Below are 57,671 nucleotides of genomic sequence, written 5' to 3'. Positions count from 1 at the left end.
TCACATCCTTTTGATTAAAAATATGCTTACCGAAAAGAACAACGGTTAACCATCTCAACGCGGGGCATTTTCACGCGCCTTGTTCTACCGGGTCATTTTTTACGTGCCAGCATCGTGGCGAAACGCAGTTTAATCCGATTACCGTTGGCATCGGTGCGGTGCAACTCACCGACGTTTTCATTGTATTTCACCATCTCCCAGCCTTCGTAATATCGACGTAATTCTCCCTCTTTGAAGGCAAACGGGAAGCCGACGGTACATGGATAATCAGCGGTATCCATCGCCGCCACAATCAGGTTGTAACCGCCAGGTTTAGTGCAACGTTGCATATTGGCAATCAGTCCTGGGATGGTTTTAGCCTCAAGGAACATCAGCACCACAGTCGAAAGAATAAAATCGTACTGCCCATCAAATGTGAGGTTATTCAGATCAACAACCCGGGTGTGTAAATTATCCAGATTTTCAATGGATTTAATGCGCTCGACGTTGGCGATACTCATGGCATTTTTATCCCATGCGTCAACTTCATAACCATTGGCTGCCAGGTAAAGACTGTTACGACCATTGCCACAGCCCAGATCCAGCGTTTTACCGGGTTTAACCACTTTCACCGCTTCCAGTACTTCAGAGTGTGTGCGGGTTAATTCATACTTATCAGTAAAATAGTTTTCGTCACGAATGATCATTCTTTGTCCTCAGCTTTCATTAAAACAGCGCGCTCTGTTTTGATTAACAATTTCCCCTGCATCAGAAGCGCGAAAGTACGGATAAGCAGTATTGCTATTATAAAATTGGTAAAGATAAACAGCGGCACCGCCAGGGTATGGAAAAATCCATTATTGCTGCCACTCCCCAGATGCAAACCGGTGGTTGCCAGTGCAGATACGCCGAACGAGAAACTCCAGAATGAAGCATTAAATGGCTGGGAGAGATACCATGGCATCAGACGTAGCATAAACAGCAGTTGCAGCAGCCCATAACCGAAAAGCATTTTCGCCAGCGTGTCACCCTCGCCGCCGTTGACGCTCAGCCAGGCACTACAGGCCACCAGCGCAGGAGCGAGCTGAATGCCGAGTGATGTCCGCAGCGCCGTGGGTAATTCTCCCGAACTGCGCAGACGCTGCAAGATCACCGGTTCCAGGCTTAACCATGAGAAAACGCCTGCGCCTAAAAACACCAGACCGGCGTCGGTGTAGCCCAATGCACCACAGGCCATTGCGCTGATAAAGTTGTTGGCAACTGTCGGCAGATACAGTCCAGGCGTGGTAGCTTCTTCAGGATGAGATCCGCGCCATAATCCCGCAGTTTGCCAGGCGGCATAAGCCAACTGAACCACGACACCAAAACTGAACAGGCATACCGCCAGTGGGCGAAACCACGGAACAAAACCAATCGCTACCAGCATCGTCGTTGCAGGAAACAAACTCACAAAACTGCTCATCACTGGATGGCGCACTTCCGCCAGCACGCTATGCGGAAAGCGTATGAGTCGGGTAATAAATGCGCTAGTCAATAATCCCCAGATGATCATCGCCAGAATTACCAGCCCATCCCCTAACCAGTGGCTGACCTGCCAAACCTGGCTGGCATAGCGCCAGGCAAATCCCATCCCTATCGTCCCCAACACAATACCAAAGTAGCCTGCCGGCAAATTGAGCACTTTATCGCTCTGCATCTTCTTACTCATTTTGTTTAATTTATAAAGTATATTTGAAATGCATTTTATGGAATTTTCTCGAGCATAGCCAGAGCCGCAGAATTTGCTACGGTTATAGTAAGTCACCTGTGGGAAAACGCTATGCGCAAATATCGTCTAAGTGAAGAACAGCGAGCCTTTAGTTATCAGGATGATGGCACTAAAAAAAGTGTGTTATTACGGCAAATTATCGCCATGAGCGATTTTAACGATGTGATAGCAGGAACCGCTGGCGGCTGGATCGATCGCGAAACGGTGTTAGCACAGGAAGGAAATTGCTGGATTTACGACCAGAATGCTATTGCGTTCGGCGGAACGGTGATTTCCGGTAATACGCGTATCACCGGCACCAGCGTCCTTTGGGGAGAGGTTTACGCAACGGATAACGTCTGGATCGATAATAGTGAAGTCAGTCAGGGTGCATATATAAGTGACAGTGTCACCATTCGTGACTCATTAGTTTGCGGTCAATGTAGAATATTTGGTCACGCCTTAATTGATCAACATTCTATGATCGTCGCCGCGCAAGGCTTAACCTCCGACCATCAACTCCTGCTACAAATTTATGATCGCGCAAAGGTTAGCGCCTCGCGTATTGTCCACCAGGCACAAATTTATGGCGATGCCGTCGTCCGGTATGCTTTTATTGAACATCGCGCCGAAGTTTTTGATTTTGCCAGTATTGAAGGTAATGAAGAGAAGAACGTCTGGCTATGCGATTGCGCTAAAGTCTACGGTCACGCGCAGGTGAAAGCTGGCATAGAAGAAGATGCCATTCCGACAATTCATTACAGTTCGCAGGTAGCGGAATATGCCATTGTGGAAGGTAATTGTGTGTTAAAACATCATGTCTTGATTGGCGGAAAGGCAGTGGTACGTGGCGGACCGATTCTGCTCGACGAACACGTTGTAATACAAGGTGAGAGCCGTATTACAGGTGCGGTGATAATTGAAAACCATGTGGAGTTGACCGACCACGCCGTCGTTGAAGCCTTTGATGGCGACACGGTTCATGTCCGTGGTCCAAAAGTCATTAACGGCGAAGAGCGCATTACGCGAACGCCGCTGGCAGGGTTATTGTGAATCGATAATACGCGCGTATAAGTTCACATCATCATAGGCATCATTCAGAAACTCAGCCTGTTTCAGGCAACCTTCAAGGATAAAACCATTGCGCAAAGCGACCTGGTTGCTTTGCGCATTATCCACCCGACATTTGATCACGAAGCGTCTAAGTTCACCAGACTGAGCGTAATGATGAATCAATGCCTGCAGCGCCTGAGAAATGATCCCCTGCCCCTGATGAGATTCGTCCAGCCAGTAGCCGATTTCAGCGGTTTTATTCAGTGGTTCAATACGATTAAACGAGATAACGCCGATAAGTTGATCTTCTTTGAAAATCATGAACATTTTGGCATAGCCGCGTTGATGCAACATTACATTGCCCTGCACCGTTTTTCGCGTGTCCTCTTCACTTTGAACAAACTGCGGCCAGTTTAGCGACTGCTGTAACCAGGTTCTATTTTTACAGATTAACTGATAAAGAGGTGTGACATGACTTTCTGCAACAGCATGTAATTCAAGTGATTCACTTACTTTTATCGTTTCAGCCATCTTATCTCCAGTCAATCCATGCAGTTGTTAAAAAAGCCGCCTGGCTGGCGGCTTAGGAAAGTTTACACCTCTTTGACGCTCTCCTGCTGCAGGATTTTGAGCATCTCATCTTTTAACTGTAGCTTTTGTTTTTTCATGCGGACCACTTCCGCATTGTATCCTCGACCGTCGGAACCTTCCTTTCTGGCAATTTCATGATCAAGTTTATTGTGTTTATCGAACAAGGACATAAAGCGAGGATTTTCGTTTTTCAGACGGGATATTAAATCTCGGTATTCTGGAAACATACGCACTCCCTGTTAGTGGCTGACAAGGTGTATCTGAAATACACACTATCAGATTACTCATTTAACTTAGGGAAAAATGCGAGCGGGATCGTGTTTAACCAGACGGCACCTCCCGAAGAAGGTGCCGAAGAAAAAACGATTAACTCATCACGCGGTCGTCAACATACTGACGTTTATCCGGCGCTGGCGGGAAATACTGATACAGCCATGTTTCACTGATAGCGTCGCCCTGACAACGCAGATACATCCGCATATCGACCGGATCAGTGGAGTCCGAAGTCGGATACCAGTCAAACTGAATACGATAACCATCAATGGGTTCAATATAGAGAATTTCGATTTGCTTCGCTTCCCCACTGGAAAGCGTAATCACCGGCTCAATGCCTTTTGGTGCGGCAGCTTTCAGATCACCACCAACGAAATCGACGGCAAAACGACGCGCCCATTTTTCAGGATAGTGTTCACCAGGCGCCCAACCTTCCGGGAAACCGCCCATGCCGGTACGCGTTGCCATAACGCGCGCTAATGGGCAATGAACAGGCGGTTGCGCACTCCAGTACAGACGATACTGGAATGCAAACTCATCACCCGCTTTTACAGCTTTTTCTGGCTGCCAGAAGCAGACAATGTTATCCAGCGTTTCGCCCGTTGTTGGGATTTCCATCAGGCCGATGGTGCCCTTACCCCACTTGTTACGCGGTTCCACCCACAGACTTGGGCGTTTGTTATACCAGCCCATAATGTCCTGATAATGAGAGAAATCACGATCCAGTTGCAATAAACCAAACCCTTTCGGGTTGTTGTCGGTGTAAGCATTGAACTGCAATTTTTGCGGATTATTCAGCGGACGGCAAATCCACTCGCCGTTGCCCCGCCACATGGACAGACGATCAGAGTCATGGATTTGCGGATGAATGGTGTCGCACATCCGACGTTCATTAGTGCCGCAGCTGAACATGCTGGTCATCGGCGCAATGCCCAGCTGTTTAATGTCTTTGCGCGCATACAGGTGATTTTCCACATCCATAATCACCTGACTTTTCTCACAATGGATAGTGAACTTATAGGCACCAGTAATGCTGGCGCTATCGAGCAACGCATAAACGGTAAAGGTGGTTGCCCCTGGTTTTACCGTATCAAACCAGAAGGCGGTAAAGTCGGGGAACTCTTCTTTACTGTCGGTGTAAGTGTCGATCGCCAGGCCGCGAGCCGACAAACCGTATTGATATGTATCATCAACCGCGCGGAAATAACTCGCACCGAGGAATGATACGACATCACGGCGCGCCAGTTCGGGGGCTTTAAACACGCGAAAACCGGCAAAACCGAGATCGCTTTGCCCTTCTAATTGTTTGGTATCAACACCCGCATCGTTGTATTTGAACAACTCCGGGCGAAAGTGAATTTCACGCGCCAGATGTGTTGCGGGATCAACAGAAAACATACGAACGCGGCGACGGAATCCCATTCCCATATGGAAAAACTGAGCGTCCAGTTGACGGTTCTCAACGTTATGCCAGAGCGATTTTTCGGCGTCGTATTGAATACTGTTATAAGCCTGCGGCGTCATTGTCGCCAGAGTGTCAGGTAACGGACGCGGCGCACCACGCCACGCGGTTTGCGCTAAGTCGTGCGCCATTGACTGTAGAATGGAGAAGTCAAAACGCTGGGTTTGCCCGTCGGCAATATCAGAATCTGCCGCGAATGCCGCCTGAGAAAAAAGAGAAGCAATGCCGCTGGTACCGCACACGGCGGCCATAGCCATTGAACCTTTAATAAATCGTCTACGATCCATACCTGAAAGTGAGTCCTTCTGGTGTTGTGAATGGTCCCGCGCTGGTCGTTTTCAGCGGCAAGAAAGTGCTTATTTATGACCGCTCACTCTAGACAATATTTATTAATAATCCAATTGTTGAACTCAGAGAATATGCATTAATCGGCAATTTTTTTATGTCGATGGGATGAGCCTGATTCGTTTGTAAAATCAGGCAAATTTTTGCAAAGGCAGATAGTCAAAATTTAAAGCAAACCACAGCGGCGTTTACTGCGTTCTTCCGCTTCCTGATAAAGCTGGAACTCATCAAAAACTGGGCATCCCAACGCATGTTCGAAAGCTTCGCGGCTGGCATTACCGTGACTGCGTGCCTGCGTTTCATTACCCAGATTTGACTGGAAGATCCCCGCAGCGCTAACAGGCAAAAAATCTTCATAAGTAATGGGTTGTGCCACTACCCAACCACGTTCAATTAAGGGTTGTGGATCGTCTCCGGGATGAATCGCCTGACGATGCGCCTCACCTGAAGGCGTCAAACGATATCGGAACCATGCCAACCCTTGCTGACGCATTAAAAACTCACTGTCAGGAAAAGTGCGGAAGGTTTCCTGTAAATGCATTTGATGAGTGAGATTATCCTGCCCGGTTCCAGCGTTCCGCAGTAGATCATCATACAGTTGTCGTCCTTTCGGCGTTAATGCCACGCCACGCTGCTCTATTTCACCAAAGCGCGCGGTATGCGTTCCCTGTTTCTGCCCCGCAAACAACACCGCCTCTTCCAGGGCTTTAAAGCTGGTCTGGCGAAGTAAAATCGGCACCTCGCGGCGCGGCGGCCCTTCGATCAGAATTTTGGGTTCAATTCCGCATTCAGGCATCATCGACTGCACCCGGTCAATATCCAGCGTGCGTGGCGTCAGGTGGTTGATATGGCATCCAGGAAAACAGACCACATCAGCAATCAGCCGATGTTCGTTATGCAAGGCGCGATAGGTTACTTCATCCACCGTTGCTGACTGGTGCCAGCGAAACGTTTCCAGGGCTTCCTGCACAAACTCCTGTGCCTGTGTTTCGTTAAAACCGCCCCGCTGCTCATACTCCTCTAACAGTTGTCGACAACGTGGGGTGAAGATATCGCGCTGACGCAGAATCTCCGCCGCTTTCTGGCGCAAAAATTCGTTCTCGATAAGCTCCAGGCGGAGTAATGAGGTAAAAACGCGGAAGGGATTACGCGCCAGAGAAGCATCATCAATGGGCCGAAATGCTGTGGAATGTACCGGCACCCCCGCCTGCGAGAGATCGTAATAGCTCACCGGGTACATCCCCATAATGGCAAACATCCGCCGAAGAGTAGCAAGCTCTTGTGCAGTCCCAACGCGAATTGCCCCATGATGTTCAACATTCAGTCGCGCCAGCTCGTCTGCATTTACCATTTTTTCGTGCAGTTGAGGATTGTTTTCCAGCACAGCCAGATTCACATCAGCTACCAGTTCCAGCAGCGTGCCGTACTGCGGAACTTCTTGCTGGTACATGGCTGACATTGCCTGCGAAAACTGTTCCCGAATCTCATCCGCCGTGATGCTGTTCGCCATAATGTCTGCCTCCAGTGGTCAGTAATCTGGAGTGTAGGTAACCGCATTCACTCTGGCGGGAAGAATTTGCAAACTGTGATCTCGCCGCGAAAACATCAATATTATCCATTTCGCTGTAACACAATTGCTTTATTTGTTAATAATATTTTGCAACTAAGTTATCATAATCAAACAACTTCACTTGTCAGCGACACTGCTTCGTTTTTAACATCGCTTATGGAAAAAAATAGTCTGTTTAGTCAGCGCATCCGTTTGCGCCACCTTCATACATTCGTAGCTGTCGCACAACAAGGAACTTTGGGGCGCGCGGCTGAAACCCTTAATTTGAGTCAACCTGCGCTCTCTAAAACATTGAATGAACTAGAGCAATTGACAGGTGCTCGCTTGTTTGAGCGTGGTCGTCAGGGGGCGCAACTTACCTTACCCGGCGAACAATTTTTAACACATGCAGTCAGAGTTCTTGACGCTATTAACACTGCCGGACAGTCGCTTCATCGTAAAGAAGGTCTTAACAATGATGTCGTCAGGGTAGGTGCATTACCTACCGCGGCGCTGGGAATATTACCTTCAGTTATAGGTCAGTTTCATCAGCAACAAAAAGAGACGACCTTGCAAGTTGCGACAATGAGTAACCCTATGATTCTGGCAGGTTTGAAGACCGGCGAAATCGATATCGGGATTGGTCGAATGTCAGATCCCGAACTGATGACCGGGCTTAATTATGAATTGCTGTTTCTTGAATCGCTGAAGTTGGTCGTTCGTCCCAATCACCCACTGCTTCAAGAGAACGTAACGCTAAGTCGGGTGCTGGAATGGCCGGTCGTTGTATCACCAGAAGGTACTGCACCACGCCAGCATTCAGATGCATTAGTGCAGAGCCAGGGCTGTAAAATTCCTTCGGGCTGTATCGAAACGCTGTCTGCTTCGCTATCTCGCCAGCTTACGGTTGAATACGACTACGTGTGGTTTGTTCCATCTGGCGCTGTAAAAGACGACCTGCGTCATGCCACGCTGGTGGCCCTGCCTGTTCCGGGGCATGGTGCAGGCGAACCGATCGGAATATTGACCCGCGTAGATGCGACGTTCTCTTCCGGTTGCCAATTGATGATTAACGCTATTCGAAAATCAATGCCGTTCTGAAAAGTAAGGGATCTTTCGATCCCTTCTTTGATATTTTCACGCTGTTGCGAAACTAACAGACTCACCAGCTCCGCGTGATTCTGCCAACACAGAATGTTTGTTCAGGCGGAAAACGTCTACCGCCTCAGTTAATCGTGCAGCCTGTTCTTCAAGGGATAGCGCCGCCGCAGAAGCCTCTTCTACCAGAGAAGCATTCTGTTGCGTCACCTTATCCATTTCAGAAATCGCCTGGCTAACCTGCGTTATGCCTCTGCTTTGCTCATCCGAGGCGGCGGCGATTTCCTGCATGATATGTGTGACACTCGCGACGGCATCAACAATAGTGCTCATGGTTTTCCCTGCCGTTGCTACCTCATCCGACCCCAGGTCAATTAACCTGACTGATTCACTGATCAAGCCTTCAATCTCTTTCGCCGCCTGGGCGCTGCGGCTTGCGAGTGTCCGTACTTCGCTGGCGACAACGGCAAATCCACGTCCTTGCTCACCCGCTCGCGCGGCTTCAACGGCAGCATTCAGTGCCAGAATATTCGTCTGGAAAGCAATACTGTTGATGACGGAAGTGATCTCGGAAATTTTCTTCGAACTCGTGGAGATAGCGCCCATCGTTTTTACTACACCGGAAACCGTCTGCCCGCCATCGCTGGCTTTAATAGAAGCCTCTTGCGCCAGTTTGCTAGCATGATGCGCGTTATCCGCATTCTGTTTCACCGTTGCAGTGAGTTGCTCCATGCTGGCGGCAGTTTGTTCGATAGCCGCCGCTTGTTCTTCGGTGCGAGATGACAGGTCCGCATTGCCAGCGGAAATTTCGCTGGTGCCACGATAAATCTCTTCCGCGCCCTGTCGAACGGTCCCTACTGTCATCCCCAGTGAATGCTGCATTTGCTGTAAATGATGACTTAAGCGACCGATTTCATTACGACCTGCCGGATCATCATTCATCGTCAGATCGCCACTGGCGATTTTTTCAATCCGTTGTGCGGCATGTTGCAATGGACGAATGACGATCCGACGTAGCACCATAAATGTTATCAGCGTCATGACCAGGGCAAGCACAAACGCGCCAATCATGAACATCCCACCCAGGTGGGTACGCTGATGGGCCAGTTCCGCCAATTGGTTGGCTCTGGTGCTACGTATCTTAACGGCTTTGTTCAAAATATCGGTATAAGCATTATCCAGCGGTCGGTTCTGCTCACTTTCATGATTGATAATCGCTTCAAACATGCCATTTTTGGCATATTTCAACATAGGTTGCATACCCGTGATATAAGCCTGAAAGCGTTGATTTAATTCAGTGTCGAGGGCTTCATCAGCAGGTGTTTTCACCGGCCGATTCTGATAAGCACGATACCCTTGCTGCGACTGTTTAATCTCCGATTCGGCTTGCGCAATATTTCGCTTCATTGCTTCCATTTCCGCAATACGACTCGCCGCCCCGGCCTGAATCATATTGATCCGGGCCGAACGCAAAAAATCTGAGCTGTTCGCTAACCCGGTCCGAATCTCAATCTCCGCAGTCACATCACGCTGATCGCGATCGGCCTGCCAGAGGAAATAGCCAGCCAGGGCTGAACTCAAGGCAAACAGAAGTAAGATACCGCCAAGAATGCAGGCAAATAACGGAACCAGCCTGATGTGATGCAAAAAACCTAATCGCTGTGAGGGAGTTGTATTCATTACCGTTGTCTCTCTTCCAGGTTTACTCCTGATAGAAAGTCATCGGCATTTGACGGTAATTACTTACGACTAAAAACCTCTTTGCGTCACATTTTTACAACAATTATTGCAGAGAAGATTAATGCCATTGGATTGAAGAAAGTGAGGAATGGTTAAACTGGCTAACCCGAATGACGAAAAATTCTGGAAAACAGCACGCAATTTCGTCAGGTGATTATTTTCGTCCCTAAGGAAACCACATAGGATGCTCACGGGTGCCTGAGACTTTCTGTTTTCAGGCTAACCGGGAATCAGAAAGACGAAGGCCCCGACCGATATTTCTATCAACCGAGGCCAACGAATGAACCTAGCAATTCAGATGTTAGCCTCTTACCCGCCATCCGGCAAGGAGAAAGGCTATGAAGCACAACCCTCTGGTGGTGTGTCTGCTCATTATCTGTATTACGATTCTGACATTCACACTCCTGACCCGACAAACGCTCTACGAACTGCGGTTCCGGGACGGTGATAAGGAGGTGGCGGCGCTCATGGCCTGCACGTCCAGGTAAGGGCAAGCGCGGGGATTTTCCCCGCGCATCTGACTAGCGGATTCAGTTTCTCATGGCACCCCTTTTACACTTCAGTTAGTGCATGTTTTTTTCGATGCACTAATAGAACCATCATTACAGACAAATTTGCCGCCTGCCGTACAGTGTGAGATCCCCCCTTTCGAACCAGAACAGGGTTTGCGCCCGGCATCGGCATAAAAGGAAACAAGCGCTCCCATAACCAAGATAAGTGCCAATTTTTTCATATAACCTCCATGATTTATCGAATCTTATGTTCGATTTGAACGTTATACGCTGGTTTATTTTGATACCGTTGATGAGATCAAAGGTCGGGTGAATTGATTAAAGATAAGCCAGATGGACATATGGACAAGGATTATGGTTTTATTTGTCATACAAATAAATATAATAGGCGCTTCCGATGTAGGCCCGTACTCTTCGCCTGTACCACGGGTCGGTTTTAGTACAGGCGTTTTCTTTAAATATCCTTCAGGAACGTTTACGCGGCATCATGCGTAGAAGTGTGTTGTCCTTCCAGAAATAGTGGTGTGCCAGTGCAGCCGCAGCGTGCAACCCGATGACAAAATATCCCAGATTCGCCAGCGTCTCATGCCACCACTTTAAGCTATCAACCCGTTCGAAATTGGCCTCTGCTGCATAAGGCATTGTCATACCAAACGCAAACCACGGGTTGCCCCGGTTATACATCATCACCAAACCAATCACTGGCAGCGCAATAAACAGGAGATAGATCACCAAATGTCCCAAATGTGCCAGTCCCGTCATCATCGGTTTTGGTTTAGGTACAATCGGCGGAGTTGAGTATTTAAGCCTTAACAAAAGACGAACAACCATCAGCACGAGAATTGAGATGCCACAGGAAACATGAATCATGTTGATGAGCGGCCGATCGCTACGTGGGAAGAAACCACGAAACTCCATTGCGCAATACGCTGCGATAACCAGCAAAAAGACCAGCCAGTGAATGCCGATTTGTAACCTTGAATATTTACTTTCCATAACATTTCCTGCTTTAACATAATTTTCCGTTAACATAACGAGCTTTTCTTAAAATTTCATTAAATATTGTTCACCCGTTTTCAGTACGTTACGTTTCACGGCAAGAATGTAGATTGCCCATCCCGCCATCCTGGTCTAAGCCTGGAAAGGATCAATTTTCATCCGAACGTTCCTGACAGGAGAAGACCATGAGTAAAGTTGGTATTAACGGTTTTGGTCGTATCGGTCGACTGGTGTTGCGTCGATTACTTGAAGTCAAAAGCAACATAGACATTGTCGCTATTAATGATCTCACTTCCCCAAAAATTCTCGCCTACCTGCTGAAACATGATTCAAACTACGGACCGTTCCCCTGGAGCGTTGATTATACGGAAGATTCACTTATCGTTGATGGGAAAAGTATCGCGGTTTACGCCGAAAAAGAGGCTAAAAATATTCCGTGGAAAGCGAAAGGCGCAGAAATCATTGTCGAATGTACTGGCTTTTATACCTCCGCCGAGAAATCGCAGGCGCATCTTGATGCTGGCGCGAAGAAGGTGTTGATTTCCGCCCCTGCCGGTGAAATGAAAACCATCGTTTATAACGTCAATGACGACACTCTGGATGGCAACGACACCATTGTTTCCGTGGCGTCATGCACCACTAACTGCCTTGCGCCGATGGCCAAAGCCTTGCATGACAGTTTCGGGATAGAAGTCGGCACGATGACGACCATTCATGCCTATACCGGCACCCAGTCACTGGTGGATGGCCCGCGTGGTAAAGATTTACGTGCTTCACGCGCAGCGGCAGAAAATATCATTCCCCACACTACAGGCGCGGCAAAAGCCATTGGTCTGGTGATCCCAGAACTGAGCGGCAAACTGAAAGGTCATGCGCAACGCGTACCCGTGAAAACAGGTTCGGTGACTGAACTGGTGTCTATTCTTGGAAAAAAAGTGACTGCCGAAGAGGTTAACAACGCGCTTAAAAACGCGACAAACAATAACGAGTCATTTGGTTATACCGATGAAGAAATAGTCTCTTCTGATATCATTGGCAGCCATTTCGGGTCGGTGTTTGATGCCACGCAAACCGAAATTACCGCCGTGGGCGATTTACAGCTGGTGAAAACGGTCGCCTGGTATGATAACGAATATGGCTTCGTCACGCAGCTTATTCGCACCCTCGAAAAATTCGCTAAACTCTGACGAGCAAAGGCGGAGGGAAAAGCCTCCGCCTCTTTCACTCATTACGACTGTAAATAAACCACCTGGGTCTGCAGGTATTCATGCAAGCCATGTTTGCCATCTGCGCCGCCAATACCGGATTTACGCCATCCGGCGTGGAATCCTTGCATAGCTTCGAAGTTTTCACGGTTGATGTAAGTTTCACCAAACTTCAGCCCTTTAATAGCTTTCATCGCGACGTTCAGATTTTGGGTATAGAGTGATGAGGTCAGGCCGTAATCACTGTCATTAGCCATTGCGATAGCCTCTTCCAGCGTGTCAAATGCGACCACTGGCAGCACCGGGCCAAAGGTTTCCTCGTGCATAATCGACATTTCCTGACGAACATCCAGTAGCAATGTCGGCGGATAATAATATCCTTTCCCCTCTACTGCCTTGCCCCCCAACGCCACTCTCGCCCCCTCTTCGACTGCGCGCGCCACTTTTTGCTCGACCCTTTCCAGCGCCGCGGCGTTAATCAACGGCCCCATCGCAATGTCGTTGCGTTCAGCGGGGTTACCAAATTGAACCGCCTGCATCGCTTCACCCAGCCGATTGACGAAATGATCATAAATGCCTTTCTGTACATAAACACGTTCAGCACAGTTACACACTTGCCCACTATTAATGACGCGTGAATCAACGATGGCTTTGACTGCCAGTTCAAGATCGGCATCGTCCATTACGATAGCTGGTGCTTTACCACCCAATTCCAGACACACTTTTGTGATATTTTTTGCTGCAGTCGCCATGATCTTTTCACCTGCAGAGACGCTGCCTGTCATACTGACCATTGCGACCTTTGGGTTACCCGCCAGTTCTTGCCCAACAGTTTCACCACGCCCCAGCACAAGGTTAAACACACCGCGTGGAAGGCCTATTTCATCGACAATTTTGGCAAAAGCAATCGCATTGTTTGGCGTAAATTCACTGGGTTTAATGACGATGGTATTACCGGTCAAAAGAGCGGGAGCCATTTTGCGGGCAATGAGGAAGAACGGGAAGTTCCACGGCAGAATGCCGGTAGTCACGCCAAGCGCACGTTTAAACAGAAGAATATTTTCTCCTGGACGATCGCTTTGAATAATCTCGCCTTCATAACGCCGTGCCCACTCCGCCATGTAATCGATATAGTCCGCAGTAAAAGCCACTTCGACTTCAGCCAGCTGCTGGATCTTGCCCCCTTCTTCAACAATCAGCGCACTGATTTCACCGGCGCGTTCGCGGATCCCGGCGGAAATTTTGCGCAACCAACTGGCGCGTTCAATGGCAGGCAACGCTTCCCATTCTGGTTGTGCACGTTCTGCTGCATCGATTGCCTTACGGGCATCCTCGGCCTGACCATCGGGAATGCGGGAAATGACCGCCTCTGTAGCAGGGTTTACCACATCAATCCATGCGTCTCCACGCCAGGTAACAAACTGTCCATCTATATACATAGGATGTTGAACGGGTACTGACATGGGCGACTCCTGTGATTTATATGTTTGTTTTTGGTAAATGCATTGTTAATTAACATCAATCATCATAGAGACGGCATCGTGAAAGGACAATTCTGTGAAGGGCTTCATAAAAACAAGTGTAAAAGGAATAAAAGGCAGAAATAAACGTCAGGAGTCATGCCCGTTTGCAAACAAATGGTTAACAAACGGGCAATTTTTAACGTAACGAGCGACTTTCCATCGCCTCGATGAGCACCGCATCGTGTTTCAGCGTTTGCCATGCCTGGATGACTTCTGCCGGAAAATCAACGTGAACGATAAAATCTCGCCCACGGGGACCGTAGCCATCGCTATCATCGCGTAAACGCGGCAGCTCGCCAGTGAGTAGTGAGAGATAACGCTCAACCGGCCATAATCCTTGTAACTGATTAATAAAGATTACACTGTCTGCGTTATTTCCTAACTGAGGAACGAATCCGGGATAACTTAACCAACGAGGTGCGTCTGGATTGTCCCCGGTCATACGGCGGAACGTCGCCATCGTGCGCCGCTGCATGGTGGGGTCCTGAACAACGATAGCCGTATGAACTCTTTCTACGGCCTGATTCAATAGCGCGATGCTAAAGCGTGCGTTTTCACCGCAGTTTGTTGACTGGTCTTCAATCCAGATTTTTTCATGCGGAATGTGCCAGAACTGATGAGCGATATCCGCCAGGATGGTAGCTTCTGCTCTGCCAGTGGTGCGGATAGTGTTGTAGTGCGGATGCTGTGCGATGGCGCTATACAAAAAAGTTGTCGAGTGACCGATACCACCACTAATCAGTAGAGGAATTTGCTGATCGCGGGCAATCTTACATGCCGCATCGATAGTCGGCATAACCGCATTGCCTGCAAGGATCACGCAATCGGCCTGATACGGCACCTCACCGGAGAAATCATCCTGCGCCAGCCACTGACCGATAACATTTATGGCATCTATGGTTGCCGGCGAAAGCGTCGGAAACGGGGTAATGTTCATGGTTCCTCCTTATCGTTCCCTTAAGAATACTGCGTGAGATAATAATGAGAAGCGGAGCACTCTGAAAGGAGGAAGTCGTATTTCCTTAACCGCCACTCCGCAAGCCTGACATATCTTTTAAGGAAATGCTGTAGATAAACATTATTCATCTTGCAGCAGAGAATTGTATTTTTCTGAATTCCTGAATTTTTGCCCTTACCGTTTTAGAATTAATAAAAAACCCGGCGCTAAATGCTTACCGGGTTTTAGATTTATCAGGCAAATAGCAGTGTTAACCGCTAATCTGCTCCATCGCCTGCAAAATACGCTTATCCGAAATCGGATAAGGCGTACCAAGTTGTTGAGCGAAGTAGCTGACGCGCAGCTCTTCTATCATCCAGCGGATCTCTTTTACGTCTTCATCTTCACGACGTGCTGGCGGCAGTTTGTTGATCCACTGCTGCCACGCCTGCTGGACATTTTCGACTTTCAGCATCTGGGCGCGGTCGCGATGTGGATCAACCGCCAGTTTTTCCAGACGCTTTTCAATCGCCTGTAAATAACGCAGCGTGTCGCCCAGCCGTTTAAAACCGTTGCCAGTGACAAAACCGCGATACACCAGCCCGCCCATCTGCGCTTTAATGTCAGAAAGCCCCAGAGCCATGGTCATATCCACCCGCCCTTTCAGGCGTTTGTTGATATTGAACACCGCTGTGAGGATTTGCTCGACCTGCTTCGCAATATCCACCACCGTATCGTTCAATTCAGCGCGGACTTTTTCATGCAGCGCAGCAAAGCCTTCTTCCGTCCAGACCGGGCCGCCCGCCTCATCAATCAACTTATCAACACCGCAGGAGATGCAGTCGTCAATGAGATCCAGCACTTTACCGTACGGGTTAAAGTAGAGACCAAGCTTCGCTTTGTTCGGCAGTTTCTCATGCAGATATTTAATTGGCGACGGAATATTCAGCAGCAGCAAGCGACGCAAACCACGCCACATAGCCTGCTGTTGTTCCTGCGGGTTATCAAAAAGCTTAATCGCTACGCTGTCACGCTCATCCACCAGCGCAGGCCAGGCCTTCACTTTGTAGTTGCCACGTTTCTGCTCGTAGTGATCCGGTAAATTACCGAAGCTCCAGATATGTAACCCGCTTTGCTCAATACCATCATCGGCAACGGCGGAAAGCGTTTCCTGCACTTTGCCTTTCAGAGCATCTTTCAGATCCTGTAATGAGCGCCCTTCTTTTAGCTTCTTGTTTTTGTCATCCACCACGCGGAAGGTGATTTTCAGGTGATCGGGCACCTGATCCCAGTGCCAGTCTTCGCGGTCAACGGTAACGCCGGTCATCCGCCGTAGCTCGCGCTCAAGGCTGTCGAGCAACGGCAGTTCCAGCGGCGTGACGCGACCTAAAAACGCTTCGGCGTAGTTTGGCGCGGGTACAAAATTACGCCGTACCGGTTTCGGCAACGATTTGATTAGAGCAATCACCAGTTCACGGCGCAGGCCGGGGATCTGCCACTCAAACCCGCTTTCCTCAACCTGGTTAAGTAACGGCAGCGGAATATGCACGGTCACACCGTCAGCATCCGCCCCCGGCTCAAACTGATAGCTTAAACGCAGCTTGAGATTGCCCTGATGCCAGAAGTTCGGGTAATCCAGCTTGCTGATTTTTTCCGCCCCTTCTTTGATCAACATGCTCTTTTCAAAGTTGAGCAAATCAGGTGTTTCGCGGCTGACTTTTTTCCACCAACTATCAAAGTGACGTGCAGAGATCACATCATGGCTGATGCGCTGGTCGTAAAACTCAAACAACGTTTCGTCATCCACCAGAATATCGCGGCGACGTGATTTGTGTTCCAGTTCTTCCACTTCTGCCCGTAGTTTCAGGTTTTCACGGAAGAATGCGTGACGCGTCTGCCAGTCACCTTCCACCAGCGCGTGGCGAATAAAAAGTTCACGACACAGCGCAGGATCAATCTGGCTGTAGTTGACCTTACGCGCAGCAACAATCGGCAACCCGTAAACGGTGACTTTTTCAGTTGCCATCACCGCGCCCTGCGCCCGTTCCCAGTGCGGTTCGCTGTAGGAGCGTTTAATCAAATGCTGGGCAACTGGCTCTACCCATTCTGGATCGATGCGTGCCGCAATGCGCCCCCACAGGCGGCTGGTTTCTACCAGTTCCGCCACCATTGCCCATTTCGGCGGCTTCTTGAATAAACCAGAACCGGGGAAGATGGAGAAACGCGCGTTACGTGCGCCGGTATATTCCTGTTTATCGGCATCTTTCATCCCGATATGCGAAAGCAAACCGGTCAGTAAGGCGATGTGAATTTCGCGATACTCCGCCGGTTCGCTGTTAACCGGAATGCCAAGTTCTTTCACCACCTGGCGCAACTGGGTGTAGATATCCTGCCATTCGCGCACGCGCAGATAGTTAAGGTAATCGGTACGGCACAGGCGACGGAAGGCGTTTGAAGAGAGCGCCTTTTGCTGCTCGCCGAGATAATTCCACAGATTTACAAACGCCAGGAAGTCGGATTCTTTATCGTGAAAGCGACGATGTTTTTCGTCCGATGCCTGCTGTTTGTCCATTGGCCGCTCACGCGGGTCCTGAATAGAGAGCGCGGAAGTGATAATCATCGCCTCACGCACGCAGCCATGTTTCTGCGCTTCCAGCACCATTCGCGCCAGACGAGGATCGACTGGCAGTTGCGAGAGCTGGCGACCGAGCGGCGTCAGTTTATAGGCGCTGGCCTGTTCATCAGTGGTGATCGCGCCCAGCTCTTCGAGCAGACGCACGCCATCCTGGATGTTGCGTTTATCCGGCGCTTCTACAAACGGGAACGCAGCGATATCGCCCAGCCCCAGCGCGGTCATCTGCAAAATAACCGAGGCCAGGTTGGTACGCAGAATCTCCGGATCGGTAAACTCCGGGCGCGAGAGGAAATCGTCTTCGGAATAAAGACGAATGCAGATCCCTTCTGACACACGACCACAGCGGCCTTTACGCTGATTAGCTGAAGCCTGCGAAATGGGCTCAATCGGCAGACGCTGTACTTTGGTGCGATAGCTGTAGCGGCTAATACGCGCCGTACCTGGGTCGATAACGTATTTAATCCCCGGCACGGTCAGCGACGTTTCCGCGACGTTAGTCGCCAGCACAATGCGCCGTCCGCTGTGCGACTGGAAGACGCGGTTCTGCTCGCTGTTCGAAAGCCGTGCATAAAGCGGAAGAATTTCCGTATGGCGTAAGTTCAGCTTGTTCAGCGCATCGGCGGTATCGCGAATTTCTCGCTCGCCGCTCATAAAAATCAGAATGTCGCCGGGGCTTTCCTGGCTCAGTTCGTCTACGGCGTCAAAAATCGCCTGCAACTGGTCGCGCTCGGTGTCATCAGCTTCTTCAACAATCGGGCGATAGCGCACCTCCACCGGATAGGTACGACCGGAGACTTCGATAATCGGCGCATTATTAAAGTGGCGCGAAAAGCGTTCCGGGTCGATAGTCGCGGAAGTAATAATGATTTTTAGGTCAGGACGCCGCGGCAGCAACTCTTTCAAATAGCCGAGCAGAAAATCGATATTCAGGCTGCGTTCGTGCGCTTCGTCAATAATGATGGTGTCGTACTGCATCAGCAGGCGGTCTTGCTGGATCTCCGCCAGCAGGATACCGTCGGTCATCAGCTTGACCATCGTGTTATCACTGACGTGATCGCTGAAACGCACTTTATACCCGATGCAACCGCCCGGCTCCGTTTTCAGCTCTTCTGCAATACGGTTCGCCACCGTTCGTGCCGCCAGACGACGCGGCTGGGTATGGCCGATCAGCCCTTTAATCCCGCGGCCCAGTTCCATACAGATTTTCGGTAGCTGAGTCGTTTTCCCGGAACCCGTTTCCCCGGCGACGATCACCACCTGGTGATCACGGATTGCTTCGAGAATGTCCTGCTTTTTCTGACTAACCGGCAAATTGTCTGGATAAGTGATGTCCGGTCGTACTGCTTCACGCAGCAGGACTTTCCCTGCCGCCTGGTCAATCTCTTTCGCCATCTCCTGGAAAATGGCCTGTTGTGCATCAGGATTTTTAACCTTCTTCACGCCGTGCAGACGGCGGGAAAAACGCAGTCTGTCACGCAGCATCAGCGAATCCAGCCGCTGCTGCAAGGCCGTAAAGGTCAATTTTTGTTGTTCTGTCATAACGTTAGTGGGCAGTAGGCTGCCTGATTAATTTTCTTTTAAATGATAGATATAGAGTACCACATCGCGGCTTTCTATGCGTTGTTCAATAAATTCGAACATAGGCTTCGATTTATTGCGCTATCTCTGTGGCAGGATTGTGAATAAAGTGTCAACAAGCAACGGGGCATCGCCCATTCAAACATCTATAAGGAAACACCATGAGCAAGGTATTAGTTCTTAAATCCAGCATCCTGGCAGGGTACTCTCAGTCTAATCAGTTGTCCGATTATTTTGTTGAACAATGGCGCGAAAAGCACTCCGCTGATGAAATCACCGTGCGTGACCTGGCTGCAAATCCGATTCCGGTACTGGATGGCGAACTGGTTGGTGCACTGCGTCCGAGCGATGCGCCGCTGACTCCGCGTCAACAGGAAGCTCTGGCGCTTTCCGATGAGCTGATTGCCGAGCTGAAAGCCCACGACGTTATCGTTATTGCGGCACCGATGTATAACTTCAACATCTCAACTCAGTTGAAAAACTATTTTGACCTGGTGGCACGTGCAGGCGTTACTTTCCGCTATACCGAGAACGGTCCGGAAGGTCTGGTAACGGGTAAAAAAGCCATCGTGATTACCAGCCGCGGTGGGATCCATAAAGATGGCCCAACGGATCTGGTAACGCCGTATCTGTCCACATTCCTGGGCTTTATCGGCATTACCGATGTGAAATTTGTCTTCGCCGAAGGGATCGCATACGGCCCGGAAATGGCAGCGAAAGCGCAGTCTGACGCGAAAGCAGCCATCGACAGTATTGTTGCTGCATAACCGGACACTATTTTGATGTGGACTGTAGATATTCAGTCCACATCTCAATCCACTTACCTGTTCTCCCACAATCTCAGCATCGCTTTGTGCTCGGCTGTCAGCACAATCTGCGGGCGTCTGACGCGAATATAGTTAATCGCTTCATCAACGGTTTTACAGTGTCCGTAACATAACAGCCATGCGGCCACCACCAGCGCACTGCGCGATAATCCCAACGCGCAATGGACCAGAATGCTGCCTTGCTCTTTGCGTAATGTTTCCAGCATCGCCACGGCCTGTCGGAGCTCCCCCTCTTCCGGAACCACCAGATCCAACATAGGTACACAAAAATAGAGTCGATCTTTTGTCGCTCGTCCGCGAGGGAATTCAAAGGTGACGTCCAGAACCGCATTCTGTGCCGGAATATGTCGTGGAAACGTCCCTAAATAAACACCCGCAGTAATTTCGCTCACCGGCTCCAGCCGACGACAAAACCAGTGCATCGATATCCACATACCGATGCGCCAGGGCAATGTCAGCCAGTAAACGGCAGGCGGGAGTTTCCCCTGACTATCTTTCCCTGTTGTTATCGCGCCAAGCCCACCGTACCCACGGCCAATAATGAGTAGCGATAATACTGGCCAACATAACCAGACTGACCACCGTAACTGATTCATCATCATTAGCGTCATCAATACTATGCACGAACACGCGCCTACGACATATGGCAGTGCTATTTTGATTCGACGTTGATCAGGTATCTGGTAGTTCCAGCGACGGTCGACGGGCACCATCCAGTCAATCAACATACCTACCGCCAGCCCTGTGATGACATCAATAAAATGATGCTGCCAGGTCGTCAGCGTAGAAATAGCGATGAGTAAAAACCATCCGCCACAGACTTTACGCCACCTCACAGCCAGATGCTGACGATAGTGACGCCAAAGTAGCCAGCAGAGAATAATATGCAGCGAAGGGGACTGGTTATAAGGCAGATCAAACAGTTCAAGTTGCGAAAATAGCCATCCCGTCACCCCACTCACTTCAGGGCGGATAAAACTAAACTTCAGCGGATAGAGCAAAAAACCGCAACAGGCCATTACCGTTGCCAGAATAAGCCGGTGGACCAGTCGGCGCTGTTCGAATGTCGAGCGACAAACGAACAGCGAAAATCCATATAAAAGATCCAGACTCCAGTAAGGAACAATAGTCCAGGGAAGAAAAGGGATCGCCGTTTCCCAACCGAACACCTGACTGGGGATATCATGGTTGTTAAGATCCTGAAACGCGGTGAACTGATTAAGAAATCCATATGTGAAGAAGAAAAACGGGGCCAGCAACAATAACCAGCCAGCTCCTTGTAGCAATACGCTCCGGCGTTCAGTGGTCACGACGCACCGCCATCGAAACCGTAAAAATGCCCCACTCATCAATCCGTTGTGTGCATTTATCAAATCCGGCATTACGCACGAGCGAATCCATCTCCCCTTGCGAACGCACGCGCATTACCCACGGTTTACCATCTTTATGACTGGTTAACACCCCGGCAATCAGCTCCAGTTGTGGGTGCCACGGCTGCCCGGTGTAGATGAGAATGCCACCCGGTTCGATGGCATTGGCAAGACCAGCGAGGGAGTTTTTTACCTGCTCGTTTTCGGGAAAAAGCTCATACAGGCCAGAGACAATCGCCAACGTAGGCCGCGGAGTTAACGCGCTGAGTTCTGCCGTATTAAACGCATCGCCCTGTTCAAAACGCGCCCGCCCAGACATTCCCTTTTGGGCAATCATCTCTTGCCCCTGTGCAACATTTAACTCACTGTAATCACGTAACAAAATATCGCTTACGGCAGGCTCGTTTGCCAGCGCATCCAGTACATAGCGCCCATGCCCTGCGGCAATGTCAACCACGCGGACGGCTAAACCTTTGGCGTGGAGATCGGCAACGGCTTGTTTAATCAGCATTTGTAAATGGGCTTTGCGCTGGCGAATACCGCGCCAGCCAACACTGTTCAGGTAGATTTTGTCGATAAAACGCCCGAATGCGTTACTGCCTTGCGGTTGATTTTGATAAACATAATCCAGCGAACTGCCTGAATCAAAGCCGGTGCTCATTCCGAGATGCAGGCCCGCAGATTGCGCCCCGAACAGTTTCATCGCCTTTCGCATAAAGCGATACGCCAAATCAATCGGCGATAATGGCACGGGTCCACCAGAAAGGAGCCGCCATCGATCCGCAGATGGTCCTGTGCGGTCTTCATGTTGATAATCAAATTTTTGCGACTTGTTAGCATATAAGCGACTAATAAAGCTTTGCATTTTTTCAAATGCCTGCGCCCTGTTCTCTTCACCCAACGTGTCGTGATAAAAGCCCGGCAGCAGATGCAGCTCTTTCAGAGGGCTACGTAATCTCTGATAAAAATCAATCTGCGGTTGGCGACGTACCACATAGTCATCGCCCGATATCAGAAGTTGCGTGGGGAGCGTAATCGCCGCCGCATCGCTAACAATACGTTCAGACGTTTTATAGAGATCGAGCAAGATATTGACGGCAATCGCCTGTGTGATCAGCGGATCATTATTGAAACTCGCTACCCGTTTCCAATCGTGGGTCAAATAGCGTCCTTTCACATAGGAATTAATAAAAAACAGACCACGCAGACGATGCCATAACGCCAGCGCAGGACGTGCCAGCGGCACATACAATTTAACCTTAAAGGCCGGAGAAGCCAGCACCAGCCCGCGAATAGCAGGCGCATAATCATGAACCCATGTGGCAACCAGCACTGCGCCGACGCTTTGCGCGATCACAACCACCTCTTCCAGCCCGACCTGGCTGTCGCTGGCAGCAAAACGGACAAATTCATCGACATCCTGCACTGAACGCGCAAGAGATGGGCTATAACCACGCGGCCCCGAAGTTTGTCCATGCCCTCGGGCATCCCAGGCATAAAAAGTAGTATCTGGCATCGCCAGTTCATCAACGATATGTTGTAGACGACCAGAATGTTCATGACCGCGATGAAATAAGACGATGACCTTTTTCACCCCTGGCTGTAAAGCGGGCCAGTGCCGATAAAACAACGCTGTATTATCACTGGCTGTAAAAAAATATTCCCCAGGGATGCGTGAATTTTCCATTTTCTCTATTTTCCTTCAGTAACAGCAGTAGCGAATAAAATAAAAAAATACCGGAGCGGTGAAAATTAATGAGTCAATCCTGTCAAGGAGTCCGCCATGTCCTGGTAATAGTTTTCCACTATCTTTAACACCAATATCTCGTTTGATGGCTGACATCACTACATCGCCGCAAAAACCACTAATACCAATTAACAAACCCGCTAATAATGCCTGTAATGTATCTAGCGGTGTCAGCAACGGTCCAATAATCAGTGACGCAATCATGGTGGTGATTACGCCGCCCATCAGACCTTCCAATGTTTTTCCCGGGCTGACTTTAGGGACCACTTTTCTTCTGCCGCAGGATTTTCCCCATAAATACTGTGCAATATCGTTTGACTCGGTTAATGCCAAAAGAAATAACACCAGTAACGCCCCGCCCTGGGTATTTATGGTTGGCAATATTAATAACCAGGCGGCATGACTCAAGGCGAAAACGGTCATTATCCAGCCACAAAAAATGGTGCTCACGGTATGCAGAAAACCGGAGGGGTCACCAACAAAAACTCGCCAGGTGGCTAATATCAGAAACCCAGCCAAAGGTACAAATAACAGAAACAGCTCAAAGCAATTAAAACCGATAAGCAAATAGTTAAGAGGAATACCCCAATATAACCAACGCGGAAAATGTACAGATATAAGCGTACAATATTCTTTCAATGCCAGAAAACTTATCAGCGCAAAAAACGTCAACGTCATCCAGCGTGGACCTGAAATCACCATTGAAAAACAAATGACGATGCCCCACCAGGTACGAATACGTAATGTAACCTCACCCCCTTTTCTCTCCGGTAACCGCCATATCAGAAAACGGTTTATCAGCGTTGCTAAAATTAACAACGCGAAAAGTGTTGCCAGAGATTTTTCCAGCATTATCTTTCAGCACTCATAAAAAGCACACTCCGACAACGATTAATCGCAGTCCAGAGAAGCAGAATTGAAGCAATGCTCCATAAAAGATTATTCCATTGCATCCACTGTGGATAAATGGCAACGGCCAGCCCCCACAAACCAAATATTAACGCGCGATCGCTTTTGCCAAATGGACCGGCATAACTGCGAATACCGTTAATCGTCTGCGCGAGTAAACCACAAAACTCAGTCAATATGGTGCAAAATAACATGAGTATTACGAGTGATGCGTTACTTTCCGGTAAAAATAAAAACGGTAAATAGAGCGCAATATCGGAAATAACATCGCCAGTTTCATTCAAAATCGCCCCCAGACGTGTTTGCTGATTGCACTCACGCGCCAACATGCCATCCAGCGCATTGAGCGCCATACGGATAAAAAGCACGATGGGCAATAGCAAAAAGAGGATGGGTCGTGCCACCAACATCAACAGCAATCCGGTAAGAAGAGAAAGCGCCAGTGCAGCAAGAGTGATGTGATTCGCTGTAACGTGGTGCTTATAAAGCCAAAACATCGTCGGCCTTAACAGCGACTGAAAGAGCGGTTTTATCTGGTAGAGCGTCATTATCAATCCTTGATAATTCGGTTTGCGCTATGGTGCATCAATTCCCCTGACGGAGATATCGCAACACGCCGCTTCATTAAAAATTCAGAATATATCAAGGTATTGGGGACTCACTGTCAGGAATGATTATCCCCAATAGATCAAGTGGTTAAAAATTATTACGCTGTTATTCAATACAACTCATCAAGTTTTCTCATCGCTTGTTCCCGTATTGCGCGCGTCTTACCGTTAAGCGCCAGCTGGCGAACTAAATCCAGTTCAGGGTTAACAAGCTCTAACGCCAGCAAAGGATTACGTTTCAGCCTCGCCTTCAATACATCAACTGGAAAGCGGGGATTATTCATCGCCACAATCCACCACTCGGGATCAATTTCTGCCGCCAGTACTGCAGGCGGTGTGTGGCGGTTGCTAAGTGCGCCGAACTTGAAAAATGTGAGATTGCTTTTCGCCAGTGTACTCCACCATATACGATCCGGTTGTTTTGCCAGTACATCCAGTTGTGCTAACGCATCGGGGTCGAGTGCATAATAAACACGTAACGCTTCGTTAACCTGCGCACGGGAACTGTTTTCCTGCCTCAGAAAAAACTTCGCCCAAATATCATTGCGTGGCATGTTTTGCTGTAATTCCTTGAGAACAACAGCGGGTAAATTATCCCAACTAATTAATGCACTCTCTAAAAAGTCCCAGTCGTCCGAACGTATCAGAGAGGTGGCATTTAATAGCATCTGGTCATCAACTTCACCGTAGCTGATAAGCTCAGACAAAATCATATCAGCGCTGGTTTCATATGCATCTGAATCTGCTTTGGGATTATTTTTCCGATGCGATAAAGCACGTTGCCAAATTTTTTGTTTCATCGACGTGCTCAGAAACTGATTTTTCGCCAGATTACTCCACCCCTCAGGATCGTTGAAACGTGTCAATAACCGTTGTAGAGCAGCGTCAGAGTGAATTACCTGCATATCCCGACAGCAAAAGTAGGCAGGGGATTTTGTCTCCATCCTTTTAACAAAATTAAACTGTAAGTTATCTGGCAATGCTAAAAATAACACACGTATTAGATCATCGTCATTCTCGAATTTTTGGTATAAATAGGCTGCAACTTTGTCACTCTCTTGTGGCGTCATCCGCAATAATTGACCATGGTGTTTCATCTCTGCCAGCTTGAACGCTAAGCTTGTGACAACATTGTTTGATGAATCGTTCGCCAACTGCATTGCCTGATTGTAGGTGAGTTGTCCTCCAGCACCGACCTGACGAATAGAGGAATCATCACTGCGGATATAGCCATCAATAATGGATTCAGGCAATAACCACGCATCTTTATAAAGCTCCTGAATGATCATATCCCAATCTCTTTTCGCCAGAGTCATGACGATATCCAGAGGGAGATTTTCACGTAGCGCAAGATTCAACGGACCGACACCATCAGGTAGACGACTCATTCGCGTCATTATTTCGACAGAGAGCGGTTCACGGTCGAGCAACCCCAGAACAACAGGCTGGTAACCCAATTGCTGATCGGTCAACTCCAGAATCTCATTGTCAGGCATATATCTCGCCATACTTGCAATCGTTTGTTCATCATTGCTATTAATAAGTTGTTTGCGTAGGTTAGCTGAAATTCCTTTAAGCCTTGGGAGAGTTCGCATTACGGCAAGATCAAATGTCGCAATGTCTCGTCCTTCAAATGCAGCAACGTTGCCTTCATCCAGCATTTGCAATTCCTGCACTAACTCAGGAGAAGGCTTAGGGCGAAACAGCGCTTCTTTTTTCATCTGATTACAGACATTCCCTGCCATGCGAATATTGCTTCGCTTAAAAATTTCTTTCAGAGCATCTTCATCATTTATTAGACCCCAATAATATGCATCAGGATTTATTATCATCAGCGCTTTTTTGACATTTTCAGTGTCATTTTTGTCACTCGCACGGACCATGAATTCACTATTTGTCGAAGACGCAACAACAGGTGCAATTATGTCATTGATAAATATCCCACGCGCATTAATACTCCCCTTAATCGTAGACGGATTATCGTAATATGAATCGATAAATACCAGTCCACTTGCATTTATCGAACCGGTAATTAACAGTGGTGAATCCGTAACTATATTCGTTGCCGTCACGTTACCGAGAATAACCCATGGATTAGAAAGAGAGAAAGTGGAAATATTACCTTTGACTGTCAAATTACCAAGAACAATCAATTTTTGATTACTCTCTATATTACCGTCTACCACTAAATCGCCACGATGCACTTTCCAGTCCGATGCAGATAAACCGAAGGGGACAAGATTCACGCTACTGTTGATAGCTTGTTCAACTTGCTGTTTATCTTCAGCGGTAGCCGCAGATAAAAATGGATTAATATCAACTGCATTTGCAACACATCGAAGTTCCGCCTGTACTGGAAGACTCAGGATAAACAGGGGAAGTAAACGTATCCAGCCGCAAATCCTGGCCTTAAACATATGCACTCCATGCCATTAAAAAAGAAACAAAAGGGAAATGCATCTTTCCCTTTTGTATATTCGTTATTCTCGCGAAATGCCATCCAACGTAGACAACACTTTCTCAGAAAGATGCAATTTTTCAGCAGCCATATTCTCCCGTAAATGCGCAACAGAAGATGTTCCAGGAATCAACAAAATATTCGGTGAACGTTGTAACAGCCACGCCAGCGCTACCTGCATTGGTGTCGCATTAAGGCTCGCAGCAACATCGGAAAGCGTGGAGGATTGCAGCGGCGTAAAGCCCCCGAGCGGGAAGAACGGCACGTAGGCAATACCATCGCGGGCCAAAGCATCAATCATTGCGTCATCAGCACGATGAGCAATGTTGTATTCGTTCTGCACGCAGACGATTTCGGCAATCTTGCGTGCCTCTGCAACCTGCGTCGGTGTGACGTTGCTCAGGCCAATATGTTTTACCAGGCCTTGTTGTTGCATCTCTGCCAGCACGGTCAGGCTGGCGTCAATCGATCCTTCCGCTGGGCCATGACCATCCCCCATCATAACGCGCAGGTTAACCACATCCAGTACGTCCAGTCCGAGATTACGTAGATTATCGTGTACCGCTTTTTGCAACTCTGCCGGAGAAAATGCGGGCAACCAGGAGGCGTCCTCTCCACGCCGCGCCCCAATTTTAGTAACAATGGTCAGGTCGTCAGAGTAAGGATAAAGCGCTTCGCGGATAATCTGATTGGTGACGTGCGGACCATAAAAGTCACTGGTATCAATGTGATTGACGCCCAATGCCAGCGCCTCACGCAGAACGGTTATAGCGACGTGGCGATCCCTTGGGGGACCAAAAACCCCAGGACCTGCCAGTTGCATCGCGCCATAACCAAGACGGTTAACGGATTTTGTACCGAGAGTAAATGTGTTGCTGCTCATCGCACCCTGCCCTGTAATAAAACGAATTCAGAAAAATCAGTATAGAAACGAAAAGAGTTAAATAATGCGAAGGCGTAAACAAGATTACTGGATGAGTTGCTCTATTGTCCTGAAAAACACCAAAACAAAACGCGTCAAGCGCCGCATCCGGCAATAAAAAACCGCAACCTGTATCAGCGTTGCGGTTTATGCATCACATACTAAAAATTAGAACGTTTTCTTGAAGTTCAGCATCACGCCTTTATCGCTGATACCATCCTCTTTCCAGTGGTAAGCATCCAGATTCAGCGAACTTTCTTTGCTGCTGTACTTCACGCCGACGCTTGCCAGACTGTTGATGCCGCCGCCCTTCTGCCCATCATCGACATTAAAGTGCTGGCTGCCTGCGCCTGCCAGGCTTGCCGTGCGCTGGCTCTTGCTGTAGCTGAGGTTCGGCCCACCTTCCAGCGTGGCGTTCGCACTCCAGCCGTCTTTCCCTGCGTAGTCCAGCTTCAGCCCGACGATGCTGTCCACCGCCGTTTCGCTGCCGCTGTTCATGCTCAGGTTAAAGTCTCCGGCATTGCGCTCCTGATAGTCGCCTTCCAGCGTGTGACGCAGTTTCACACCCGCATATGGCGTGATTTTCAGCCCTTCGCGCGGTTCAAAGGTTTTCGCCCCTTCGCTGCGGAACTCCAGGTACTGTTGTTTCACATTCGTGTCTGCCGTCTTACTGATGTCGCCGTAAGCCACCGAACGGCTGCTGTCCAGTTGGTGAATATCGTAGCGCAGCGCGTTATTCCAGCTCATACCGTTGTCAAAGGACATCTGATGCTTCAGGCCAAAGAACTGGCTGTAGCCGCCTGTAACACCGTTATCACCCGCTTTCTGCGCACCGTCGCCGTCCAGACGGGCGATACCGTATTCCAGGCTCATGGTCTGGTTTTCGCTCAGGTCGAGGGTTTTACGCAGTGCCAGCATGTCGTACTCGGTATTGTTACCCAGCTCAGCACGCGGATCGCCTTTCGCCACCACGTTAAATGCCAGACCGTTGCCCATCTTCGGTGCGGCGTCTGCCAGCATACTAAAGCGATTGCTTAACACACGCGCTTCGCGGAATACCGTGGTCGCCTGGCTACCGCTAATTTGCTTAAGTGCGCTGTTCAGCTCTGCAGTGGTGCCGACGTTCAGACTGGTATACAGCTCATTGTTGGTGTAACCCGCATCCAGCGCTTTTGCCACGTCATTCACTGAGGCATCCGTCGCCACATCGGTGTAGGCTTTTTTGCTCATGGTCACGTCAACGTTGCCGCTGGCGTCGGTACTGCCTGTCGCCTGCCAGACAACAGATGTCGAAGTGATCGCTTGCGCATCGGTCAGGTTGCTGCCTTGCACCACATCATCAAAGCTGACGGTTTTGTCCGCCGTTCCCGCCGCAAAAGCAGTGTTGATCTCCACGCCTTTCATACTGGCGTTATTGACCATCAGCTTACCGGCGCTACCATCGGCGTTCGTCCCCACCACGTAACCATTGAGGTTGTTCATGCCATCGTTACGGCTAACGGAAGAAGAATGACTGCCGTCGTATGGCGTAATGATGGGTTCTTCCGGCGCGGTAAAGTCGACATAGTGTACTTCCGTACCGTCTCCCCCTTCGCCACTGCCCTCTATCACCGTGCCAGATTGTTTAATTAATCCGGAACCATTCACGCTGTCGTCAATATAAACAGTGCCGTTGTTAACAATATGACCATTGCTCCCGAGCTTGCTGAAGGCATATGAATTGCTGGCATATATATTGATGGTGCCGTTATTCTCAATCACCGCATCAGCCGTGGCATCGGACTCCAGTTGCATCCCTACCATGCCTGTCCTGGTAGTTCCTTGCGTGCCAACGTTAATGGTGCCGTTGTTGATCATTTTGGCTTTACCGTGCGCCGACATCGCCACATTACTATTTTTGTCGATATTAATAATGCCGTCGTTTATTGCCTTGCTGGCCGTGTTTGATGTCAGGATCTGCCCGTTGATGACGCCAGACTGGCCATTATAGAACGTATGCCCATCACCACCGGTGCTAATTCTCATGTCACCTTCTACTGTCCCCCAATTATTAAAATGTCCTGTCCACAGCGCATTCGTCGCCACCGTTGCCACACTGCCTTCCAGATTGTTGAAGGTGCCACCTTTATCAACCGATGCATTATTTACGGTACCAGCATTATTAAAGGTAGAGGCTGCAGCAAAAGTTATTTTCTCTACTTTTCCACCGGCCTGATTATTCATTACGGCAGACCCGGAAGAACCTTTCCAGGCGTTCACCGTTCCGGTGTTATAAAAATTGCTGGCCCACTGGTCAACCGTGTTGATGCTGCCTGAGTTGTGAATAACCGATCCTGCAACAGTCGTTCCGACTTGCCCGCTCACCGTACCTTCGTTAGTGAACACGCCGCCATCCACAGAAACGGTTTTTGTCGTGCCCTTATTGGTGTATTCCCCACCGGTTGCGATATCAACCTCATTAATACTGCCCGTGGTTTCATTGACCAAACGGCCAAAGTCAGCCACGGTGACAGCCCCCCCGGTAACCGTACCCGCGTTGGTTACCAGGGTTTCGGCGGTTGCCGTGATATCAGTCGTACCGCCATATGAAGACAGGTTAAGCGTTTCCCCGTCAGCCGTAATAATGTCACCATTTCTCCAGCTTAATGAAACAACTCCGTCAGTCGGGTTATAGGCGTTACTGGCCTGGCATATACCAAAAGTACAGATGGTTCCGTAATTAACGATGGTCCCGCTGCCATCGTTATAGAACGCCTGCCCGTTTTCAGCATTGATATTGATGATGCCAGTCTGGTCATTAACTGCGCTACCGCCATTATAAACCGCCATACCGACAAGTTTATTCGCCCCCAGGCTGTCATCATAGTTCTCATTCTTCTCGAGGTTGATGGTGCCCTGGTTAACCACGGTGTTACCGGTGCCGTATGCCGCCATCCCGGCCCCGGCATTGTAGATAGTGATCGTGCCTGGCTGCTGATTAAACGCGGTGGCATTTTTCCTTGCGCCACCATAACTGTCCGTTCCTACCGCCATGCCGACACCATAATTTCTCGCATTACCGCTGCCGATATCGCTGCGTAAGGTCGTGGTGTCGCTTTCATCTACCCAGATCGTATCCAGGGTAATCTGGCCTGCATTTGTTACAGTCGAATGATTAATCGCCAGCATACCGACATTACCCCGGCCATACATATCAATAACGCCATTCGCACCATTTAGCGCTGAACCATTATCCTGAGCAGTCATGCCTGTCATACTAACGACGCCGCTAGTGAAAACAGTGGGATCGCTCAATGACAAAGCATTGAACATGTTTAAAACGCTATACTGTTCCATCACTTTAGCCGTGATGGTACCGTTATTCACAGCCGTTCCGCCTGAGGAGCTATAGAAGGCTTTATTACCTATTTCCGGCGATGCATCAATTGCGGATGAGTAGTCATATTGTTCTAGTAAAACAGTACCGTTATTCGTCGCGACGGAACCCGTGTCCGATATACCAACAAACCCTATATTCCAGAGTTCAACAAACCCGTTATTGATAACTTGCGACCCTGAACTGGCGCTAAGTATTTCTGATGGGTTATTGTAATAATTCGCGTAAACATCAATGTCCTTCATACTGAAGGTCGCATCATCCGTGATTTCAAGAAAGGCATTATTGCTTGTCTGAATAATATCGGTATAGCCCACAGGAAATTCACCGCTGATTACGGAGTCTCCCCCCAGATAAACCGACGAATGACCATCAATCTGAATGAGCGGAATATCACCATAGCCCGTACGACTGGCCGCAGGGGCTGAACCGTCCGTCATGGACGATGCTTCACCGATCAGTTGAATACCACCCCGTAAGGTAACGCTATTGTCATCCCCTGAAACCACCAACCCACTGATGTTTTCCTGACTACCACTGAAATTACCATAGGCGTGTTGCGCAAGTTCGCTATCAACCTTCAAAGTTAATTGACCATCAAGCATGAGGTCATTACTGTTACCCGAAACACGAATGCCCACGGAAGGGTCGAAAAAGTGCTCTGCTGCATTATCAGCCGTCTGATCTTTATCCACCAGAATATTTCCGGTAATGTCGATATTATTACCATCACCCGAAATATTTACTCCGGTAGCCATATTGCCGGTCACATTAAGCTCATTTGTCGCCAGCGTCATGGCGTTATTATTTCCAGATACATCCAGACCGGTTGAATAATCCCCTACATCCACACGGCCAGCCAGAGAAATCTGACCATCATCTCCGATGATGCGAATCCCGGTACTGAAATTATCAGCAATGATGTCCCCCACATTGATAAGGGTAGAATGATTACCCTCAATCAGAATCCCTGTCGCATTGGCCTCTGAACTACCATTACTGACGGAAATATCCCCCCTGTTAATGAACGTCGACGCATCACCACTGAGAGAAACACCCTGCGAATTTTCATCCACGACCGTTATATTGCCTTTGTTGCTGACGATCGCGCCATTACCCTCAACATCAATACCCCGTGCAGCATTGCTAACGTATAAATCCCCTTCCTGTATAACCGTCGCATTATTACCAACGATTTTGCTGCCCGTTGAATTTTGCCCATCAACCGTCATATGTCCTTTATTATCGGTCCTGACATCATTACCGCTAATAACGGCCCCTATTCCGCCGTTATTGACAGTGGAGTCGCCAGTGTTATTTAAGATTGTACGATCGCCATTGACGATAACCGCCGTGCCAGCATCGACCACCGTCTGACCGTTATTATTGATGGTTATATTATCGCCGGTCAGGATACCGACCACCGAATCTTCACCGACAGCCTCTGTTTTACCCTCGTTTGTCAGCGCAATGTTGTTACCATTAATCATCATCACCGTGCCGCCATTCAGGGCCGTGTTACCGCCCTGGTCAGTGATAATCGCATCATTAACGGTAATTATTCTGCCCGTTGTTCCATCAGACACGACACTGGCTAACTGTGTGACGTGGAGTTTACCTTCGTCATCGTAGCGCCATTCCATATCACCTGTGGTACTCACACCACTAAAGATGGCGGTATGAGTCTCTTCATGGTTTTCCCACTCTGTCACAATGGTTTTTCGGCCATCTTTTGCCGACAGCGTGTAGCTACCATCGACATTCTGTATATAGGTGAACGTTGCCCCGCGAATCTTCAGGGTTTGCGCGTCCTTGTCCCATGTCACATTGTTATCAAAGACAACAGGTTCTGTTCTCGGGGGGGGCAACATCATCACCGCTATTGCCGGGTGGAGTAACATTACCGCCGTTATCTGGCTTTACAGGTATACCTGAATCTTCATCACTGGGAACGGGTAGCGGTAGAGGGCCATTATCATCTGGCGGTATGGGCTGGGGAAAAGAAGAGTGAGCAGAATGATCATTGTCATGAGACAATTCAATCACTGCGAGTGTTGCCAGTACCGCCGTGGCACCTAATGCCAGTAACGAGCTGAAACCATTATTTGTAACAACAGCACATTTTTCTGGCACTGTTTTCAACTTCGTTGACGGTCGGGCGTGCCCTTCTGACTGACATGTCATTTGAGAGCTTCTGCGCATACTGTCTGCACTCTCGCCTTCTGTTATTTCCGCCCCCCAGCTTTGGCCACTTAACGCTATAGCGATACACGCTGATAATAACGTTTTCTTTTGCATGAGAAATCCTTTTCAATGAATGACATTTTAAATAATAAAATATGAGTAACAGATAAGAAATAGCCACAGGCTGTGTCATGATTTAATGTCTACTCTTGAAATTTTATTTAGCAACCCCAGAACATTCAACTTAATTAGTATTTCGAAACCTCAATGTAGACACATAAAAAACAAATTATTCGATTACTTAGGTTATTTGTTGCATTAAAACACATCCTCTAACAATAGTCAGACGAAAAGCAATGCCAGTTTCAAATTAGGCAGCTGATTCATTTTACTGCCCACTCCGTAAATTCATTCACCGTGGAAATATTAAACATTTCAACCTTGCTTCATTTAATTAACCCACTGAAAATCAGGAAGTTATCCTCTGCGGATTGTTTTTGACTGCCCCTGACAGGTTTACCAGGCGTTGACAGAAGATGAGGCTTGCAAGATGCTAAAAACAATGTGGTGTTACAAGCAATCCCATAAACCTCGTAACTTCACTTAAATGAGCGATGCCGTCCATATTTGGGTTGACTATAAAAACCCTTAATATTGAGGTTGATGATGATATTCATGATGGCATTGGAAAAATAGGACACCCATAAAATATCTATACAGCCTTTAAATTAAATCATTGAAATATCGCTGTTGCATAGTGCTTATTTTTGCAACCATTTTCCGTTAATTCCCTGCACATATTCCCCCGGTTTGGCCCGAGCTACAAGCTTTTGCCCGGCGAGTTTCGCGATATCATCTACCGAGACATTATTTTGCTTTGCCAGTTGTTGATAACTCACTTTACGTGCGGCATTAATCTCGGTTACTAATTTCTCTGTTTCAGCATCCGTTTTCAACGCAACCAAATAACCGTTAAATGTTTCACCTACCCGCCCCTGGGTTCTGGCCTCGTCCAGTGTTAATGCCACTACATTGCTGCTTACCAGTCCAACAAGAAACGCACAAAGAAGTAATGTTTTCTTCATCATCCCCTCAGAAAAGATCGCTACGGGTTTTGAGTAAATCTTCGACATCTTTGTCTGCCTTAATGATGATCTCATGCTCAATTTTAACGTTCATATTGATAGTGATCGGTTCCTTAGGTGCAGCGACTTCAATGCGAGGCGTACAGCCAACCAGCATAAAAGATGACGTCAACGCAGCCAGTAAAATTTTCATTGTTTTTCCTCACACCCTTTTCCTTGCGGACAGCCATTTTCCGGCAGACGCGCGTTCTGCTCCAACCATGCCTGGAGATTATCGCCAAAACGTAAACTGCGCCACAGGGTAAAAATATTCTCTTCATGATGGTAATTAAGGTTTACCGTACCACTTTTACCGTCGACGCGACTGGTACCTGTAATATTGGCCTGCATGGTTAACACACCGAGATTATCTAAATTAATTTTTGTCGATGAACGGCTAATTTCCATATAGCGCAACCAGTTAATCGCAGAACCCGCGGTCATATTGTCTTTCACCACCGCATCTGCGGTGTCTTTATCCAGCCGCAAGGTCATTGGTCCGCTATTTGCCAGCCAGCCGTCTTTAACTATCCATTTTTCATTGTTCAGCCATAAAGGCAATGCCCCACTAAATGCCCCGGACATGGCGAATTGTTTCGGATTGACGGCGCTAACCAGTTCGCTGGATGAGAGATTATTCAGCCGCAACAGCGCCGGGTCATGTTGCGGCAAGCGTAATTGTTTCATCAGCACGTTACCGCCTAACACATCGACGCTAACATCGGTCAACAACAATGGATCGTCTTCACTCCACGGATAACGCCCTTGCAAATCAGCCGTAATATTTTTCGCTGTCACCAGATTAATCACTTCGGCAATTCGCAACGTAACGGGGCCGCGAGTCCCCAGATGCCAGGCTCCATCGGCAAAACGGAAAGGCAGGACAAAATCGACACCGTTAACCTGATTATCTGGCATCCAGGCACTACCGCCTTTCAACACACCGTGCCCTCCCGCGCGGAATCCTTGTTCAGGCGCAGCAGAAAATGCTACCTGGGCATATAGTTCGCCATCGCGTAAGTTCATCTTCCAGTCGGGTGGCACCAGCGGCTGGAATACGGTCAGTGATTGTTTAGGCCACCAGGCGTTACCGCGCAGACGAATACCGTCCCAGCGACCATTTACCCGAACCGGGCCAATCTCACCAGCATGTAAATCGCCTTTAAAGAGGAAATACGTCGGATCGCGTCCATCGACGCTAAATTTTAAGGTTGATGGCGGTAACACACTGCCACCCGTGAACAGCGTTTGCCCGGCGTCCAGTGACAGCGCGCCGCTAAAGGAGGGATGCTGTGCGTCACGTACCCAGACGACGGGCTTGTCGAGAATCAATCGCGGCTTTTCTACCGTCATTGTCCCGTATTGCAATTTGTCAAAGCCGGTGGAGAGATCGGTCAGCGTAATCGTGCTGTCACGCCACTCACCTTTTCCTGCGACATCCCAACTGGCGTGCATTGGGGTAAAACTGCCCTTGCCCCAGTAGCGCCACTGCCAGCGGCCAGCGTCAGGGAGAAAATCATTCGCCAGTCCATCCATATGCAGCACGAAATCGCCCAGTTCATTTTCATGCGCCTGCAAAATGGCCTGCAAACGTCCGTCAACACCACGTTGGGTGACTTTTACACCCGCTAAAGGCCAGCGGATTTCATCGATGTCCAGCGAATCGATGACTCTTCCCTTCGAACGTAATAACGCGCCTGGCTCAAAGGCCAGCGTTGGGTCAGTCAGACTTCCGCTTAGCTGCGCAGGTAAACGGGCATATAAAATGAGGTCCGCCTGTTTCGCTTCACCGGTCAGTTGCATAGGCAGCTGGCTGTTATCCATGCTTAATTTTCCTGGGCCAAAATTAAGCACCGCGTTGCCTTTACCCGCTAGCCCCTGGGTCAGCACACTCAGTCGTCCGCTGACCAGAGCGTTCTCAAGCCCTGCCTGCCAGTTGTCGACTTTGACACCCAGTCGTCCACTCAAAGGAAAACCTGCATACGGCCAGCTCCAGCGACCATCGCTTACGGTCAATTGTTGGCGAGTAATTTGCCACGGCAGATCGAGCAACGGATCGCCGTTATCCCGTGCCAGCACAATCAATTGCCCGCTATTTTCCTGCCAGTCCAGCTCGGCATCCACCAGTGAAGGCTCCTGCGGCAAGTTTAACGTCGCAGTAGCATGACCACTTACAGGAAGTCCATCCGGCACTAGCGGCATAGTAAATTCCCCCACCAGTTTAACTGGCGGCTGATTTTCAAACGCGACGACATCCAGTTCGCTGACTGTAAGTTGTTGCCCTTTCAGCTGGCCTTGAAATTTAACTTTTTCGCCCTGATAACGCAGTTGCTGGATATCGGAGTTTAATGCGAGAGAGAGTTTTCCCTGCCATTCCTGCCAGGGAGAAAAAATCAGTTTATCGATATTGATCCAGGTGTTAGGCAACATGGCCTGCCACTGCGCGAGGGTTTTTGGAGCGGCTGGCGATTGCTCCGTCTGCGGCAATTTCGCCAGACAAGCAGAATCAAGTTCTACCGTGCCGACGTTCAATAACCAGCGGCTGGGATGAGAAAGGCTGGCGTTGGTGATATGTACAAGCTGACAATCTCCTACCAGATAACGGAGATCGGGAATGATTAAACCTTTACGCGTAATGCGTGGGCTTTCATCTAAAGCAATACGTGTGCCGAGCGGTAGCCAGATGCCCGCCAGCGTGGGAACCCACAAGCCGAGCGTCATCAGCAGCGTCAACGGCACAAGAATAATCAGTAATAACAGCGCGAGAACGGCTTTATATTTACCCAGCATGGGTAGTTAATATCCTGATTTAGCGAAAAATTAAGCATTCAATACGGGTATTGTGGCATGTTTAACCGTTCAGTTGAAGGTTGCGCCTACACTAAGCATAGTTGTTGATGAATTTTTCAATATCGCCATAGCTTTCAATTATATTTGAAATTTTGTAAAATATTTTTAGTAGCTTAAATGTGATTCAACATCACTGGAGAAAGTCTTATGAAACTCGCCGTTTATAGCACAAAACAGTACGACAAGAAGTACCTGCAACAGGTGAACGAGTCCTTTGGCTTTGAGCTGGAATTTTTTGACTTTCTGCTGACGGAAAAAACCGCTAAAACGGCCAATGGCTGCGAAGCGGTATGTATTTTCGTAAACGATGACGGCAGCCGCCCGGTGCTGGAAGAACTGAAAAAGCACGGCGTTAAATATATCGCCCTGCGCTGTGCCGGTTTCAATAACGTCGACCTTGACGCAGCAAAAGAACTGGGGCTGAAAGTAGTCCGTGTTCCAGCCTATGATCCAGAAGCTGTTGCTGAACACGCCATCGGTATGATGATGACGCTGAACCGCCGTATCCATCGCGCATATCAGCGTACGCGTGACGCCAACTTCTCTCTGGAAGGTCTGACCGGCTTTACCATGTATGGCAAAACGGCAGGCGTTATCGGTACTGGTAAAATCGGTGTGGCGATGCTGCGCATTCTCAAAGGTTTTGGTATGCGTCTGCTGGCGTTCGATCCGTATCCAAGTGCGGCGGCGCTGGAACTCGGTGTGGAGTATGTCGATCTGCCAACCCTGTTCTCTGAATCAGACGTTATCTCTCTGCACTGCCCGCTGACACCGGAAAACTACCATCTGTTGAACGAAGCCGCCTTCGATCAGATGAAAAATGGCGTGATGATCGTCAATACCAGTCGCGGCGCATTGATTGATTCTCAGGCGGCAATTGAAGCGCTGAAAAATCAGAAAATTGGTTCGTTGGGTATGGACGTGTATGAAAACGAACGCGATCTGTTCTTTGAAGATAAATCCAACGACGTAATCCAGGATGACGTATTCCGTCGTCTGTCTGCCTGCCACAACGTGCTGTTTACCGGGCACCAGGCATTCCTGACAGCAGAAGCTCTGACCAGTATTTCCCAAACTACCCTGCAAAACTTAAGCAATCTGGAAAAAGGCGAAACCTGCCCGAACGAACTGGTTTAATCTTGCCGCTCCCCTGTACGCCAGGGGAGCTTATTCAGATAATCCCCAAAGATATTTCATCCTCTATTCTTAAAATATTCCTCAGTCAGAAACCGTAATTGAGAACCACAATGAAGAAAGTAGCCGCGCTTGTTGCGCTAAGCCTGCTGATGGCGGGATGTGTAAGTAATGACAAAATTGCTGTAACCCCAGAACAGCTACAGCATCATCGCTTTGTGCTGGAAAGCGTAAACGGTAAGCCCGTGACCAGCGATAAAAACCCGCCAGAAATCAGCTTTGGTGAAAAGATGATGATTTCCGGCAGCATGTGTAACCGCTTTAGCGGTGAAGGCAAACTGTCTAATGGTGAACTGACAGCCAAAGGGCTGGCAATGACCCGTATGATGTGCGCTAACCCGCAGCTTAATGAACTCGATAACACCATTAGCGAAATGCTGAAAGAAGGTGCACAAGTGGATCTGACCGCGAACCAGTTAACACTGGCGACCGCGAAACAGACATTAACTTATAAGCTGGCGGATTTAATGAATTAATAGCTGCCACAGCTCCCGGCGGCAAGTGACTGTTCGCTACAGCGTTTGCCGTTGGGTAATGCACACATCCCAATCGCCGTACCATCCAGTTGACGGGCAACAGAAAGCGAACCGCCGATCATTGCACAATTTGCTTCTCCACTACTGGACATCGACGCTTTTAAACCTGGCGCTACGTGCGCCGCAGTCGCCTGCTGAACAGGTTCACTACTACACGCCGACAATAATAAAGCGGCACACCCTACCCAAAACGCTGCTCGCATCTTTTCTTCCTCTGATCTTCAAGCCAAACGACACCGCCATAAATAATAGGCAGCACAGAGGGCGGCGTCGAGAGCTGTCCTGCGCGTTGCCCCGCATTTTTACTTTTTTATGGCTATTTTTTTGCCCTCTGTTTGATCAAAACATTCATTACGCTGATGTGGGGGACACAAAAGCGAAAATGCAGCAGAAAGCCATTTGCTAAAATTGAAAGATAACTACTGGGCGCGCAGCAATTTCGTGCGCCCCTCATTTGCGCAATGTAAGGGTGTCATATGATTACTATTGACGGTAATGGCGCGGTTGCTTCGGTGGCGTTTCGCACCAGTGAAGTTATCGCCATCTACCCTATTACCCCCAGTTCCACGATGGCAGAACAGGCTGATGCATGGGCCGGAAACGGCTTGAAAAACGTTTGGGGAGACACACCACGCGTGGTTGAAATGCAGTCGGAAGCGGGTGCTATCGCTACCGTGCATGGCGCTTTGCAGACGGGTGCCCTTTCAACATCGTTTACGTCATCGCAGGGTTTGCTGCTGATGATCCCGACGCTGTACAAACTGGCAGGCCAACTGACGCCATTTGTCCTGCATGTAGCGGCTCGTACCGTTGCCACACATGCACTCTCTATTTTTGGCGATCATTCCGACGTCATGGCAGTGCGCCAGACGGGTTGCGCGATGTTGTGTGCAGCAAACGTCCAGGAGGCGCAAGACTTTGCTCTCATTTCGCACATTGCGACGCTGAAAAGTCGCGTGCCATTTATTCATTTCTTTGATGGTTTCCGCACCTCCCACGAGATCAATAAAATTGTCCCGCTGGCCGATGACACTATTCTTGAACTGATGCCGCAGGCAGAAATTGATGCTCATCGCGCCCGTGCACTCAACCCGGAACATCCGGTGATCCGCGGTACGTCCGCCAATCCTGACACTTATTTCCAGTCTCGCGAAGCCACCAACCCATGGTACAACGCAGTCTATGACCATGTTGAACAGGCGATGAATGATTTCGCTGCCGCGACAGGTCGCCAGTATCAGCCGTTTGAGTATTACGGGCATCCACAAGCGGAACGGGTGATTATCCTGATGGGCTCTGCCATTGGCACCTGTGAAGAAGTGGTTGATGAATTGCTAACCCGTGGCGAAAAAGTCGGCGTGCTGAAAGTTCGCCTGTACCGTCCCTTCTCCGCCAAACACTTACTGCAAGCGTTGCCGGACTCTGTTCGGACAGTGGCGGTGCTGGATCGCACCAAAGAGCCAGGTGCGCAAGCGGAACCCCTGTACCTGGATGTGATGACCGCACTGGCAGAAGCCTTTAATAATGGCGAGCGTGAAACCCTGCCCCGTGTCATTGGTGGGCGCTATGGTCTTTCATCCAAAGAATTTGGCCCGGACTGTGTACTGGCGGTATTTGCCGAGCTCAACGCGGCTAAACCGAAAGCGCGCTTTACGGTTGGTATTTACGATGATGTGACCAATCTGTCACTGCCGTTGCCGGAAAACACCCTGCCAAACTCGGCGAAACTGGAAGCCTTGTTTTATGGTCTTGGTAGTGATGGCAGCGTTTCCGCGACCAAAAACAATATCAAGATTATCGGTAATTCCACGCCGTGGTACGCACAGGGCTATTTTGTTTACGACTCCAAAAAGGCGGGCGGCCTGACGGTTTCTCACCTCCGCGTGAGCGAGCAGCCGATTCGTTCCGCTTATCTCATTTCCCAGGCTGATTTTGTTGGCTGCCACCAGTTGCAGTTTATCGATAAATATCAGATGGCTGAACGTTTGAAACCTGGCGGCATTTTCCTGCTCAACACGCCGTACAGCGCAGATGAAGTATGGTCGCGCTTGCCGCAGGAAGTTCAGGCCGTGTTAAACCAGAAAAAAGCGCACTTCTATGTGATTAACGCGGCGAAAATCGCCCGTGAATGTGGCCTGGCGGCCCGTATTAATACCGTCATGCAGATGGCATTTTTCCATCTGACGCAAATTCTGCCTGGCGACAGCGCCCTGGCCGAATTGCAGGGTGCGATTGCCAAAAGCTACAGCAGCAAAGGCCAGGATCTGGTGGAACGCAACTGGCAGGCTCTGGCACTGGCGCGTGAATCTGTAGAAGAAGTTCCGCTGCAGCCGGTTAATCCGCACAGCGCCAATCGACCGCCTGTGGTTTCCGATGCTGCTCCTGATTTCGTGAAAACCGTTACCGCTGCAATGCTCGCTGGGCTTGGCGATGCTCTCCCCGTTTCGGCGCTGCCGCCAGACGGCACCTGGCCGATGGGCACCACGCGCTGGGAAAAACGCAATATTGCCGAAGAGATCCCCATCTGGAAAGAGGAACTCTGTACCCAATGTAACCACTGCGTTGCCGCTTGCCCACACTCAGCTATTCGCGCCAAAGTGGTGCCGCCTGAAGCAATGGAAAATGCCCCTGCCAGCCTGCATTCGCTGGATGTAAAATCGCGTGATATGCGCGGGCAGAAATATGTCTTGCAGGTAGCTCCGGAAGATTGCACCGGCTGTAACCTGTGCGTCGAAGTTTGCCCGGCGAAAGACCGTCAGGATCCAGAGATTAAAGCCATCAATATGATGTCGCGCCTGGAACATGTCGAGGAAGAGAAAATCAATTACGACTTCTTCCTGAATTTACCAGAAATCGATCGCAGCAAACTGGAACGTATTGATATTCGTACATCGCAACTGATTACACCGCTGTTTGAATATTCAGGTGCTTGCTCTGGTTGTGGCGAGACGCCGTATATTAAATTGCTGACTCAGCTCTATGGCGATCGGATGTTGATCGCTAACGCTACGGGTTGTTCTTCAATTTATGGTGGTAACCTGCCCTCCACACCATATACCACTGATGCCAACGGTCGTGGACCGGCATGGGCGAACTCGCTGTTTGAAGATAACGCCGAATTTGGCCTTGGTTTCCGCCTGACGGTCGATCAACACCGTGTCCGCGTGCTGCGTCTGCTGGATCAATTTGCCGATAAAATCCCGGCGGAATTACTGACTGCGTTGAAATCAGACGCCACGCCAGAGGTTCGTCGTGAACAGGTTGCAGCTTTACGTCAGCAACTCAACGATGTTGCCGAAGCACATGAACTGCTACGTGATGCAGATGCACTGGTGGAAAAATCGATCTGGCTGATTGGTGGCGATGGCTGGGCTTACGATATCGGCTTTGGCGGTTTGGATCATGTATTGAGTTTGACGGAAAACGTCAACATTCTGGTGCTGGATACGCAATGCTATTCCAATACCGGTGGTCAGGCGTCGAAAGCGACACCGCTGGGTGCAGTAACTAAGTTTGGCGAGCACGGCAAACGTAAAGCGCGTAAAGATCTTGGCGTCAGTATGATGATGTACGGTCATGTTTATGTGGCGCAAATTTCTCTCGGCGCGCAGCTCAACCAGACAGTGAAAGCGATTCAGGAAGCAGAAGCGTATCCGGGACCATCGCTGATCATCGCTTATAGCCCGTGTGAAGAGCATGGTTACGATCTGGCACTCAGTCACGACCAGATGCGCCAACTCACTGCCACCGGCTTCTGGCCGCTATATCGCTTCGATCCACGTCGAGCCGATGAAGGCAAACTGCCGCTGGCGCTGGATTCACGCCCGCCGTCAGAAGCACTGGAAGAAACGTTACTTCACGAGCAGCGTTTCCGTCGTCTGAATTCGCAGCAGCCAGAAGTGGCAGAACAGTTATGGAAAGATGCCGCAGCTGATTTGCAAAAACGCTATGACTTCCTGGCACAAATGGCCGGAAAAGCGGAAAAAAGCAACACCGATTAAATGCTCTGGATAAGGATTATCCAATTCTAAAAAAAGCCCGAACGACTGTTCGGGCTTGTCTTCTTATATGTTGGAAAATCAGTGGCAATGCAATGGCCCAACAGAAAATAAAATCTGTGACAATAAAGGCATATAACCCGCGCAGAATAACGTATAGCAAATTAAAAGTATAATTTTTATTTTGTATGTATTATCTTCGATACATTCACCAGACTTATTATCATTTCAGAGGAATTATTTGATTAAGGTTTTACTTAAGGCGTAACAAATGATATTTATCGGCTAACTGAACTTCTCCTTTAGGATGTTTTCATTCCCCGAAATGGGGATAAAAGGCAAATAAAATAACTAAAGGATTTATTCAATGAAAAGCAAAGTACTGGCACTTTTAATTCCTGCCCTGCTCGCCGCAGGTGCTGCACATGCAGCCGAAGTTTATAATAAAGACGGCAACAAATTAGATCTGTATGGCAAAGTTGATGGCCTGCATTATTTTTCTGATAATTCAGCGAAAGATGGCGACCAGAGCTATGCGCGTCTGGGTTTTAAAGGCGAAACCCAAATTAACGATCAACTTACTGGCTACGGTCAATGGGAATACAATATTCAGGCAAACAACACTGAATCTTCAAAAAACCAGTCATGGACCCGTCTGGCATTTGCCGGACTGAAATTTGCAGATTACGGTTCTTTCGATTACGGACGTAATTATGGCGTAATGTACGACATCGAAGGCTGGACCGATATGCTGCCTGAATTTGGCGGTGACTCTTATACCAATGCAGACAACTTTATGACTGGTCGTGCCAATGGCGTCGCGACTTATCGTAACACTGATTTCTTCGGTCTGGTAAATGGTCTGAACTTCGCGGTGCAGTATCAAGGTAACAACGAAGGAGCCAGTAATGGTCAGGAAGGCACCAACAACGGACGTGATGTTCGCCATGAAAACGGTGACGGCTGGGGTCTTTCCACAACATATGATTTAGGCATGGGCTTTAGCGCTGGTGCGGCATACACCTCTTCTGACCGCACCAATGACCAGGTTAACCATACTGCGGCTGGTGGTGATAAAGCAGACGCGTGGACTGCTGGGCTAAAATACGATGCTAACAATATTTACCTGGCAACCATGTATTCAGAAACGCGTAATATGACCCCGTTTGGCGACAGCGATTATGCTGTTGCAAACAAAACACAGAACTTTGAAGTCACTGCACAGTACCAGTTTGATTTTGGTCTGCGTCCGGCAGTCTCTTTCCTGATGTCTAAAGGCCGTGACCTGCACGCTGCCGGTGGTGCAGACAACCCGGCAGGTGTTGATGATAAAGATCTGGTTAAATACGCCGATGTTGGCGCGACTTACTATTTCAACAAAAATATGTCCACCTACGTTGACTATAAAATCAACCTGTTGGATGAAGATGACAGCTTCTACGCTGCCAACGGCATCTCTACCGATGATATTGTCGCTTTAGGTCTGGTTTATCAGTTCTAAATCCTCCTGCCCGCTGTTATGGCGGGCTTTTTCTGCTTATTCTTCCTCCTTTGATCTAAATTAAAAATGTGAACTCCGTCATTACACAAAAAGTGTCATCTGGCGTTACACTTTATGCGGATACTAAAACAGGAGGTTTTATGAACAGAACGATTCTTGTCCCTATCGATATTTCCGATTCAGAATTAACTCAACGCGTGATTAGCCACGTTGAGGCAGAGGCAAAGATTGATGATGCAGAGGTTCATTTCCTGACGGTAATACCTTCACTGCCCTACTATGCCTCTCTGGGTTTAGCATATTCCGCAGAATTACCGGCAATGGATGACCTGAAAGCGGAAGCCAAATCGCAACTGGAAGAGATCATTAAAAAATTTAAACTGCCAACCGACAGAGTGCATGTCCATGTTGAGGAAGGCTCGCCCAAAGACCGCATTCTGGAATTGGCGAAGAAGATCCCCGCTCATATGATCATCATTGCTTCCCATCGACCGGATATCACCACTTATCTGCTCGGTTCTAACGCCGCAGCTGTAGTGCGTCACGCAGAGTGCTCCGTGCTGGTTGTGCGCTGACACTAACGCCCGCACATTGCTGCGGGCTTTTTGATTCATTTCGCAAATGTGCTGACATTTTCCCCTCTAATCCGTACCATACACGCCACAGTTTTTATATCAGATTTCTTATGCTGGGCGTTCCGGCATGACGCATACTCTTCTGATGCCATATAACGAATTGAGTCGCTTTTAAATGTCGCAAAATCAAGAAATTAGTAAGAAAGAACAATACAACCTGAACAAATTACAAAAACGTCTGCGTCGTAACGTGGGCGAAGCCATTGCTGACTTCAATATGATTGAAGAAGGCGATCGCATCATGGTTTGCCTCTCCGGGGGTAAAGACAGCTATACCATGCTGGAGATTCTGCGCAATTTGCAGCAAAGCGCGCCAATCAACTTTTCGCTGGTGGCTGTTAACCTCGATCAAAAGCAACCGGGCTTCCCGGAACACATTCTGCCCGAGTATCTTGAAAAGCTGGGCATTGAATACAAGATTGTGGAAGAGAACACTTACGGTATCGTGAAAGAGAAGATTCCGGAGGGCAAAACCACTTGCTCACTGTGTTCTCGTCTTCGTCGCGGAATTCTTTACCGTACCGCAACGGAACTGGGAGCGACGAAGATCGCGCTGGGTCACCATCGTGACGATATCCTGCAAACGTTGTTCTTAAATATGTTCTACGGCGGCAAGATGAAAGGTATGCCTCCGAAACTGATGAGCGATGATGGCAAACATATCGTGATTCGTCCGCTGGCCTACTGCCGCGAGAAAGATATTCAGCGCTTTGCCGACGCAAAAGCGTTCCCGATTATTCCGTGCAACCTGTGCGGTTCACAGCCTAACCTGCAACGTCAGGTGATTGCTGACATGTTGCGTGACTGGGATAAACGTTATCCGGGGCGTATCGAGACGATGTTCAGCGCGATGCAGAATGTGGTGCCGTCGCATCTGTGCGATACCAACCTGTTCGATTTCAAAGGCATTACCCACGGTTCTGAAGTGGTTAACGGGGGTGATCTGGCGTTTGATCGCGAAGAGATCCCTCTACAACCGGCGGGTTGGCAGCCTGAAGAAGATGAAAATCAGTTGGATGAGTTACGACTGAATGTGGTTGAAGTGAAATAACCCGGATAGCGCCCGATGCGCAAGCTTATCGGGCTACTCTTATGGAGGCCGGATAAGACGCGGCCAGCGTCGCATCCGGCAATCCCGAAGAAGATGTTTACTCTTGCACCCTGCGATTCAACATTTCATTATTTTAATAACCGCACCCGGCACGTTTTTCCTTTAATCTTCCCGCCCTGTAACTGTTTCCATGCTTTATGAGCAACAGCCTGACGCACCGCGACATAGACATGCGCCGGATGCACGGCGATTTTGCCAATATCTGCGCCATCAAGCCCGATATCTCCTGTCAGCGCACCTAATACATCACCCGGGCGCATTTTGGCTTTTTTCCCGCCATCGATACATAACGTTGCCATTTCTGCTTCCAGCGGCACAATGGAACTATTAACTGGCGGCGTTTGCCAGTTAAGTTTTATCTGCAACATGTCAGAAATGATATTGGCCCGCTGTGCTTCTTCCGGGGCACAGAAACTGATCGCCAGACCGCTATTTCCTGCACGCGCTGTACGACCGATGCGATGTACATGAACTTCAGGGTCCCACGCCAGTTCAAAGTTCACTACCAGCTCAAGCGATTTAATATCAAGACCACGCGCAGCAACATCCGTCGCGACCAGCACACGAGCGCTACCGTTAGCAAAACGTACCAGGGTCTGATCGCGGTCACGTTGCTCCAGATCGCCATGTAACGACAATGCACTTTGCCCTATGTCATTCAGCGCGTCGCAGACAGCCTGACAATCTTTTTTGGTATTGCAAAACACCACGCAAGAGGATGGCTGATGCAAACTTAATAACCGTTGCAACAGCGGAATTTTGCCTTTGCTGGATGTCTCATAAAATTGTTGTTCAATGGGAGGCAGAGCATCTGTTGAGTCAATTTCAATCGCCAATGGCTCGCGTTGAACTCGTCCGCTGATTGCGGTGATGGCTTCCGGCCAGGTTGCCGAAAACAGAAGCGTCTGTCGAGATGCTGGCGCAAAACGGATAACATCATCAATGGCATCGCTAAATCCCATATCCAGCATGCGATCGGCTTCATCCATCACCAGCATATTCAACGCATCCAGTGATACCGTGCCTTTTTGCAGATGGTCCAGCAAACGCCCCGGGGTTGCCACGATAATATGCGGCGCATGTTGCAACGAATCACGCTGCATACCGAACGGTTGACCACCGCACAAAGTCAAAATTTTGGTATTTGGCAGAAAACGCGCCAGCCGACGCAATTCACCTGCCACCTGATCCGCCAGTTCACGCGTAGGGCACAGCACTAAAGCCTGGGTCTGAAATAGCGACGCATCAATTTTCTGTAGCAGCCCGAGGCCAAAAGCCGCCGTTTTGCCGCTGCCGGTTTTCGCCTGCACGCGAACATCTTTTCCGGCAAGGATCGCCGGAAGCGCGGCAGCCTGCACCGGCGTCATAGTTAAATAACCCAACTCATTAAGGTTCGTGAGTTGGGCGGGAGGCAAAACATTCAGGGTAGAAAAAGCGGTCACAATCTGTTCTCGTGGTCATCGACGCAAAAATTAGCAAGCGCGTATCCTCGCAGATCTACGCTCACGATGCGACAATTTAATCGGTTCTTCATCGGGTGGTGGGTCAGGCATGGGTTGCGGGCGAGGGATTGGATCGGGCACTGGAACAGGATCGCCAGGAATCGGTTCAGGGACAGGAATTTGCAAATAAATGAGTGTCGTCATATTTCCCTCCGGTCATTGGGTGGACTCTTAAAGGGTAGACGCTGATATATAACAGGCAAAAAAAAGCCGACTCATCAAAGTCGGCGTCGTACGAATCAATTGTGCTATGCAGTAATTCAAAAAAGGAAGTAAGACAATATGGAGCGCAACGCCCATCGCTTGACGTTGCATTCACCTGCAAGAGAGATATTGCCCTGAATGGGTAGAGAGTTTATTGACTTCGCTCAAACTTTGCGGCGTTTTTGTATACAGACGGCCGGAAAAATTGCTTTTGTTACAACCATTTACTACGATGCAACCATAAAGCAACACCACCAATAAGAACAACTAACAGAATACAAAAAATTGAAAATCCGAATTGCCACCCGCCGCCTGGGATCCCACCAAGGTTGACGCCAAATAACCCTGTCAGAAACGTACTGGGTAAAAAGACCATTGCCATCAACGACATTGTATAGGTACGACGCGCTAAATTTTCCTGCATCACCTGAGCGATTTCATCAGCCATCACGCCAGTCCGTGCTATACAGGCGTCGATTTCGTCAAGCCCGCGCCCAAGGCGATCGGCAATATCCTGCATTCGGCGGCGTTGATCATCATTCATCCACGGCAGACGCTCACTGGCAAGACGAGCATAAACATCACGTTGCGGTGCCATATAGCGACGCATAACAATTAATTGTTTGCGCAACAGCGCCAGAAATCCACGCGGTGGAATTTGTTGATCGAGGAGATTATCTTCAAGGTCGATAATTTTATCGTGCAGCTGCTCGATAAATTCGCTGGAATGATCGGTCAACGCATCGCAAACATCCACCAGCCATCCCCCGCAATCGGTCGGACCAGTGCCTTCTTCCAGATCGCTTACCACATCGTCCAGCGCCAGCACTTTGCGTTGTCGGGTCGAAACAATTAACCGCCCGTCCATATATACACGCATGGCGACCAGTTGGTCGGGGCGTTCATCGGTGCTGCCGTTTATACAGCGCAATGTAATCAGCGTGCCTTCGCCGAGACGGCTGACTCGGGGACGCGTGCTCTCGCCCGCCAGCGCATCACGTACGTTATTAGGGAGAAGCGGTGTTGTCGCCAGCCATTGGGCGCTATCATGGTGTACATAATTAAGGTGGAGCCAGCAGGGATGCGCTTCATCAATCACATCTGTATTTTCCAGCGGTTTAACGCCGCCTCTACCATCCAGCATCCAGGCAAATACTGCATCCGGGACATTAACGTCCGATCCCTTAATCGCTTCCACAGTGCCTCCATCATCAACGCATTATTTTGTAGTCTAGCCTTCTGGCCCTGTTACGCAACATCTCATCACCCCATTACCCTGAAATGATTAATAAAATTCTGTCTAAATTGAATACAAAAAGCAAAATGCTTTTCCATATACAAACCGTGTGAAGTGTTAAATAGCGTCTATCATTATCAGAATTATCTGATCATATGACGTGGCTTTTTGCGATCGGATAGCAACAAAAATTGATAAAAATAACGGGATCTCAATGATTACGCACAACTTCAATACCCTGGACTTACTCACCAGTCCTGTCTGGATCGTTTCGCCCTTTGAGGAACAGTTAATTTATGCCAACAGCGCGGCACGACTGTTGATGCAAGACCTCACGTTTAGTCAGCTACGAACCGGTCCCTATTCCGTCTCCTCACAAAAAGAACTACCGAAATACCTCTCCGATCTGCAAAACCAACACGATATTATCGAAATCCTCACCGTTCAACGTAAAGAAGAGGAAACAGCATTAAGCTGTCGGCTTGTTTTGCGAGAGCTGACAGAAGCAGAACCGGTGATTATTTTCGAAGGTATCGAAGCGCCGGCAACGCTGGGTTTAAAAGCCAGTCGCTCGGCAAATTATCAGCGCAAAAAACAAGGTTTTTATGCGCGCTTTTTTCTGACTAACTCTGCACCAATGTTGTTGATTGACCCCTCACGAGATGGCCAAATCGTCGATGCTAACCTCGCCGCGCTCAATTTCTATGGTTATAACCATGAAACGATGTGCCAGAAACATACCTGGGAAATTAATATGCTCGGGCGTCGCGTCATGCCTATCATGCATGAAATCTCGCATTTACCCGGTGGTCATAAGCCTTTGAATTTTGTTCATAAACTGGCGGATGGTTCGACTCGTCATGTGCAGACCTATGCTGGGCCGATTGAAATTTATGGCGACAAGCTCATGTTATGTATTGTGCATGATATTACGGAGCAAAAACGGCTGGAGGAGCAGCTGGAACATGCTGCCCACCATGACGCGATGACCGGATTACTGAATCGGCGACAGTTTTATCACATTACCGAGCCAGGCCAAATGCAGCACCTCGCCATCGCTCAGGATTACAGCTTATTGCTCATCGACACCGATCGTTTTAAACACATTAACGATCTCTATGGGCATTCTAAAGGTGATGAGGTGTTATGCGCCCTCGCCCGCACTCTCGAAAGTTGCGCTCGCAAAGGCGATTTGGTGTTTCGTTGGGGAGGCGAAGAGTTTGTCTTATTGCTACCAAGAACCCCACTGGATACCGCGCTTTCGCTGGCTGAAACTATCCGCGTAAGCGTGACAAAAGTGAGTATTTCGGGCTTACCACGCTTTACCGTCAGCATTGGTGTGGCGCATCACGAAGGAAATGAAAGCATCGATGAACTCTTTAAACGCGTTGATGATGCTTTGTATCGGGCGAAAAATGATGGACGCAACCGCGTGCTGGCGGCATAAGCCGCGGATGCGTCTCGAGATCAACGACTGCGCTTAGCGTGGCGCTCCCAGTTTTCTTGCTTTGCCTGCGCCGTTTTACGTAGTGCGACGTAACACGCCCCGCTGCCGCCATGATGCGGTAGCGCGGTACAATATGCCTGGACATCATCAAATTCGGTCAACCAGCGCGCCACATAGCTGCGGACAATATTGGCATGCGATTTATCTTCCCGCCCTTTACCATGAATAATCAGCACATTACGCAAACCATCCGCCAGGGCTTGTTGAATGAAACTGAACACCATTTTGCGGCACTCTTCCACCGGCTGGCGCAAAAGATTCAGGCTCGCCTGTTGCGGATATTTACCACTGCGCAGCTTATCCAGCACCCCATGTTGCAACCCTTCCCGCCGAAACTCCAGCGGCTGGCTTAGCGGGATGATGTCGAGAAATCCGGTGGTGAGGAAATTATCAAGTTGCAGCGTGTCGATACGCTGCGGCGCACGTTGGTTACGCGTTGGATGCCAGTGGACATCTGTAGCACGTTTCAGCGGCTGGACATCTTCCATGGCGTCAAGAAACAGCGATTTGTCGTCAAGGTTCATGTTACATCCTCCCGCAATTAAGAGCGCGATATGATAACCAGACCGGGTCGGTCCAACAACGTATTACCCAAAATTCCAGTAATAAGTTCCAAATATTGCCGATATTTTAAGCAAAATGCTTATGCATGATTATTCATTCACGATATTAATAATGTAACTTATATTTTCGTGAAATCTGTCACTGAAGAAAATTGGCAACTAAAGGTTAAAACCGTTATAACACAGTCACCGGCGCAGAGGAGACCATGCCGGATTTAAGACGCGGATGCACTGCTGTGTGTACTGTAGAGTCTGGCGGATGTCGACAGACTCTATTTTTTTATGCAGTTTTAACTTTGCAGATAGCCGCATTCTCGCCGGAATTGCGTGATTAATGACGCGGTCAGCGGTGTCTGGCGACTATCACGCCGCTGAATCAAATAATAGGCCGCTTTCGGTAAAATTTCGCTAACCGGCAACATCACCAGCCCCTGTCCGTGCAAGGGATCGCAGCCCATTTCTTCAGGTAGTATGCTGAGAAAATCGCTTTTTGCCACCAGACTGATACAGGCTGAAAACGTCTCGCAGACTACGCCGACCTGTGGCGTTTGCGCCTGATCGTCAAGCAATTCACTCAACTGTTTGTAGTAGCTGCCGTGTGGCGTCGGCATTGTCCAGCTGTAGTCCAGTAACTGTTTGATCGAACGGGCACCAATGGCGGGATGTCCCGGGCGGCAAAAGATCGCGAATTGCTTTTCCAGTAATTTCTCAAAAGTAAATTCGTGGTCGTAGGGTCCCTGATAATAGGTATTGATGGTGAAATCCAGTTCTCCCTGGCGCAATTCATTAATCATCGACACCAGTTGCCCTTCCATAATGCGTACTTTTACCTGCGGATGCTGCTGATGAAAACGAGATATGACAGCTGGCATCAGACTGCGGGAAATACTGGCCCCCATGCCGATATTAATTTGCCCTGCCAGTTGCCCTTGTCGTTGGCGAATATCCTCTTGCGCTGCGCGCAGCTCTTCAAGAATAAGACTGGCGTGCTGATAAAAACTTTCGCCGGCATCAGTTAACGTCACGCCTTTACTACGGCGAAAAAAGAGTTGTGCCGCTAACCCTTCTTCCAGCTCCTGAATAGATTTACTCAGTGCCGGTTGCGACATATTCAACATTCGGCTCGCTCCGCGAATGCTGCCCTGACGAGCCACTTCAACAAAAGCCCGAATTTGATGAATTTTTACCTGAAAAGCCATGACGCCACCGATAACCGTTATTTATCAGACCAAAGAAACTGGCATCTACTTTAATGCAGATGATTGTGTCAGGGTAATTTATGAACGGTTAAAACTGTGAAAAATCAGTTAGTGATAAGTAAAAACTATCACTACGTGAACCGGGTCACATTTTTTACTGATGACGGGAAAGGTTATGGAGTCTTTGAATCAATTTGTTAATTCGCTTGCCCCAAGATTATCGCACTGGCGACGTGATTTTCATCGCTATGCAGAGTCTGGCTGGGTGGAATTCCGCACAGCCACCCTTGTTGCAGAAGAATTGCACCAGCTCGGCTATTCACTGGCGCTGGGCCGCGAAGTCGTTAATGAAAGTAGTCGGATGGGACTACCTGATGAACTCACTCTACAGCGCGAATTCGAGCGCGCTCTTCAACAAGGTGCGTTAGCACAATGGATTGCGGCTTTTGAAGGTGGTTTCACTGGCATCGTCGCCACCCTGGATACCGGTCGCCCCGGTCCGGTGATGGCTTTCCGTGTCGATATGGACGCGCTGGATCTCAGTGAAGAACGGGATGTCAGCCATCGCCCCTACCGCGACGGTTTTGCGTCATGTAACGCCGGAATGATGCATGCCTGTGGTCATGATGGACATACCGCTATTGGGCTTGGGCTGGCGCACACCCTTAAACAGTTCGAGTCCGGACTTCACGGCGTCATCAAACTGATTTTTCAGCCTGCAGAGGAAGGTACGCGTGGCGCGCGGGCGATGGTCGATGCAGGTGTAGTGGATGATGTTGATTATTTTACTGCCGTGCACATTGGCACTGGCGTACCTGCGGGCACCGTGGTGTGCGGCAGTGATAATTTTATGGCAACAACCAAATTTGACGCGCACTTCACTGGTACCGCCGCTCACGCAGGCGCAAAACCACAAGACGGTCACAATGCCTTACTGGCGGCAGCACAAGCAACTCTTGCGCTGCATGGAATCGCCCCGCACAGCGAAGGGGCTTCCAGAGTAAACGTGGGCGTTATGCAGGCAGGAAGCGGTCGTAATGTGGTTCCTGCCTCGGCGTTGCTGAAAGTTGAAACTCGAGGGGGCAGCGACGTCATCAATCAATATGTTTTTGACCGTGCACAACAAGCGATTCAGGGCGCAGCAGCCATGTATGGTGTCGGCGTTGAAACTCGGCTGATGGGTGCAGCTACCGCCAGTTCTCCTTCGCCGCAATGGGTCGCATGGTTACAAAGCCAGGCGGCTCAGGTCGCGGGGGTCAATCAGGCCATTGAACGTGTTGAAGCGCCTGCGGGTTCCGAAGATGCCACATTAATGATGGCCCGCGTGCAGCAACATCAAGGGCAAGCCTCCTATATGGTGTTTGGCACACAGCTGGCGGCAGGTCATCACAACGAAAAATTCGATTTTGACGAGCAGGTTCTCGCTATTGCCGTCGAAACGCTGGCGCGCACCGCGCTCAATTTTCCCTGGACGCGAGGTATCTGATGCAGGAAATCTATCGTTTTATCGACGATGCGATTGAAGCCGATCGCCAACGTTATACCGATATTGCTGATCAAATCTGGGATCATCCAGAAACACGTTTTGAAGAGTTCTGGTCAGCGGAACATCTGGCTTCGGCGCTGGAATCTGCAGGCTTTACCGTGACTCGCAACGTAGGCAATATCCCAAATGCCTTTATTGCTTCGTTTGGTCAAGACAAACCGGTTATCGCCTTGCTGGGGGAATATGACGCCCTGGCAGGTGTAAGTCAGCAAGCAGGTTGCGCGCAGCCTACATCCACGACGCCCGGTGAAAATGGTCACGGTTGCGGACACAATTTGCTGGGAACCGCCGCTTTTGCCGCAGCAATAGCCGTCAAGAAATGGCTGGAACAATATGGGCAAGGCGGCACGGTGCGCTTTTATGGTTGTCCTGGCGAAGAAGGCGGCTCGGGAAAAACGTTCATGGTCCGCGAGGGGTTATTTGATGATGTGGATGCGGCACTCACCTGGCACCCGGAAGCCTTTGCCGGTATGTTCAATACCCGCACGCTGGCAAATATTCAGGCATCATGGCGCTTTAAAGGGATCGCAGCACATGCCGCGAACTCCCCTCATTTGGGACGCAGCGCCCTTGATGCCGTAACGTTGATGACCACTGGTACCAACTTCCTCAACGAACATATTATTGAAAAAGCGCGCGTACACTATGCCATCACAGATAGCGGCGGGATCTCGCCCAACGTGGTCCAGGCGCAGGCAGAAGTGCTTTATCTTATCCGCGCCCCCGAAATGACCGATGTGCAGCATATTTATGATCGGGTCGCCAAAATCGCCGAAGGTGCGGCATTGATGACCGAAACCACGGTTGAATGCCGCTTTGACAAAGCCTGTTCCAGTTATCTCCCGAATCGCACCTTAGAAAATGCCATGTACCAGGCCCTATCCCATTTTGGTACTCCGGAATGGAAATCCGAAGAACTGGCTTTTGCGAAACAAATTCAGGCTACGCTCACCCCCAACGATCGGCAAAACAGTCTGAATAATATCGCCGCAACCGGTGGAGAAAACGGAAAGGCTTTTGCAATACGTCATCGTGAAACGGTACTGGCGAATGAAGTCGCTCCATATGCCGCCACCGATAACGTGCTTGCGGCATCGACTGATGTCGGCGACGTCAGTTGGAAACTGCCTGTTGCCCAGTGTTTCAGCCCCTGTTTCGCCGTCGGTACACCGCTACATACGTGGCAACTGGTTAGCCAGGGGCGAACGTCTATTGCTCATAAAGGAATGCTGCTGGCGGCGAAAACTATAGCAGCAACCACACTTAATCTCTTCATTGATTCAGGGCTATTGCAAGAATGCCAACAAGAGCATCAGCAAGTTACGGACACGCAACCGTATCACTGCCCTATTCCGAAAAACGTGACACCGTCACCTTTAAAATAACAACAACAACGCAAACACAACAATCGAGGAATGCCCATGAGTATGTCATCCATACCGTCGTCCTCCCAATCCGGGAAGCTCTATGGCTGGGTCGAAAGAATTGGTAACAAGGTTCCCCATCCTTTTTTGCTCTTTATCTATTTGATTATCGTACTCATGGTGACGACGGCAATTTTGTCGGCCTTTGGCGTCAGTGCGAAAAACCCGACCGATGGTACGCCAGTGGTCGTGAAAAACCTGCTCAGTGTGGAAGGATTACACTGGTTTTTACCCAATGTGATTAAAAACTTTAGCGGTTTTGCCCCACTTGGCGCGATCCTGGCGCTGGTTTTAGGTGCCGGTCTGGCGGAGCGCGTCGGCTTACTGCCAGCGTTGATGGTTAAAATGGCATCGCATGTGAATGCTCGCTACGCCAGTTATATGGTGCTGTTTATTGCTTTTTTCAGCCACATTTCTTCCGATGCGGCGTTAGTGATCATGCCACCGATGGGTGCGCTGATTTTTCTGGCGGTGGGCAGGCATCCAGTTGCAGGCTTACTGGCCGCCATTGCAGGCGTAGGTTGCGGCTTTACGGCTAATTTACTGATTGTCACAACCGACGTGTTGCTGTCGGGGATCAGCACGGAGGCTGCGGCTGCGTTCAATCCGCAAATGCACGTCAGTGTAATTGATAACTGGTATTTTATGGCCAGCTCCGTAGTCGTACTGACGGTTGTTGGCGGCCTGATAACCGACAAAATCATTGAGCCACGGTTAGGTCAATGGCAGGGAAACAGCGATGAGAAACTGCAGACATTGACCGAAAGTCAGCGTTTTGGTTTACGCATAGCAGGTGTCGTATCGCTACTTTTTATTGCTGCGATTGCGCTGATGGTGATCCCGGTAAACGGTATATTGCGCGATCCGATTAATCACACCGTGATGCCATCACCCTTTATTAAAGGTATCGTGCCACTGATCATTCTTTTTTTCTTTGTGGTCTCGCTGGCTTATGGCATCGCTACCCGCACAATTCGACGTCAGGCGGATTTACCGCATTTAATGATTGAACCGATGAAAGAGATGGCGGGATTTATCGTGATGGTTTTTCCCCTCGCCCAGTTTGTCGCCATGTTTAACTGGAGCAACATGGGGAAATTCATCGCCGTAGGGCTGACCGATATACTGGAAAGTTCAGGGCTTAGCGGCATCCCGGCGTTTGTCGGTCTGGCGTTGCTTTCCTCTTTCTTATGCATGTTTATCGCCAGCGGTTCCGCAATCTGGTCGATTCTGGCCCCCATTTTCGTACCGATGTTTATGCTACTTGGCTTTCACCCGGCATTTGCGCAAATCCTCTTTCGTATTGCCGACTCATCCGTATTGCCTTTAGCGCCGGTATCTCCTTTTGTTCCACTGTTTCTTGGATTCCTGCAACGCTACAAACCAGACGCGAAACTGGGTACTTACTATTCGTTAGTTTTGCCCTATCCACTTATCTTTTTGGTGGTATGGCTGCTGATGTTGCTGGCGTGGTATCTTATTGGTCTGCCGATAGGTCCGGGGATTTACCCTCGTTTGTCTTAAGAGAGAACGGATGCTGAGATTACTTGAAGAAAAAATTGCCACGCCACTAGGTCCACTGTGGGTGATTTGCGATGAGCAATTTCACTTGCGGGCGGTTGAATGGGAAGAGTACAGCGAACGCATGGTGCAGCTGCTGGACATCCATTACCGCAAAGAAGGCTATGAACGCATTTCTGCCACCAACCCAGGTGGTTTAAGCGACAAGCTTCGTGAATATTTTGCCGGTAATCTTAGCATTATTGATACGCTTCCCACTGCCACGGGGGGGACGCCATTTCAGCGCGAGGTCTGGAAAACATTACGCACAATCCCCTGCGGGCAGGTAATGCATTACGGCCAACTGGCTGAACAATTGGGCCGCCCCGGCGCGGCGCGTGCCGTTGGTGCGG

General features: G+C 49.2%; 47 protein-coding genes (1 of these 47 only partly in view). 16 read left to right on the top strand and 31 right to left on the bottom strand.

The window, feature by feature from the left end:
- Positions 1-92: 92 nt before the first annotated feature.
- Together tehB and tehA are read right to left on the bottom strand one after the other, a co-directional pair.
- Positions 93-686, bottom strand: coding sequence for a tellurite resistance methyltransferase TehB (gene tehB / locus HEN33_RS02900; protein ID WP_176263733.1), 594 nt, complete (start codon positions 684-686; stop codon positions 93-95).
- Positions 683-1,675 (bottom strand): dicarboxylate transporter/tellurite-resistance protein TehA, encoded by a 993-nt coding sequence (gene tehA, locus HEN33_RS02895; RefSeq protein ID WP_001353207.1) that lies wholly within the window; start codon positions 1,673-1,675, stop codon positions 683-685. The genes tehB and tehA overlap by 4 nt, the downstream gene beginning before the upstream one ends.
- Positions 1,676-1,798: 123 nt before the next feature.
- Here tehA and ydcK point away from each other — a divergent pair, with 123 nt between their 5' ends.
- Positions 1,799-2,779, top strand: a complete 981-nt coding sequence (gene ydcK, locus HEN33_RS02890; protein WP_176263732.1) for a YdcK family protein — start codon at positions 1,799-1,801, stop codon at positions 2,777-2,779.
- On the opposite strand, the gene rimL is transcribed toward ydcK, so the two are convergent.
- From rimL to hglS, 4 genes are all read right to left on the bottom strand, one after another.
- The gene (gene rimL, locus HEN33_RS02885; RefSeq protein ID WP_160524456.1) at positions 2,771-3,310 is read right to left on the bottom strand and encodes a 50S ribosomal protein L7/L12-serine acetyltransferase; all 540 of its coding nucleotides are present in this window, start codon (positions 3,308-3,310) and stop codon (positions 2,771-2,773) included. The two genes, ydcK and rimL, sit on opposite strands and share 9 nt — an antisense overlap.
- 62 nt (positions 3,311-3,372) lie before the next feature.
- The gene (locus tag HEN33_RS02880) at positions 3,373-3,597 is read right to left on the bottom strand and encodes a YdcH family protein (protein WP_001296778.1); all 225 of its coding nucleotides are present in this window, start codon (positions 3,595-3,597) and stop codon (positions 3,373-3,375) included.
- 139 nt (positions 3,598-3,736) lie between these two features.
- Positions 3,737-5,392 (bottom strand): glucan biosynthesis protein OpgD, encoded by a 1,656-nt coding sequence (gene opgD / locus HEN33_RS02875; RefSeq protein WP_000375956.1) that lies wholly within the window; start codon positions 5,390-5,392, stop codon positions 3,737-3,739.
- A 224-nt stretch (positions 5,393-5,616) separates the two neighbouring features.
- Complete coding sequence (gene hglS / locus HEN33_RS02870; protein WP_176263731.1) at positions 5,617-6,960, bottom strand: 2-oxoadipate dioxygenase/decarboxylase HglS; 1,344 nt, start codon at positions 6,958-6,960, stop codon at positions 5,617-5,619.
- 216 nt (positions 6,961-7,176) lie between these two features.
- On the opposite strand from hglS, the gene HEN33_RS02865 reads away from it, so the two are divergent.
- A complete protein-coding gene (locus tag HEN33_RS02865; protein ID WP_000414564.1) occupies positions 7,177-8,100 on the top strand; it encodes a LysR substrate-binding domain-containing protein in 924 nt (307 codons plus the stop codon).
- 36 nt (positions 8,101-8,136) lie between these two features.
- Here HEN33_RS02865 and trg read toward each other — a convergent pair whose 3' ends face one another.
- Complete coding sequence (gene trg, locus HEN33_RS02860; RefSeq protein WP_176263730.1) at positions 8,137-9,777, bottom strand: methyl-accepting chemotaxis protein Trg; 1,641 nt, start codon at positions 9,775-9,777, stop codon at positions 8,137-8,139.
- Between the two features lie 398 nt (positions 9,778-10,175).
- On the opposite strand from trg, the gene hokB reads away from it, so the two are divergent.
- On the top strand, positions 10,176-10,325 hold the full coding sequence (gene hokB, locus HEN33_RS02855) for a type I toxin-antitoxin system toxin HokB (protein WP_001320773.1): 150 nt from the start codon (positions 10,176-10,178) through the stop codon (positions 10,323-10,325).
- On the opposite strand, the gene HEN33_RS26260 is transcribed toward hokB, so the two are convergent.
- The 3 genes from HEN33_RS26260 to cybB form a co-directional block, all read right to left on the bottom strand.
- Entirely contained in the window at positions 10,303-10,371 is a 69-nt protein-coding gene (locus tag HEN33_RS26260) for a hypothetical protein (RefSeq protein WP_212734533.1), read from the bottom strand. The two genes, hokB and HEN33_RS26260, sit on opposite strands and share 23 nt — an antisense overlap.
- Before the next feature lie 25 nt (positions 10,372-10,396).
- Positions 10,397-10,570, bottom strand: coding sequence for a YdcA family protein (locus tag HEN33_RS02850; protein ID WP_000731856.1), 174 nt, complete (start codon positions 10,568-10,570; stop codon positions 10,397-10,399).
- A 244-nt stretch (positions 10,571-10,814) separates the two neighbouring features.
- Positions 10,815-11,345, bottom strand: coding sequence for a cytochrome b561 (gene cybB / locus HEN33_RS02845; protein WP_176263729.1), 531 nt, complete (start codon positions 11,343-11,345; stop codon positions 10,815-10,817).
- Positions 11,346-11,533: 188 nt separating this feature from the next.
- On the opposite strand from cybB, the gene gap reads away from it, so the two are divergent.
- A complete protein-coding gene (gene gap, locus HEN33_RS02840; protein WP_176263728.1) occupies positions 11,534-12,535 on the top strand; it encodes a type I glyceraldehyde-3-phosphate dehydrogenase in 1,002 nt (333 codons plus the stop codon).
- Positions 12,536-12,576: 41 nt separating this feature from the next.
- Here gap and aldA read toward each other — a convergent pair whose 3' ends face one another.
- The 3 genes from aldA to hrpA all read right to left on the bottom strand — a co-directional run bounded on the left by aldA (position 12,577) and on the right by hrpA (position 19,187).
- Positions 12,577-14,016 (bottom strand): aldehyde dehydrogenase, encoded by a 1,440-nt coding sequence (gene aldA, locus HEN33_RS02835; protein WP_088542021.1) that lies wholly within the window; start codon positions 14,014-14,016, stop codon positions 12,577-12,579.
- Positions 14,017-14,212: 196 nt separating this feature from the next.
- The gene (ydcF, locus tag HEN33_RS02830) at positions 14,213-15,013 is read right to left on the bottom strand and encodes a DUF218 domain-containing protein YdcF (protein ID WP_021577421.1); all 801 of its coding nucleotides are present in this window, start codon (positions 15,011-15,013) and stop codon (positions 14,213-14,215) included.
- Between the two features lie 271 nt (positions 15,014-15,284).
- On the bottom strand, positions 15,285-19,187 hold the full coding sequence (hrpA, locus tag HEN33_RS02825; RefSeq protein WP_176263727.1) for an ATP-dependent RNA helicase HrpA: 3,903 nt from the start codon (positions 19,185-19,187) through the stop codon (positions 15,285-15,287).
- 200 nt (positions 19,188-19,387) lie between these two features.
- Here hrpA and azoR point away from each other — a divergent pair, with 200 nt between their 5' ends.
- Positions 19,388-19,993, top strand: coding sequence for an FMN-dependent NADH-azoreductase (azoR, locus tag HEN33_RS02820; protein ID WP_000048948.1), 606 nt, complete (start codon positions 19,388-19,390; stop codon positions 19,991-19,993).
- Positions 19,994-20,046: 53 nt separating this feature from the next.
- On the opposite strand, the gene HEN33_RS02815 is transcribed toward azoR, so the two are convergent.
- The 11 genes from HEN33_RS02815 to HEN33_RS02770 form a co-directional block, all read right to left on the bottom strand.
- On the bottom strand, positions 20,047-21,363 hold the full coding sequence (locus HEN33_RS02815) for a phosphatase PAP2/dual specificity phosphatase family protein (protein ID WP_000206187.1): 1,317 nt from the start codon (positions 21,361-21,363) through the stop codon (positions 20,047-20,049).
- Entirely contained in the window at positions 21,353-23,110 is a 1,758-nt protein-coding gene (locus HEN33_RS02810) for a bifunctional alpha/beta hydrolase/class I SAM-dependent methyltransferase (protein ID WP_176263726.1), read from the bottom strand. The genes HEN33_RS02815 and HEN33_RS02810 overlap by 11 nt, the downstream gene beginning before the upstream one ends.
- 15 nt (positions 23,111-23,125) lie before the next feature.
- A complete protein-coding gene (locus tag HEN33_RS02805) occupies positions 23,126-24,022 on the bottom strand; it encodes a phosphatidate cytidylyltransferase (protein ID WP_176263725.1) in 897 nt (298 codons plus the stop codon).
- Complete coding sequence (locus HEN33_RS02800; protein ID WP_176263724.1) at positions 24,022-24,627, bottom strand: CDP-alcohol phosphatidyltransferase family protein; 606 nt, start codon at positions 24,625-24,627, stop codon at positions 24,022-24,024. Before HEN33_RS02800 ends, HEN33_RS02805 begins: the two co-directional genes overlap by 1 nt.
- Positions 24,628-24,797: 170 nt before the next feature.
- Positions 24,798-27,104 carry a DUF2773 domain-containing bactofilin gene (locus HEN33_RS02795; protein WP_176263723.1) on the bottom strand — a complete coding sequence of 769 codons (2,307 nt, stop codon included), beginning with the start codon at positions 27,102-27,104 and terminating at the stop codon, positions 24,798-24,800.
- 63 nt (positions 27,105-27,167) lie between these two features.
- A complete protein-coding gene (pdxI, locus tag HEN33_RS02790; protein WP_176263722.1) occupies positions 27,168-28,028 on the bottom strand; it encodes a pyridoxine 4-dehydrogenase in 861 nt (286 codons plus the stop codon).
- A 207-nt stretch (positions 28,029-28,235) separates the two neighbouring features.
- Positions 28,236-33,314 carry a BigA/YdbA N-terminal beta-barrel domain-containing protein gene (locus HEN33_RS02785; RefSeq protein ID WP_445297905.1) on the bottom strand — a complete coding sequence of 1,693 codons (5,079 nt, stop codon included), beginning with the start codon at positions 33,312-33,314 and terminating at the stop codon, positions 28,236-28,238.
- Positions 33,277-33,741, bottom strand: coding sequence for a hypothetical protein (locus tag HEN33_RS27060; protein ID WP_445297904.1), 465 nt, complete (start codon positions 33,739-33,741; stop codon positions 33,277-33,279). Before HEN33_RS27060 ends, HEN33_RS02785 begins: the two co-directional genes overlap by 38 nt.
- 647 nt (positions 33,742-34,388) lie before the next feature.
- A complete protein-coding gene (locus tag HEN33_RS02780) occupies positions 34,389-34,715 on the bottom strand; it encodes a YdbL family protein (protein WP_162754247.1) in 327 nt (108 codons plus the stop codon).
- A 4-nt stretch (positions 34,716-34,719) separates the two neighbouring features.
- The gene (locus HEN33_RS02775; protein ID WP_000698143.1) at positions 34,720-34,905 is read right to left on the bottom strand and encodes a YnbE family lipoprotein; all 186 of its coding nucleotides are present in this window, start codon (positions 34,903-34,905) and stop codon (positions 34,720-34,722) included.
- Positions 34,902-37,541, bottom strand: a complete 2,640-nt coding sequence (locus HEN33_RS02770) for a YdbH family protein (protein ID WP_176262620.1) — start codon at positions 37,539-37,541, stop codon at positions 34,902-34,904. Before HEN33_RS02770 ends, HEN33_RS02775 begins: the two co-directional genes overlap by 4 nt.
- 207 nt (positions 37,542-37,748) lie before the next feature.
- On the opposite strand from HEN33_RS02770, the gene ldhA reads away from it, so the two are divergent.
- Positions 37,749-38,738 carry a D-lactate dehydrogenase gene (gene ldhA / locus HEN33_RS02765; protein ID WP_000762229.1) on the top strand — a complete coding sequence of 330 codons (990 nt, stop codon included), beginning with the start codon at positions 37,749-37,751 and terminating at the stop codon, positions 38,736-38,738.
- Between the two features lie 110 nt (positions 38,739-38,848).
- Positions 38,849-39,271 (top strand): heat shock protein HslJ, encoded by a 423-nt coding sequence (gene hslJ / locus HEN33_RS02760; protein WP_001309480.1) that lies wholly within the window; start codon positions 38,849-38,851, stop codon positions 39,269-39,271.
- On the opposite strand, the gene HEN33_RS02755 is transcribed toward hslJ, so the two are convergent.
- Positions 39,268-39,534: a putative hemolysin gene (locus tag HEN33_RS02755; RefSeq protein ID WP_001295715.1), complete on the bottom strand. Its 267-nt coding sequence runs from the start codon at positions 39,532-39,534 to the stop codon at positions 39,268-39,270. The genes hslJ and HEN33_RS02755 overlap by 4 nt on opposite strands.
- A 273-nt stretch (positions 39,535-39,807) precedes the next feature.
- Here HEN33_RS02755 and nifJ point away from each other — a divergent pair, with 273 nt between their 5' ends.
- The 4 genes from nifJ to ttcA all read left to right on the top strand — a co-directional run bounded on the left by nifJ (position 39,808) and on the right by ttcA (position 46,516).
- On the top strand, positions 39,808-43,332 hold the full coding sequence (gene nifJ, locus HEN33_RS02750) for a pyruvate:ferredoxin (flavodoxin) oxidoreductase (protein ID WP_176262621.1): 3,525 nt from the start codon (positions 39,808-39,810) through the stop codon (positions 43,330-43,332).
- Between the two features lie 364 nt (positions 43,333-43,696).
- Positions 43,697-44,830: a porin OmpN gene (gene ompN, locus HEN33_RS02745; protein WP_000837924.1), complete on the top strand. Its 1,134-nt coding sequence runs from the start codon at positions 43,697-43,699 to the stop codon at positions 44,828-44,830.
- A gap of 140 nt (positions 44,831-44,970) precedes the next feature.
- Positions 44,971-45,405, top strand: a complete 435-nt coding sequence (uspF, locus tag HEN33_RS02740) for a universal stress protein UspF (RefSeq protein ID WP_001295593.1) — start codon at positions 44,971-44,973, stop codon at positions 45,403-45,405.
- A 175-nt stretch (positions 45,406-45,580) separates the two neighbouring features.
- Complete coding sequence (gene ttcA / locus HEN33_RS02735) at positions 45,581-46,516, top strand: tRNA 2-thiocytidine(32) synthetase TtcA (RefSeq protein ID WP_032184117.1); 936 nt, start codon at positions 45,581-45,583, stop codon at positions 46,514-46,516.
- Positions 46,517-46,644: 128 nt separating this feature from the next.
- Here the strand turns inward: ttcA and dbpA are convergent, their stop codons facing one another.
- From dbpA to ydaN, 4 genes are all read right to left on the bottom strand, one after another.
- Positions 46,645-48,018 (bottom strand): ATP-dependent RNA helicase DbpA, encoded by a 1,374-nt coding sequence (gene dbpA / locus HEN33_RS02730; RefSeq protein ID WP_088542034.1) that lies wholly within the window; start codon positions 48,016-48,018, stop codon positions 46,645-46,647.
- Positions 48,019-48,048: 30 nt separating this feature from the next.
- Complete coding sequence (gene ynaL, locus HEN33_RS26785) at positions 48,049-48,222, bottom strand: proline-rich small protein YnaL (protein ID WP_001296046.1); 174 nt, start codon at positions 48,220-48,222, stop codon at positions 48,049-48,051.
- A 274-nt stretch (positions 48,223-48,496) separates the two neighbouring features.
- Positions 48,497-49,480, bottom strand: a complete 984-nt coding sequence (zntB, locus tag HEN33_RS02725) for a zinc transporter ZntB (RefSeq protein ID WP_000387385.1) — start codon at positions 49,478-49,480, stop codon at positions 48,497-48,499.
- A 13-nt stretch (positions 49,481-49,493) separates the two neighbouring features.
- Positions 49,494-49,541: a protein YnaN gene (ydaN, locus tag HEN33_RS26255; RefSeq protein WP_211180494.1), complete on the bottom strand. Its 48-nt coding sequence runs from the start codon at positions 49,539-49,541 to the stop codon at positions 49,494-49,496.
- A gap of 192 nt (positions 49,542-49,733) precedes the next feature.
- On the opposite strand from ydaN, the gene dgcM reads away from it, so the two are divergent.
- Positions 49,734-50,966 carry a diguanylate cyclase DgcM gene (dgcM, locus tag HEN33_RS02720; RefSeq protein ID WP_001355263.1) on the top strand — a complete coding sequence of 411 codons (1,233 nt, stop codon included), beginning with the start codon at positions 49,734-49,736 and terminating at the stop codon, positions 50,964-50,966.
- A 20-nt stretch (positions 50,967-50,986) separates the two neighbouring features.
- On the opposite strand, the gene smrA is transcribed toward dgcM, so the two are convergent.
- Positions 50,987-51,550: a DNA endonuclease SmrA gene (gene smrA / locus HEN33_RS02715; RefSeq protein ID WP_001046832.1), complete on the bottom strand. Its 564-nt coding sequence runs from the start codon at positions 51,548-51,550 to the stop codon at positions 50,987-50,989.
- Between the two features lie 329 nt (positions 51,551-51,879).
- Positions 51,880-52,788 carry a LysR family transcriptional regulator gene (locus HEN33_RS02710; RefSeq protein ID WP_000885454.1) on the bottom strand — a complete coding sequence of 303 codons (909 nt, stop codon included), beginning with the start codon at positions 52,786-52,788 and terminating at the stop codon, positions 51,880-51,882.
- Positions 52,789-52,963: 175 nt separating this feature from the next.
- On the opposite strand from HEN33_RS02710, the gene abgA reads away from it, so the two are divergent.
- The 4 genes in view from abgA to ogt are tightly spaced (at most 36 nt apart) and all read left to right on the top strand, a layout consistent with a single transcriptional unit that may run on beyond the window.
- Entirely contained in the window at positions 52,964-54,274 is a 1,311-nt protein-coding gene (abgA, locus tag HEN33_RS02705) for a p-aminobenzoyl-glutamate hydrolase subunit AbgA (RefSeq protein ID WP_176262622.1), read from the top strand.
- Positions 54,274-55,719 carry a p-aminobenzoyl-glutamate hydrolase subunit AbgB gene (gene abgB / locus HEN33_RS02700; protein ID WP_176262623.1) on the top strand — a complete coding sequence of 482 codons (1,446 nt, stop codon included), beginning with the start codon at positions 54,274-54,276 and terminating at the stop codon, positions 55,717-55,719. Before abgA ends, abgB begins: the two co-directional genes overlap by 1 nt.
- Positions 55,720-55,755: 36 nt before the next feature.
- Positions 55,756-57,282: a p-aminobenzoyl-glutamate transporter gene (gene abgT, locus HEN33_RS02695; protein WP_176262624.1), complete on the top strand. Its 1,527-nt coding sequence runs from the start codon at positions 55,756-55,758 to the stop codon at positions 57,280-57,282.
- A gap of 10 nt (positions 57,283-57,292) precedes the next feature.
- Positions 57,293-57,671, top strand: the 5' portion of a protein-coding gene (gene ogt / locus HEN33_RS02690; RefSeq protein ID WP_039020832.1) for a methylated-DNA--[protein]-cysteine S-methyltransferase. It continues 137 nt past the right edge of the window; the window shows 379 of its 516 coding nt (coding positions 1-379); the start codon lies at positions 57,293-57,295; the stop codon falls past the right edge of the window.

It is taken from the genome of Escherichia sp. 94.0001, from assembly GCF_013369155.2.
Lineage (GTDB): Bacteria > Pseudomonadota > Gammaproteobacteria > Enterobacterales > Enterobacteriaceae > Escherichia > Escherichia coli_F.
Note: the sequence above shows the minus strand (reverse complement) of the source record. Positions and strands in the feature narration are given on the sequence as shown.

Excerpts from the sequence above, each read along its gene's own strand:
- tehB (WP_176263733.1), bottom strand. The coding sequence starts at position 686 with ATGATCATTCGTGACGAAAACTATTTTACTGATAAGTATGAATTAACC.
- tehA (WP_001353207.1), bottom strand. The coding sequence starts at position 1,675 with ATGCAGAGCGATAAAGTGCTCAATTTGCCGGCAGGCTACTTTGGTATT.
- ydcK (WP_176263732.1), top strand. The coding sequence starts at position 1,799 with ATGCGCAAATATCGTCTAAGTGAAGAACAGCGAGCCTTTAGTTATCAG.
- rimL (WP_160524456.1), bottom strand. The coding sequence starts at position 3,310 with ATGGCTGAAACGATAAAAGTAAGTGAATCACTTGAATTACATGCTGTT.
- HEN33_RS02880 (WP_001296778.1), bottom strand. The coding sequence starts at position 3,597 with ATGTTTCCAGAATACCGAGATTTAATATCCCGTCTGAAAAACGAAAAT.
- opgD (WP_000375956.1), bottom strand. The coding sequence starts at position 5,392 with ATGGATCGTAGACGATTTATTAAAGGTTCAATGGCTATGGCCGCCGTG.
- hglS (WP_176263731.1), bottom strand. The coding sequence starts at position 6,960 with ATGGCGAACAGCATCACGGCGGATGAGATTCGGGAACAGTTTTCGCAG.
- HEN33_RS02865 (WP_000414564.1), top strand. The coding sequence starts at position 7,177 with ATGGAAAAAAATAGTCTGTTTAGTCAGCGCATCCGTTTGCGCCACCTT.
- trg (WP_176263730.1), bottom strand. The coding sequence starts at position 9,777 with ATGAATACAACTCCCTCACAGCGATTAGGTTTTTTGCATCACATCAGG.
- hokB (WP_001320773.1), top strand. The coding sequence starts at position 10,176 with ATGAAGCACAACCCTCTGGTGGTGTGTCTGCTCATTATCTGTATTACG.
- HEN33_RS02850 (WP_000731856.1), bottom strand. The coding sequence starts at position 10,570 with ATGAAAAAATTGGCACTTATCTTGGTTATGGGAGCGCTTGTTTCCTTT.
- cybB (WP_176263729.1), bottom strand. The coding sequence starts at position 11,345 with ATGGAAAGTAAATATTCAAGGTTACAAATCGGCATTCACTGGCTGGTC.
- gap (WP_176263728.1), top strand. The coding sequence starts at position 11,534 with ATGAGTAAAGTTGGTATTAACGGTTTTGGTCGTATCGGTCGACTGGTG.
- aldA (WP_088542021.1), bottom strand. The coding sequence starts at position 14,016 with ATGTCAGTACCCGTTCAACATCCTATGTATATAGATGGACAGTTTGTT.
- ydcF (WP_021577421.1), bottom strand. The coding sequence starts at position 15,013 with ATGAACATTACCCCGTTTCCGACGCTTTCGCCGGCAACCATAGATGCC.
- hrpA (WP_176263727.1), bottom strand. The coding sequence starts at position 19,187 with ATGACAGAACAACAAAAATTGACCTTTACGGCCTTGCAGCAGCGGCTG.
- azoR (WP_000048948.1), top strand. The coding sequence starts at position 19,388 with ATGAGCAAGGTATTAGTTCTTAAATCCAGCATCCTGGCAGGGTACTCT.
- HEN33_RS02810 (WP_176263726.1), bottom strand. The coding sequence starts at position 23,110 with ATGGAAAATTCACGCATCCCTGGGGAATATTTTTTTACAGCCAGTGAT.
- HEN33_RS02805 (WP_176263725.1), bottom strand. The coding sequence starts at position 24,022 with ATGCTGGAAAAATCTCTGGCAACACTTTTCGCGTTGTTAATTTTAGCA.
- HEN33_RS02800 (WP_176263724.1), bottom strand. The coding sequence starts at position 24,627 with ATGACGCTCTACCAGATAAAACCGCTCTTTCAGTCGCTGTTAAGGCCG.
- HEN33_RS02795 (WP_176263723.1), bottom strand. The coding sequence starts at position 27,104 with ATGTTTAAGGCCAGGATTTGCGGCTGGATACGTTTACTTCCCCTGTTT.
- pdxI (WP_176263722.1), bottom strand. The coding sequence starts at position 28,028 with ATGAGCAGCAACACATTTACTCTCGGTACAAAATCCGTTAACCGTCTT.
- HEN33_RS02785 (WP_445297905.1), bottom strand. The coding sequence starts at position 33,314 with ATGTTGCCCCCCCCGAGAACAGAACCTGTTGTCTTTGATAACAATGTG.
- HEN33_RS27060 (WP_445297904.1), bottom strand. The coding sequence starts at position 33,741 with ATGCAAAAGAAAACGTTATTATCAGCGTGTATCGCTATAGCGTTAAGT.
- HEN33_RS02780 (WP_162754247.1), bottom strand. The coding sequence starts at position 34,715 with ATGATGAAGAAAACATTACTTCTTTGTGCGTTTCTTGTTGGACTGGTA.
- HEN33_RS02775 (WP_000698143.1), bottom strand. The coding sequence starts at position 34,905 with ATGAAAATTTTACTGGCTGCGTTGACGTCATCTTTTATGCTGGTTGGC.
- HEN33_RS02770 (WP_176262620.1), bottom strand. The coding sequence starts at position 37,541 with ATGCTGGGTAAATATAAAGCCGTTCTCGCGCTGTTATTACTGATTATT.
- ldhA (WP_000762229.1), top strand. The coding sequence starts at position 37,749 with ATGAAACTCGCCGTTTATAGCACAAAACAGTACGACAAGAAGTACCTG.
- hslJ (WP_001309480.1), top strand. The coding sequence starts at position 38,849 with ATGAAGAAAGTAGCCGCGCTTGTTGCGCTAAGCCTGCTGATGGCGGGA.
- HEN33_RS02755 (WP_001295715.1), bottom strand. The coding sequence starts at position 39,534 with ATGCGAGCAGCGTTTTGGGTAGGGTGTGCCGCTTTATTATTGTCGGCG.
- nifJ (WP_176262621.1), top strand. The coding sequence starts at position 39,808 with ATGATTACTATTGACGGTAATGGCGCGGTTGCTTCGGTGGCGTTTCGC.
- ompN (WP_000837924.1), top strand. The coding sequence starts at position 43,697 with ATGAAAAGCAAAGTACTGGCACTTTTAATTCCTGCCCTGCTCGCCGCA.
- uspF (WP_001295593.1), top strand. The coding sequence starts at position 44,971 with ATGAACAGAACGATTCTTGTCCCTATCGATATTTCCGATTCAGAATTA.
- ttcA (WP_032184117.1), top strand. The coding sequence starts at position 45,581 with ATGTCGCAAAATCAAGAAATTAGTAAGAAAGAACAATACAACCTGAAC.
- ynaL (WP_001296046.1), bottom strand. The coding sequence starts at position 48,222 with ATGACGACACTCATTTATTTGCAAATTCCTGTCCCTGAACCGATTCCT.
- dgcM (WP_001355263.1), top strand. The coding sequence starts at position 49,734 with ATGATTACGCACAACTTCAATACCCTGGACTTACTCACCAGTCCTGTC.
- smrA (WP_001046832.1), bottom strand. The coding sequence starts at position 51,550 with ATGAACCTTGACGACAAATCGCTGTTTCTTGACGCCATGGAAGATGTC.
- HEN33_RS02710 (WP_000885454.1), bottom strand. The coding sequence starts at position 52,788 with ATGGCTTTTCAGGTAAAAATTCATCAAATTCGGGCTTTTGTTGAAGTG.
- abgA (WP_176262622.1), top strand. The coding sequence starts at position 52,964 with ATGGAGTCTTTGAATCAATTTGTTAATTCGCTTGCCCCAAGATTATCG.
- abgB (WP_176262623.1), top strand. The coding sequence starts at position 54,274 with ATGCAGGAAATCTATCGTTTTATCGACGATGCGATTGAAGCCGATCGC.
- abgT (WP_176262624.1), top strand. The coding sequence starts at position 55,756 with ATGAGTATGTCATCCATACCGTCGTCCTCCCAATCCGGGAAGCTCTAT.